This is a genomic window from uncultured Flavobacterium sp. (assembly GCF_937967675.1).
In the GTDB taxonomy this organism is placed as follows: domain Bacteria; phylum Bacteroidota; class Bacteroidia; order Flavobacteriales; family Flavobacteriaceae; genus Flavobacterium.
This window is the reverse complement of sequence record NZ_CALBSN010000036.1, coordinates 1-42146: the sequence shown is the minus strand read 5'-3', so window position 1 is coordinate 42146 and position 42146 is coordinate 1. Positions and strand designations below refer to the sequence as shown.

Sequence of the window (42146 nt, the reverse complement as noted above, 5' to 3'; positions counted from 1 at the left end):
TGTTTGAATTTCAACAGTACCTAGGTTTTTTACTTTTCTTAACCATATTAACTATTGGTTTTTGGTTGATGATTTTCTTAGTAGGATTTGTTCATTATTGGTTGGGCGGTGCTATTATGGAATTGATTAAAGAGAAAAGAGCTAAAAGACAAGCTGAATTAGAAGGATAATTTTCTTTTAATTTTAAAAATAAAAAGTCCCGAATTAATCGGGACTTTTTTTATGGTTAATGGATTTGGAAATTATGGTCTCCCCATAAAATCACCTTCTCCACCGTTATCTTCTCTACGAGGTTGTCTTTCTTTTTCGTTTTTCTGTTTGTTAAAACGATAAGTAAAAGTTAACATTACTTGTCTTACTCTCCATTGCATTTCACTGTACGAACTTACTACGTTTGGAATGTTTGTTTCCATAATTCTTTTTCTTGAATTAAAAACATCACTTACATTTAATGAAATACTACCTTTTTCTTTTAGAATATCTTTACTAAAAGCAAGGTTCATAGAGGCTACTCCTAAAGATTTTCCTTGAGCATTAGTTTGAGGAGCATTATAAGTTGCGTTAGTTTGCCAATCTATTTTATAAGGCAAAGTAATTTTAGAACTAATTCTTGTAAACCAAGTTAAAGCTACATTATCAAAATTTTGTAAAACGGTATTTCCAACGTAATCTACATAGCTGTAATTTCCTTGAGTTTCATTTCTAAACGCATTGAAGTTTCCGTTTAATCTCCACCATTTGTAAGGTGTGTAGTTTAAGTTAAATTCGAAACCTGTTCTATATTCTTTTGATAAATTGATAGGCGTGCTTAAGATGACAGGAACACCTTCTACAAATAAACCAGATTCTTTTCTAATAAATTGAAATGCATCATTTGTAACATTAATGTAAGCTGATGTATTGAATGTTAATTTTTTCCATTTTTTAAGATAGCCTAAGTCAATAGCATCTGTATAGGATGGATTGATATCTGGATTTCCTTGAAAGATATTAATGTTACTTGATAGGGATGAAACTGGGTTTAAGAAACGCCCTCTTGGACGATTAATTCTTTTACTATAACTTAAACTAACAGAACTTGATTCAGAAAACTCGTAATTAAAAGTTGCCGATGGGAATAAGTTATTGTATTTTTTTGTGTTGTAATCATTTAATGATAATGAGTTCACTTCAATATGACTGTCTTCAAAACGTAAACCAAAGAAATAAGAAAATTTATTGATTTTAGAACCATATTGAGTGTAAAGTGCATTTACATTTTCGATATATTCTAAAGTATTAGAAAACTCAGAAACGGGAGTAACCACAAAATCTGTTAAATTCTTTTGAAAACTTCCTCTATACCCCGCTTCAAAACGTCCGTTTTTACCAATTGGCAACACATAATCTGATTGAATTAAGTTTCTTTGTTGGTTGTTCTTATTGGTTGTACCTTGTGTTACTAATGAGGTTGGATTTTCTAAAATTTGATCGTAAATGGTGGCATACTCATTTTCTCTATTTTGAGACGTAGCAAAATCAATTGTTAATTTGTGGTCGTCTTTTTTGAATTTTTTTGTAAAGTTAGAGGTGTACTCAATACTAAATTCATCACTTTTTTGATCGTTCAAACGATTTCTAACAAAAGTTGGATTGTTTGTTGCATCAAAATTATAAAAGAAAACATTATCAGGGTTTTCGCCATTGTTTTCTCTGAATGTTATGGCATTGGTCCAACTTAATGATTTTGATAAATTTAAATCGATTCCAAAGTTAGCATTATATCCTTTACTTAATCGTTCATTAGTTCTTCTTTCTTTAATAAAACGATTTGTCGAACCATCAGCATTAAAATACTCAGCATCGACCATAGTGTTTCCAGGGTTGTTTCTATAATTATATCCTATGTTAGAAAACAAATTATAGTTATTACTTTTCTTATTTAAATTAATGCTTGTTCCATAAGTTTCTGGGTCACCTGCATTTACCATTACCGAACCATTAACTCCATTTGCTTTTCCTTTGCGTAAAACAATGTTAATAATTCCACCACCCCCTTCAGCATCATAACGTGCAGATGGATTGGTAATAACCTCTACTTTTTCAACGGCATCAGCGGGTAATAATTTTAAAGCGTCTGCAATATTAATTCCAGCTAAACCTGAAGGTTTTCCATCAATTAATATTTTTACATTTTCGTTACCTCTTAAAGCAACAGTTCCTTCGGCATCAACGGTTATAGACGGCACGTTATCTAAAACATCACTAACAGTTCCACCTTTTACTATCATATCCTTGCCTACGTTGTAAACTCTTTTATCAAGTTTAATTTCTACTGTAGATTTTTCAGCAACAACTTCAATTTCATTTAATTGCGCAACATCTGGCTCCATTGCAATAACACCTAAATTGACATCAGAATTAAATTCAGTTTGTGCTAATTTGATACTTTTAAAAGAGATAAATTCTGCTCTAACATTATATTTACCTGAAGTAACTTCAAATTTGAAATTACCATTTTCATCTGTTATTCCTCCAGATAACTGTTTGGTTATGTTGTTTTCGAAAACTATTGTAGCGTATTCTAAAGGTTGATTCGTGCCTTTTTCAATAACTTTTCCTGAAATAGTAATTTTTTTAACATCAGGTCGTTGCGAAAAAGTAAGCAGGCATGACAATAAAGTAAAGACGGTAATAAGAATTTTTTTGTTCATAATGTTTTTTTGCAAATAAGACCACAAAAGTAACTTTTGGTTTAGTCGTTATTTGCTAAATCTATGTTAAAACTACTAAAGGATTTCGTTAATCTTTTCTTTTGGTCTAGCAATAACGGCTCTATTACCGTTAATTACTATTGGACGTTCAATTAGTTTTGGATTTTCAAGCATTGCTTTAATTATTTCCTCATCATTAAGTTCTTTTCCTTTGTATTTTTCAGTCCAAATTGATTCTTTGGTTCTTACCAAATCGATTGGTTTAATTTTTAGCTTTTGAATTACTTCTTTTAGCTCTGATTCTGAGAACGGTTCATCAAAATATTTTCGAATTTCAAAAGGTTGGTTTAAGTTTTCAATTTCGCACAAACCTTCTCTCGATTTGGTGCATCTTGGATTATGGTAAATAGTTATCATGATTTTCTTTTTCACAAAGAAATAAAAAATACTACTTTAGTAGCAAACTTAATTCGTTTAAAAATGAGCTATATTGAGCAATTAAAAAACACAAAATATAATTTAGGAAGCTACATTCCAATTCCTTTGGGATTCATTTTATTGATGCTGGCAAATTTTTTAATGTCTGATGGAGTAGATACGAATGAAGTTATTCAGCAGACTATCAAAATGATAGGAGTTAATTTAACTTTTGTAATGCTGGTAGGGCCTTTAGCTTTTGGCTTATTGATTGTTTTGTTTTGGGTTAAATTCATACAAGGTCAATCTTTAACTAGTTTGACAACTTCACGTGAAAAAATTGACTGGAAACGCTTTTTTTTCTCTTTTTTCTTATGGGGAAGCATCACAACTTTGATGATTTTAGCACTTTATTTTATCCAACCTGAGAATTTTGTATGGAATTTTAAAGCGGAAAAGTTTTTTATTTTTCTGGTTTTAGCTATTGTTTTAATCCCGATGCAAACGAGTTTTGAAGAATATCTTTTTAGAGGTCACATGATGCAAGGAATAGGTTTGGCTACAAATAGTAGATTAATTCCCTTAATTGTAACATCGGTGTTATTTGGTTTAATGCATATAGCTAATCCTGAAGTTGATAAAATTGGTTATATAATTATGATTTACTACATAGGAACTGGTTTTTTTCTGGGTATTATAACACTAATGGATGAAGGTTTAGAGTTAGCTCTAGGATTTCATGCAGCTAATAACCTTGTAGGAGCCTTATTATTAACTGCCGATTGGACGGCTTTTCAGACTAATTCTATTTTAAAAGATTTATCTGAACCAACAACGGGTTTTGATGTTTTAACCCCAGTTTTTGTATTATTTCCTATTTTACTTTTTATTTTTTCTAAAGTATATAAATGGGAGAATTGGAAAGAAAAATTGACAGGAAAACTAACAGTTGATAACAAAGAAATAGAATTTAATGATACCACATTATAAAAGTATACACAACCGCTTTAAAATTAATAATTTTCATTTTGATAAAGAAGCTCTCTATCAATTAGCCTACACTCTAATTAAAGAAGGGGAAGAGCACGAAAAAGATTTAGGTTCGTTTTTATTGGATTGGCTTGATGACAAAGAAACGATTCAATTGACTACATCAGGAACTACAGGTACACCTAAAGTTATTACAATCAAGAAGCAATCAATGGTACATTCGGCTATTGCAACTGGAAATTATTTCAATTTGCATCCTCAAGATAAAGCCTTATTGTGTTTGCCAGCTCGTTACATTGCCGGAAAAATGATGATTGTTCGTTCCATGATGTTAGGTTTGGAATTAGACATTATGGTTCCAACCTCGCATTTAGATGATTTGTTGCCACATAAAATCTATGATTTTGTTGCTATTGTTCCGCTTCAAGCAGAAAATAGTTTAGAAAAATTACATCAATTTAAAAAGATTATCATTGGAGGAGCTAAAGTTTCGGATGATTTAGCAAGTAAGTTAAAAGAAATAAAATCAGATATTTATGAGACTTACGGAATGACCGAAACCATTACCCATATTGCTGCAAAAAAAATAGGAGAAGCATTTTTTAACATTTTAGAACACGTATCTATTACTACAGACGATAGGAGTTGTTTAGTAATTGATGTCCCTAGTATCTCTGATGAAAAAGTGGTTACTAATGACATCGTTACAATTTTAAATGCCAATCAATTTAAATGGATAGGAAGATACGATAATGTTATTAATAGCGGAGGAATAAAGTTATTTCCTGAACAAATAGAAGCTAAATTGGCTTCAAAAATTTCAAATCGATTTTTTATAATAGGGCAACCGGATGATATTTTAGGTTCAAGAGTGGTATTAGTCATTGAAGGTGAACAATTCGACATAGATGCAACTCTTTTCGATACTTTAGAGAAATTTGAAAAACCCAAAGAGGTTCTTTTTGCTCCCGAATTTGTAGAGACAGAGACAAAAAAAATCAATCGAGTTAAAACATTAAATAGCATAAAATAAAAAAGAAGACTAATTGTCTTCTTTTATTTTTACAAAAAACTGGTTATCATATATTTGAAAACTTCTTTTGTTTAATTTTTTGAGTTTAATTTTTTGTTCTTTTAGAGTTGGATATAATCGTATCTTTTTATTATCAAATCCTATATCTATGGGCATATTAAAATCGTCATTGACATTCTCCCAAGAGTAGTACAAATAATCACCATTAACTTTATATACAAAATGGGGAACTTGATTGGTATTTAAATACTGATTAAATACAGGTGTTAAATTTAAACCCGAAGCTTTATTAAAATAATCAATAACAGTAGCTGTAGTAATGATTTTCTTTTTAAAAGTTTCAGAATAATCAAAAATTATTTTCCACCATTTAGTATCATCGGCTATTATGTGTCGTAGTGTATTTAGCATTAGTGAGCCTTTGTAGTACATGTCTCCCGACCCTTCATTGTTAACACCATATTGTCCAATAATTGGTCGATCATTTCTAACGTTTTTTGCTTGCCCGTTAATGTATTTCATGGCATCATCATACCCTTTTATACATTCAATAAATACGGTTTCAGAATAGGTAGTAAAACCTTCATGAATCCACATGTCAGCAATATCCATGCTAGTGATACTATTTCCAAACCATTCATGACCTGTTTCATGGATGGTTATGTAATCGAAAAACATACCAACACCTGTGCCAGATAGGTCAAATCCCATATAGCCTTTTTTGTACTTGTTTCCATAAGCTACAGCACTTTGATGTTCCATACCTAAATAAGGGGTTTCCACTAATTTATAGCCATCTTCCCAAAATGGATAACGACCAAATTTCGATTGAAAACATTCCATCATAGGTTTAACTTCTGCAAAATGTTCACGAGCTTTTGTTTCATTTTCTCTTAATACATAATAATCTAAATCCAAATCGGGCATTTTGTCCTGAATGTGAACATAATCAGCAACATTTACGGTTATGGTATAATTGTTAATAGGATTTTTAACTTCCCAATCCCAACGGGTATAACCATTTTTTAAATCTTCGGAACCTATAAAGCGTCCGTTGGAAACATTCATTAAACCATTTGGAACGGCTACTTTAATCGAAGCGCCATTATCAGGTTCGTCGGTTTGTGAATCCTTCACGGGATACCATAAGCTAGCCCCTGTTCCTTGTACTGCAACCGCAATAAAATCTTTTCCATTACTATCTTTTTTGAAAACAAATCCACCATCCCAAGGTGCGTTTTTGGCAATTTTTGGATTCCCTGAATAATAAAATTTAAGTTTATGATTCGATTTTAAAACTAATCTTTCAGGAAAATCAATAAAAACAGCATCATTGTCACGAATATATTTCAGTTTTTTAGTATTCCAAACAATCGAATCCACTTTCATATTATCAAATAAATCTATCTGAATTTTTTGAGTTGCAGAAACAACATCAAAAGTGATATCATTAAATCCTTTGATACTTTTTTCTTCTGGATTTATTATAATATTCAAATCATAACGCTTTACATCATAAGATGTTCTTTCTGTGCGTAGACCTCCTTGAAGTGAATCACGACGTGTAAATTGCGCATTAATTTGTTGAATTCCTATAAAAGTAAGTACAATAAAAAAACAGTTTTTCATAAGAGTTATTTTCAAAATCTAAATATTAGAGTTTGAATTTAGAAAAATGTTACAAAAAAGTATGAAATTTTAAAATTCTGCGGCTTTAGTTATTGTAATTTGCTCTTTTGTAATTGGATGTTCAAAGGTCAAACTTTCGGCATGTAAATGTAAACGATTGGCTTTTATGCCATATAAATCATCGCCTACAATAGGTGTTTTTAAACCCAATTCATGTGAAGCATGTACTCGTAATTGATGTGTTCTTCCCGTAATAGGGTAGAAGTAAACCAGAGTTTTATTGTCGCGGATTTCAATTTTTTCCCATTTGGTTTGGGCTTTTTTTCCGTGTTCAAAACATACCAATTGGCGTGGACGGTCGTCTAAATCTACTCGTAAAGGTAAATCGATAAAGCCATCATTTTCTTGTAAAATTCCATCTAATAAAGCAACATAACGTTTTTTTATTGTTCTTTTAATGAATTGCGATTGTAATTTAACATACGTTTCTTCATCTTTTGCAATTAACATTAAACCTGATGTCGACATGTCTAAACGATGCACAATTAAGGGTCCGGTTGCATTTGGATATAATTCTTTTACTCTTTGATAAACCGAATCAGCTATGATTTTTCCTGGAACAGATAAAAATTCTGCAGGTTTGTTAATTACTGCTAAAACTTCATCTTCAAAGACTATTTCAATGTTTTTTCCTTCTGCTGGATTTTCTTGAAAAGGATTGGCTTCCATTTCTAAACCCTTTAGCATGTGCGATAACAAAATAGGTTCGCACTTGCTTTTACAAGCAGGATAAAATTGCTTGTGTTTTCTAATTTCCGATTTTGGCGATTGTCCCCACCAAAATTCAGCCATAGCAATGGGTTTTAATTGATGCTCGAAAGCGTAATGCAATAACTTTGGTGCAGCACATTCACCAGCACCAGCAGGCGGATTATTATTGAAGATTTCACCAATACTTTTTCGTTCTCCAAACTGATTCAAAAAAGAATATTCAGCAAAAAGTTTCTGTTGTAAAGATCCCGATTTTTGTCGGCGTTCTTCTTTCAATTGATTGATTTCATCCAAGAGCAAATTGACGTCTTTCTGAGCATTTTCGATTTGAAAATTCCAGTATTTGGTCATTTTTTTGAGTAAAATACTTTCCTTTTTACTCTCTTCTGAAAGTTCTTGTTCTAATTGTTCAATTTCAGATGCAGATAAATTAGCAAATGAATTACGCTTTTCATCGCGTTCAATTTTTAAGCGTTTGATTTTATCTTTCTGATTTTGAATGTCAGTAACTGCCTCTTTTTTGGTGTTTTCTAATTTTCTTTTTGCATTTAAAAGTTCGTCTGAATTTTCTAAAATTTCAATTTGGCGATTGATGGCGTTCAATACTTCCTCTTCTTTTCTAAAAAATCCATCTTCGTGCAACATATCAAAAATAGTAGGGACAAAATAAGGATGATGATTCACACCAGCCAATTTTCCAGAAAAGGCCCATAAATAGCCAAGTTCAACTTCTTGATTCTGACAAACCAAAACGCCAAACATTTTGCCTATTACCAAACCTTCTTGATTTTCTTTCAATCCAAAATTGTGTTCAAAATCGGTTTGTGTTTCCAAATACGATTGCAATTCATTAGCCGCTATAATGCTCAATTCATGCGGTTCGTAATAAAAAGGAAACGTAAATTTCTCAGGTGAAGTAATACCTGAAATGTTGGTTTTGAAGGGTTGGAATAATGATTTTGACATACTGCAAAGATAAAGTAATTGAAATAATAATTATCTTTGTGTAAATCAGTTTACTAATGAATATTGAAACACATAGAAAAAGTATTATTCATCGAATTTTGGATATCCAAAACGAAGAAGTTTTGAATAAAATTGACCAAATTTTAAATGAAGAAGGTTATATATATGATGTAACAGGAAAGTTGTTATCTGTTTCAGATTATAAGCAAGAAATTGAGGCTATTCTTAAAGTTTCAGAAGAAAATGATGTGTATAATTCCGAAGCAATAAGAAATAAGATTTTTAAGAAATGAAATCTGTTGTTTGGTCACAGGCTTCTTTAGATTCTCTCGAAACAATTTATAATTTTATTTTCCAAAATAGTCCTCAAAATGCCGAAATGGTAGTTGATGCTTTATTAAATATAGGCGACGATTTAGCAAAGTTTCCAGAAAGAAATCCAAGAGAACCCTTGTTTAAGGATGAATCAATACGCTATTTTCCAAAATGGAATTTTAAAATTGTGTATCGTATAGAAGAAAATAGAATTTTGATTATCAATATTTATTCAACCAAGATGAATTGGTAATGATATTATAAATAATGAAGCTTATAATTTAATTTTTAATAGTTATTTTTTCAACTATATATTTTTCAATAAACTCTTTGTCTGATTTATTCCTTAAAATTAAAAGTTCATTATTTTTATGCGTTTTGTAATTCATTAAAAATTTAGTATTTCCACTTCTATTTAATTCTGTGTATTCAAATTTACTTGAATCAAACTTATTAGTGATTAAATTAATATTTTGCGTCTTGTTAATTATTTTTTTTACTTTAATCATTTCACCACTTTCGATATTAATCTGAATTTCAGTATAAAATATCCAAGAAGCAAAACGAAATAAGACATAAAAAAACAGAGTTAATATGAAAATATAAACACCTACAACTGGACCAAATACATATAATAAGCCCAAAAAAGTTGGCAAATTCCAAATTAACATCTCTTTCCATATAAAAGGTATTCTATCGCTTAGAACATAAACATTTTCCTTTTTATGAATTCTGAAATAATCTTCTTTGATTTCCATATTGAATAATTAGCTACACCTGAATCACTCCTAAATTAAATGGTTTCTCAATAGGAGCGTGGTTAGCCGCTTCAATTCCCATTGAAATCCAAGTTCTGGTGTCTAATGGATCAATGATAGCATCTGTCCATAAACGGGCGGCTGCATAATAAGGAGACACTTGTTGGTCGTAACGTGCTTTAATTTTATCAAATAATTCCGCTTCTTTTTCGGGTGTGATTTCTTCTCCTTTTGCTTTTAAAGAAGCTGCTTCTATTTGCAACAATACTTTTGCAGCTTGAGCACCACCCATTACCGCTAATTCAGCACTTGGCCAAGCGAAGATTAATCTTGGATCGTATGCTTTTCCACACATTGCATAATTTCCTGCTCCATACGAATTTCCTATTACTACCGTAAATTTTGGTACAACCGAATTAGAAACTGCATTTACCATTTTAGCACCATCTTTAATAATGCCACCATGTTCTGATTTGGAACCTACCATAAAACCGGTAACGTCTTGTAAAAATACTAAAGGAATTTTCTTTTGGTTACAATTCGCAATAAAACGCGTCGCTTTATCTGCTGAATCCGAATAAATTACACCTCCAAATTGCATTTCGCTTGGTTTCGTTTTGGCACCAGCTGTTTTTACAATTTTTCTTTGGTTGGCTACAATTCCTACAGCCCAACCGTCAACTCTTGCATAACCTGTTATGATGGTTTGTCCGTAACCTGCTTTGTATTCGTCAAATTCTGAATTGTCTACCAAACGTTTGATGATTTCCATCATATCATACTGATCAGCACGAGATTTTGGTAAAATTCCGTAAATATCTTTCGGTTCTAACGCTGGTTTTTCCGCTTTTACTCGGTTAAAACCTGCTTTTTCAAAATCACCAATTTTACCCACCACCGATTTAATTCGGTCTAAAGCATCTTTATCATCCTTAGCTTTATAATCCGTTACACCTGAAATTTCGCAGTGTGTTGTAGCACCTCCAAGTGTTTCGTTATCAATGCTTTCTCCAATAGCGGCTTTTACTAAATAGCTTCCTGCTAAGAAAATACTTCCGGTTTTATCTACAATTAAAGCTTCATCACTCATGATAGGTAAATAAGCACCACCCGCTACGCAACTTCCCATTACAGCTGCAATTTGGGTAATTCCCATACTGCTCATGATAGCGTTATTTCTAAAAATTCTTCCGAAATGTTCTTTATCTGGGAAAATTTCATCTTGCATTGGTAAATAAACCCCTGCAGAGTCCACTAAATATATAATAGGTAATCTATTTTCAATAGCAATTTCTTGCGCTCTTAAGTTCTTTTTTCCGGTAATTGGAAACCATGCACCAGCTTTTACAGTAGCATCATTTGCTACTACGATACATTGTTTACCCGATACATACCCCATTTTAACTACAACACCTCCAGAAGGACAACCTCCATGCTCTTCATACATTCCGTCACCAACAAAAGCACCAATTTCAATGTTATTTGCTTTGTCATCTAACAGATAATCAATACGTTCACGAGCGGTCATTTTGCCTTCAGCGTGTAATTTTTCAATTCTTTTTTGACCGCCACCCAATTTTACTTGAGCAAATCGCTTTTTTAAATCAGTAACTAAAAGTTTATTGTGATCTTCGTTTTTATTGAAAGTTAAGTCCATTTGGGTTTTGTTGTTTATTGGTGTGCTAATTTACGAAATCGTTATAGATATAAACAAATCTATTTTGAATATGATATAATAAAACCGAGAATAATTACTGTTTCGTTAATTTGTCCTCGGTTTTAATTTTATAAAAAATAATTATTCTTCTTTTTGTCCCATCATCATTAAATAAGCTTTCAGGAAATTATCGATATCGCCGTTCATAATGCCTTCCACGTCACTAGATTCATATCCAGAACGAACGTCTTTTACCAATTTATAAGGGTGCATTACATAATTTCGAATTTGCGAACCCCATTCGATTTTCATTTTTCCTGCTTCGATATCGGCTCTTTGTGCTAATCGTTTGTTTAATTCGATTTCGTATAACTGCGATTTCAACATTTGCATCGCACGTTGGCGGTTGTCTTGTTGCGAACGCGTTTCGGAGCATTGAATTTGAATTCCGGTTGGTTTGTGAAACAATTGTACTTTGGTTTCTACTTTGTTTACGTTTTGTCCACCTGCACCACTCGAACGAGAAGTTATAATTTCAATATCAGCTGGATTGATTTCTACTTCAATAGAATCATCTACCAAAGGATACACATAAACTGAAGCAAAAGAAGTATGGCGTTTTGCATTACTATCAAAAGGAGAAATTCGAACCAAACGATGTACACCGTTTTCACCCTTTAAATAACCAAAAGCAAATTCGCCCTCAAATTCTAAGGTTACGGTTTTAATTCCGGCAACATCACCTTCTTGAAAGTTTAATTCTTTGATTTTGTATCCTTGCTTTTCGCCCCACATTAAGTACATTCGCATTAACATGGAAGCCCAATCACAACTTTCAGTTCCACCAGCTCCAGCCGTAATTTGCAATACAGCACTCATACTATCTCCTTCATCGGAAAGCATATTTCGGAACTCTAAATCTTCAATGTGATGTAAGGTTTTATGATATTGTTCTTCGACTTCTTCCTCGGTTACATCGCCTTCTTTAAAGAAATCCATCATAATCTGAAGTTCTTCAGAATATTCAATTCCTTTATTATAATCTTCAACCCATTTCTTTTTGGAACGTAGGTTTCTAATAATGATTTCGGCTTCTTTGGCGTTATTTCAAAAGTCGGGAGCAAAGGTTTTTTCTTCCTCGTTAGTTATTTCAATCAATTTGGCATCGATGTCAAAGATACCTCCTTAACGCACCAAGGCGATCAATAATATCTCTGACTTGTTCTGTATTTATCATAAATATTGTAGTTTTGTTTTGAAATGGGATGCCATAGCCCCGATAGTAGTGGAAATCCTTTTTATTTTTTTGTTGCCTTCGAGAACCTCAGGCAACAAAAAATAAAAAGATTGCAACGGATAGCGGGAATTAGCTCCTAAAAATTTTTATCAAAAATAAGGTATCTGATTGATATATGGAAATAAATTTAGTTAGTGATACGGTAACCAAGCCTTCTGTTGAGATGTTGAACGCTATGTTTAATGCTAAAGTAGGTGATGATGTATATAAACAAGACCCCACAGTCAATGAGTTAGAGGAAACTTTGGCGGATTTATTTGGGATGGAAGCTGCCTTATTTTTTCCTTCTGGAACAATGGCAAATCAAACGGCGATAAAGCTACATACACAACCAGGGGAACAAGTAATTTGCGATAAATATTCGCATATATATCATTATGAAGGTGGTGGAGCCTCATTTAATAGTGGTGTTTCGTGTTGTTTGGTAGATGGGAATCGAGGGATGATTACGGCTGATTTGGTTAAAAATGGAATCAATGACCCTGAATTTTATCATGCGCCTTTAACTTCATTAGTGAGTATTGAAAACACGACCAATAAAGGTGGTGGGGCATGTTATGACTTACAACCTTTGCAAGAAATTAAGCAAGTTTGCATCGACCATAATTTGAAATATCATTTAGATGGTGCGCGTTTATGGAATGCTTTAGTAGCTAAAAGACAACACCCTAAACAGTTTGGGGAAATGTTTGATACGATTTCAGTTTGTTTATCGAAAGGATTGGGTGCGCCTGTTGGTTCGGTTTTGTTAGGAAGTAAAGAAGATATGCACCGAGCTTTGCGAATTAGAAAGATTTTTGGTGGTAACATGCGACAATCAGGCTATTTGGCTGCCGCTGGATTATTTGCATTGCAGAACAACATTAGTCGTTTAGAAATTGATCACAGAAGAGCCAAAGAATTAGGTAATTTATTAGAAAAAATGCCATGGGTTGCTAATGTGGAACCAGTAGAAACTAATATTTTGATTTTTGGTGTGCAACCTTTTGTAGATGAAAAGCTTTTTATGGAAAAATTAAAACAAAAAGGGATTGCGATTAGCTCAATGGGTCATGGAAAACTAAGAATTGTAACCCATTTAGATTATAAAGAAGTGATGCATGAATATGTAATGGAAGTGTTTTCGAAATTGACTTTTTAATTTTGGAACACAGATTCAAGAAATTTAAATAATTTAGAAAATCAAACTTGGGATTATTTTAAAGGTTTAAATATACTAAAATGAAAAAAACTTCAAAAATGATATACCTGATTCTTTTATTATTTATTAACTTCTCTTGCATTAAGCAACAATCAAATGAAAAGGGAAGGAATAATTCTGAATTAGTAAGTACTTCAAAAACCGATACTTTAAAATTCACTTCTGGAATTCGTGCTATATTTCAAGATAGTAAAGGTAATTATTGGCTTGGAAGTCATAACGAAGGGGTTAGCTATTATAATGGGAAAACTTTTGAATACTTTGCAACTAATGAAGGGTTAACCGACAATCAAATTCGTTCAATTGAACAAGATAAGAATGGAAAAATTTGGTTCGGCACAGCAAAAGGGGTGAGTGTATATGATAATGGAAAGTTAATAAATTATCCAACAAATTTAAGCTACCCAAGATATGAATGGAATGAAACCAGTGGTAATTTATGGTTTAATGCGGGTGCGGAAGACGGAATAAATCGTTTTGACGGAATCAATATGAACTATTTGATTTTCCCAAAACCCCAAAATACAAATACTGATAATACTGACAATACTTACGGTGTTACGGGTATCTCAAAAGATAAAGAAGGTAAAGTTTGGATTGCGACTTATGCTGCGCTATTTAACTATGATGGTAAAATGGTACATATCTTTGATAAAGAAAAATTAAATCTAAAAGATAATGAGCGTTTACATATAAGAAGTGTATTAGCCGATTCAAAAGGTCGTATTTGGATAGGAAATAATGGTATTGGTGTTTTACTTTTGGATAGGAATTCAACAATTAATTTTTCTGAAAAGCATCACTTAATTCATCCAACAAGTAAAAGGAATGGTAATAAATCAGAACCAGGCACATTGGAACACCCTTTTGCTATTGAAGAAGATTCAGAAGGCAATATTTGGTTCGGAGATTTATATACAGGAGCTTGGAAATATGACGGCAAGACAATGACAAACTATAATACTATTGACAAAAATCTTAAATCTCAAATGATTTGGACAATTTATAAAGACAATGCTAATAATCTGCTTTTCGGAATGGCAGAGGGTGGCGTTTATAAATTCAACGGAAAATCATTTGATAAAATATTTTAAATAAATGGAAATCCTAATCATATCAATCGTAGCTTTTTTAACCGCCATTCTAACCTTTTTCTCAGGTTTTGGATTGGGAACTTTGTTAACTCCAGTTTTTATGTTGTTTTTTCCAGTGGATATTGCAATAGGTTTGTGTGGATTGGTTCATTTTGCAAATAATATTTTTAAGTTTTTCTTGGTTGGGAAACACGCCAACAAAGAAGTTTTACTAAAATTTGGAATTCCAGCCATTTTTGCGGCCATGTTAGGTTCGTGGTTGTTATTACAAATTTCGGATTTGCAACCTTTGTTTCGTTATTCGCTTTTCGGAAAAGAATGGGAAGTTTTACCAGTGAAATTCATCATAGCTATTTTATTAGTGATTTTTGCGCTTTTAGATTTGATTCCGTACTTAAGTAAATTGGAGTTTGGAAAAGATAAATTACCTTTAGGCGGAATGTTAAGCGGATTCTTTGGTGGACTTTCTGGGCATCAAGGAGCTTTGCGAAGTGCGTTTTTGATTAAAGCTGGTTTATCTAAAGAAAGTTTCATTGCTACAGGAATTGTAGTTTCCATGTTTATAGATTTTACGCGCTTGAGTGTTTACGCTTCAAAAATCACTACTTATACCTTGTATGAAAATAAAGTATTGTTGTTATCGGCTACACTTTGTGCCATTGCAGGAGCGTATTTGGGTAACCAACTATTAAAGAAAGTTACCCTAAAATTTCTCCAAGGTTTTGTTGCAGTTTTATTGCTTTTATTGGCAATTGGATTGGGAATGGGGTTGATTTAAAATCTACAACAAACCAAATAGGTATGTGGTCTAAAGATATTGAGGTATTATACTACATTGCAGCTTTTGCTATTTTAGCAACAGCTTTACTTATTCTTGCTGCTACTTTTGCATCTGCAGTACAATCTTTAGAGCTTTCTTGCATATCCGCAGCTTTACTAATCATTTCTGAATATTCAGAAAGAACAGATGTATCAGAAGGGTTTGCTTTATATTTTTTCATAAATGCTACATATTCATCTGCAAACGCTTCGTAATCAGAACAGAACTGTTCACAGTCTCCAGTTGCATCTGAAGAAGATAAAGTTGATGAACTGCGTTCTTCTTTTTGTAATGCTGATGAAAGTTGAAATGATTTCAAGCCATCTAACTTATCTACAGACCAACGAATGTAGCCAGTTTCACCTTTTTTGAGTTTCATTAAACCTATTACATCTTCAGAAGAATATGGGCCACCCATACCTCCTTCAGTTGCCTGCTTCACAATTACTGGGCCAGATTCGCCCAATATCTCTATACCAAAACCAACGTGATAATCTTCTCCACCATTAGTTCCAAAAGGGTTTATATTATCAGTTGGGAAATCAAAGTCCTTGTCTTTTCTTTTTACTTCAACTGAAATGATTGCTCCTCCCATAAAAGAATCTTCTTCTGCTTTAAGTACATAATCTTTATCTATAACTTCAAAATAGGAGCTTAAATCACCTTTAATACTAGTGCTTTTAGGTTTAATTGTAACTTCGTTTGCCTCCTTTTTTTTACCGTCGCCACAGCTTGTTAAAATTACTGAAGCAAAAGTTATTGCTCCAATAATTGTCATTACTTTTTTCATTTTTTTGAAATTAAATTTTGTTCCTACTCACAGGCTTTTCGGATTCGCCCCGTTTTTTAAAGTGGGTTCTGGTCTCCACAATTTTACCTTTATTTTAAATATTTGTTTAACAAATATTTAAAATAAAAGTTCAAGTTAATTCAAGTTAATTCAAGTTAATTCAAGTTAATTCAAGTTTTTATTTTTATAAAATTATATTTACACTATGCTAATGTCAATAAAATACAATTTCGATGATAATGTAAGTTTATCAAAAAAAATATTTAAACATATCTATTTCAAGAATGTTTGGCATGACTTCTTTTGCTACAGCGGCTAATTATGTTTTGTGAACATTCGTTGCTTTTACGATTGCTTTTAGTGGCAATTGCTTTAGGATTGGGAATTATTAATAAGATTAAAAATTGTTTAAATTTATTACTTGATTTAGCTTAAAAAATAATTAAAGCAATCCTAAGATTTTTGAAGAGTAAGCACAATAACCAATAAAATCAGTAACAATATCAGTTTTTAATTCTTTGAAATCATATATAAGAGCATATTTACTTCTAAATTCTATTAAATCATCTGCTATTGGTTTTGCAGCTCGAGTAGCATTTTTCCATTCATTAATAGTTGATGTAGGAGTAAAAGATCTTTTTAAATTATAAATGTTTAAGTAATTTGACAAAACTTTAGAATGTGGGGGAATTTTATTTATCAAAGTCTTTAATTTTAAGTAATCAAGGTCAAACTTTTCTAAATATTTTTTGTCTTCTTTTAACATTTCATACAAATAATTATCATCTTCCTTCAATTCAATCTCAGCATTTTTAGTCTTTATAAATGATTTGTAATATTTTTGATTAAGATTTGTATAACTTTCCTTTTCATAAATTTTATATCCCAAGTTCACAAGTAAATCACGAAAATCAATTTCTTTTTTTATTTTTTTAAGATCTCCATAAAAACTCCAATCACTCCTATTCAAAACATAAACTTTACCATTATTTTTTCTATCCTCATATAAATTAACAGGATAACAAAGTCTTAAGTAATCCATATCAAAACCATTTATATGCTTGATTTGATCATAACTTAAAATTTCATCTTTAATAATTGATACAGAATATTTAGGGCTTTCAAAATCATGTTTTGCAATATAATAATCCCCTTTGATTGGAGATAATTCTGCTTCAAAATGTTCAAAATCAACGTGTTTTTCTGATATTAAAATTGTACTTCTATAAGAACTTTTTTCAGATTTAACATTAGTAATAATCGTTTTTGGTGTTTTATTTAGGATTTCTAATTCATTAAGGTATTTTTTATATCCATCATTCTTAACAGGAAAATTAATTTTGTTTTTTTCATTTAAAATAAATTCAATACAAATTTTTAAGTCTTCTTCTTTAGGTTTTTTATTGTTTTCATAAATAAATATTTCAGTTTGTTTTTTCGAGTTTGAATAACTATTTGCATTATTATCAATGAGTTTGTCAAATAGAGAATTATTTCGTTTATATGTAATTATCTTTATACCATACTTGTTTGCAATTTCCTGTGAATCAATTAATAATTGTTTTTTTAATTGATAATTAGAATTTGACTTGAGATAATCATTAATTTTAAATATAATTGAATCTAATTCGTTTTTTTTATTTGATGCATATTCAAAATTTCTTTCGTACTCAACAAAGTACATTTTATTATTTTCAACAATTTCAAGTTGTTTAGAATATAAATCTGAAATGGTTTCACCTCTTTCAAATTTATATAACAATATACTATCAACTTCAATTGTTTCATAAAGTTTAGGGTTCCAGTCTTTATTGACTTTTTTTTCAAAAAAAATCTTTGTTATTTCTGGGTTTATTTTTATAGATTCAACATTTTGAGTATATAAATTACAACTAACTAGAATTAATATAATAAACATTTTTTTCATAACTAAATTTAAATTAAAAAATTAATAATTTTATCCCATTGATTTTTGTAAATTTCAATAGACTTTAAGTTTATATTATCAACACCGCCTTTTATTTCTGACCACTCTGACATTTTGTTTATTTGCATCTGAATATTTGCTAATTCAACATGAGTTAAAATATAAAAATTTGTATTATTGTTGTTAAAATTGACAATAATCCAAAAATCAGGATGTGCTGTTTCTCCTGTTTTGTATTTCTGAAAAAATCCCGTTAAAATTCTAGAACTATTTGATGTTTTAACTTGAATAAAACAAGATTTATTATTAGTAGGATTTGAAGCTATAATATCTATAGACTTGTGGTTCCCGAAAGTCAGACTAGCATTAATTTCTTTTTTTGCCAATTCAGCACATACTAAATATTCACCCGCTAAACCTAAAAAATGTTTTTGTATTTGAGTTTTTTTCATAATTCTATTAAAATCTAGTAACAAAACTAATGCTTTCAAAAATCATAATAATTTGCAAGTTGTTGCAAGTTTGTTTTTCAAAAACCCCCTAATTAAATTTGTTTTATTATTGTTTAACTTTAACAAATATGGAATCACAGAATATACTTTTAGATAAATTATTAAGACAAGTTGAAATATCTATTCAAAGAAATGTGGTTTCCTTTTCAGATGCCAAATTTTTATCTGAAGAGATTGCTAAGAAGAAATTATTTGTTTCTCCTCATACCATAGGAAGGCTATATGGAATTGTTAAGCCAAGTAGAAAGCCTTATAAAGAGACACTAAATATTTTGTCTCAATTTTTAAATTATCTAAACTGGGAAGATTATTCAAAAATTGAAAATAATAAAAGCTTAGCCAAACAAGCAGAAATTAAATATCTTCGATCAGAAGATGAAAATGCTTTTTCACTTTCATTTTTAGAATTAGCTTTAATTAATTCAGATTTCGACACTGTAAATAAAATTTTAAATGATTTAAAATTTACAACAGATGAATACTCAGTCTTTTATACTATTTCTAATTTATTAGGAAGTTATATTAGAAAAAATCCATCCCATGTTTTATTAAGATTACTTGCTAAATCTCAAAACGGAAGGGCTTTTTTTTATGAATGTTTTGTGGATGAGGATAATCCTAATAGCTATTATTCAAGTGCTATTGAAAAATATTATTTAAAAAATATTGCTGACAATAATAAAAAAATATTTGCGTATTCCTATTTGTTAAGTAATAGATTTTATAAGGGTTTTGCCAATAATATAGATATTGTTAATTTTAAAAAAAATGCATCAAAAATTAAAATAGATACATCTCATTTTCATGAGATTTCTAGATTATTAGAATGCAATATTATTGTTGATGGATTTGAAAATAAATTACAAGATACTATTAGTAACCATATTGATAAAGTAATTAGTATAGCAAATGATTACACTTATGATTTCCAAAGTAGCTGGATTTTAGCTAGACCTATTAGAGCAATGATTCATTTTGGATTTGCCAAAGAATTATTAAATCATGAAAAATTAAATAATACAGTAGATAATTTATTCAAGAATGCTTCATTTGAATTTGAAAGTATTGCAATTTATATTTTGCAGTTATATTGTGTTTTTAAAATAAATTCAAATGGCAGTAATGAAAAAACAAAACCTATGAGATTAGCATTTAAATCTTTTTTAAATAATGAAAATGAAAGATTGGCTATTGAATTTGTTATTTCCTATTTTTATGCAACTGAAAAAAATAAAATTTTGATTAAAAATAAATTAGTTGATTTTTGTGATAGAAATGGGTACAGCTGGGTGTTAAAATTAATAAAGTAATTTAACTTTGAATTGAATAATAAAAATTAGCTCTTTGAATAAGTTTATAGGAGATAAAAAAACAACTTATAAATAAAATAAGTAAACCCCAAAAAATAAAATATTGACCAACTAAGAAATTATAAAAAATAAAGTACGTTAAAATGCCATTTCCAGCTTGAATAAGCCACGCTAAGTATCGTATTTTAGAGAAAGATTTCCCACTATTTTCAAAGCTTTTCCAAAATCCTCCTGGTTTTACTGTTGAAGCAAAAGTCTGAAGTATTTGGGTTTCTGTTGGAGCTGTACAGAAAGTCACCCCTAACCAAGTAAGACAAACCGTAATAGTTAAAATTACAATTTTAATAGGATAATAATCCACGTTGAAATTGGTTTCTAAATTAATTATAAATTGATGCACGATTGCATTTTTTTCATTCAATACGTCCAAAATAGGGGGGTATACCAAAGCGGCAAGCATAGCAGATAATTGCGACCAAGCATTGATACGCCACCAATACCAGCGCAACATAAAGACAGGCCCTACTCCCGCAGTTATAGCAAATAGATATTTTGTAATTTCTATTAAAGAATTAGCATAAATTGCAATTATAATTGAAATGATGAGAATGTAGACCATGGCTAGTAATCCTAATCTTTTTGATTTTGCAGCACTCATATTGGGGTTAATGCTGTGCTTATAAAAATTTTCAACCAAAAGTGAACCTCCCCAGTTTTGAGTGTTTTGTACAAATGATAAAAATGTAATTATAAAAAAAAGTACGACCAAAACCAGCATCCATGACGGTAAAAGGTTACTAAATAATGCTGTAAAAACTAGTTCATTATCAGATGAGTGATGAGCAAAACCATATACTACGGCCATAAAAGGCAACGTAAACAACAGTATACGAAACAAAAATACAAACATTGTAGGCAGAAAAATGCTCTTAACCAAGTCATTACTTCCTCTACTTGCCATTAGTTTTTGACCATTCATATCGGGATAATCCAATATTGATGCCGACCACCATTGTACCATAATAAAAATCAAAAAAGCATTAAAGCCTTTAGAACCTATTGATGGAATTATACTAAAATTATAGCCCTTTGTTTTGAGTTGGTTACTTAAATGGTATAAACCGCCAGTGTTAGAATACAAGTTAATAAAGAGAATGACACCAATAATAATAAAAAGAAAAAAGAGAATAAAGTCCATTCTTAACCGTAACCTAAAACTATTTAAGAAAGTCAATAATACTAAAATACTGGATATTGAAAGAATAGTTGTTACTAAATCTATTTTAAAAATAAAGCAACAAATTTTAGCAAAAGCCAATAAACTAAAACTTATAATGAATGGAATGATAAGCAACCCTAAATACAAACTTCTAAAAGTGTGTAATAGTTTCGCTCCAATCCCTGAAAATCTAAAAAATATAAATTCATTTTCTGTTTTTACAGGAATGTTTTGCCATAGGTGCGCAAAGAAAGAAATACTGAATGCAGAGCCAATACCAGCACTCCAATACAACCACATATCTGAGAGCTCACCATTGACTAAACTCGCACAAATCAATTGCGGTTCAATCATCAATCCACTTGATAAAATCATGGAAAAGCCAATTAGCCACCATGGCTCTTTTTCAGAATTAAACAATGACTGACCTAATAATTTATATTTTATGTATTTTGAAATTTTCAAAATCTATCGAATGCGTTTGTAGGTTAATCTTCTCATTCTTTGTCTTAATTCTTTTGAGGGTCTGTAGTTTATTTTTGCTTCTTTAATATTGCTTTTTCCCAATGCTTCTTCTGTTTCTGCTGCAGTACCGGTTAAATTCAGTTGAAAAGTTCCTAAATTATCTACCCTAACAATATTTCCATTGGCTAATGATTCACCAATAACATCGCTTAACGCCATAATGACCCCAAAACAATCAGGTCTACTCATAGTAGTTCTACTGGCTACAATTCGAGCTAAATCATCTAAATTCACCTCTCCTTGACTAACAGCACAAGGGTAGTATTTTACTTCTGGAGGCGATACCAAATTATTTTTTTTAGGTATCATTTTAAATTGAACGGACATTTTTTTTACAGTGTAAGGTTTATTAAAAAATTTTAACCTGACAAATATATAAAAAGATGTACGACTTATAGTAAAAAGTCATACATCTTTTAGTAAAAAGCTGTACATCTCTTTTTTAAAAGTTGTACAACGTTAATTAAAATTATAAGGAACAAGTAAAAAGGAATTTTATTTTAATTTCTAATTTATTAAGAAGTTATTATTTAAATAGATCCATTCCAGGAATGTTTGGCATACCTTCTTTTGCAACCGCAGCCAACTCCGTTTCGTGAACGTTTGTTGCTTTTTCAATAGCTTTATTTAATACGTTAACTAAATAATCTTCAAGCATTTCCTTGTCTTGAAGTAAATCATCACTTACGGTAATGTTTTTGATTTTTCGGTTAGCGGTTAAGGTAACTTCAAGTAAGCCATCGCTACTTTTTTCATCAATTAAAACAAAGTCTAAACGTTTTTTTGTTTCTTCTACTTTCTGCTGGGTTTCCTTTAATTTACCCATCATTCCCATAATATCTCCAAACATAATTTTTAAGTTTTTTTATTTGGACAAAAATAGTAAATTAGCGGTTAATAATTATTGTAAAACTTCATGAAAAAATTACCATTTTTACTTCTTAGTTGCATTATTTTTGCTCCTGTTTACAGTCAAAATAAAACAAAAACAATGTCAGATAAAATTGTTCCTCCTGTTGCTAAAATTGTTCCAAAAACATTAGAAAAGCATGGCGATAAAAGAATTGATAATTACTATTGGTTAAATGAAAGAGAAAATCCAGAAGTTATCGATTACTTAAATAAAGAAAACGAATATTACCAAAAATCAACAGCACATACGAAACAGTTACAAGACGAATTGTTTTTAGAAATGAAGAGTAGAATTAAGGAAGATGATAGTTCGGTTCCTTATTTATACAATGGTTATTATTACATTACTCGTTTCGAAAAAGGAAAAGATTATCCAATTTATTCTCGTAAAAAAGGGAGTTTAGATGCCAAAGAAGAAATCATGTTTGATTGTAACGAAATGGCAAAAGGACACGCTTATTTCAATTTGTCGGGTTTAAATGTTTCTGAAGATAACAAATGGGTGGCGTTTGGAGTAGATTTAGTTTCAAGAAGACAATATACCATCCAAATTAAAAATTTGGAAACAGGAGAAATTCTTCCAGTAAAATTAGAAAACACAACGGGAGGTTCTACTTGGGCTGGCGATAACAAAACCTTATTTTATACTCGTAAAGATGCGCAAACATTACGTTCAGATAAAATTTATAAACATACCTTAGGAACTGATGCTTCTGCAGATACCATGGTTTTTCATGAAAAAGACGATACGTTCAACACCTTTGTTTACAAAGAAAAATCAAAAAAATACATAGTTATTGGTTCTAACAGTACATTAACTTCTGAATACCAAATTTTAGATGCAAAAAATCCGAATGGCGAGTTTAAAGTTTTCCAAAAAAGAACTCGAGGATTAGAATATTCGATTTCACATTATGGTGATAGTTTTTACATTGTTACGAATAAAGACAAAGCAACGAACTTTAAATTAATGAAAACACCAGAAACAGCAACTTCTGCTGAAAACTGGAAAGATTTAATTGCACACAGAAGTGATGTTTTATTAGAAGGAATCGAAATTTTTAAAGACTATCTAGTAGTTGAAGAGCGTTCTAATGGTTTGAACAAAATTAGAATCATGCCTTGGAATGGAAAAGGGGAGTATTACTTACCTTTTAATAGTGAAACTTACACGGCTTATACTACAACTAACGCAGATTTCGATACTGAAATTTTACGTTATGGATATCAATCTATGGCAACACCCTCTTCTGTGATTGATTTCAATATGAGAACTCAGGAGAAAAAAGTATTGAAAGAGCAAGAAATTTTGGGTGGGAAGTTTGATAAAAACAATTATGTTGAAGAAAGAGTTTGGGCAACTGCAACTGATGGAACCAAAGTGCCAATTTCGATGGTGTATAGAAAAGGAATCAAAAAAGATGGTAAAAACCCATTCTTACTATATGCTTATGGCTCTTACGGAGCTACAATGGATCCTTATTTTTCTTCAACACGTTTGAGTTTGTTAGATAGAGGATTTATTTATGCCATTGCTCATATTAGAGGAGGAGAGGACTTAGGAAGAGAATGGTATGAAAACGGAAAACTTTTGAAGAAAATAAACACGTTTACCGATTTTATTGATTGTTCTAAATTTGTAATTGCAGAAAAATATACTTCCCCAGAACATTTATATGCAGAAGGTGGTTCTGCAGGTGGATTATTAATGGGAGCGATTGTAAATATGGCACCAGAATTATATAATGGGGTTATCGCCCAAGTTCCTTTTGTGGATGTAGTTACGACTATGTTAGATGATACCATTCCATTAACAACAGGGGAGTATGACGAATGGGGAAATCCAAATGATAAAGTATATTACGATTATATGTTATCCTATTCACCATATGATCAAGTAAAAGCGCAAGCGTATCCAAATATGTATGTTTCCACTGGACTTCACGATTCGCAAGTGCAATATTGGGAACCGGCAAAATGGGTAGCAAAATTACGTGTTATGAAAACTAACGATAAGCAATTATTCTTAGATACCAATATGGATGCTGGTCATGGTGGTGCATCAGGCCGTTTTGAAGCATTAAAAGAATTGGCCAAAGAATTTGCGTTTTTGTTAGATTTAGAAAAAATTAAGAAGTAGTTAAACTTTTTTTGTTAAATTTGCAAGGTTTTGGAATTACCTAAAAGTGATTGCAATCCAAAAAATTAAGTATAAAATACTAAAAATGCTAGTAAAGCATAGTATTTTGGAAACATTAAAACAAACAGTATCTTCATATGAAAGAAGAAATAAAAGCCTATAATAGTGTATTAGATTTAATTGGGAATACACCATTAATCAAACTGAATAAAGTTTCAGCTGATTTACCAGGTAATTTCTATGCAAAAGTTGAAGCCTTTAATCCAGGTCATTCTACAAAAGACCGAATTGCGTTATATATTATTGAAGAAGCAGAAAAAAGAGGTATCTTAAAACCTGGAGATACCATTATTGAAACTACTTCAGGAAATACTGGTTTTAGTTTGGCAATGGTTAGCATCATTAAAGAGTACGATTGTATTTTAGCGGTGAGTTCAAAATCATCAAAAGATAAAATCGATATGTTGCGTTCAATGGGAGCTAAGGTTTATGTTTGTCCGGCTCACGTTTCTGCAGATGATGAACGTTCGTACTACAATGTTGCTAAAAGATTACACGAAGAAACAAAAGGATCTGTTTATATTAACCAATATTTCAACGAATTAAACGTTGATGCTCATTATAACTCTACAGGACCAGAAATTTGGGAACAAACAGGCGGTCAAATTACACACTTAGTGGCGTGTAGTGGAACTGGAGGAACTATTTCGGGAACTGCACGTTTCTTAAAAGAGCAAAACCCAAATATCAAAATTTTGGGAGTTGATGCTTTTGGTTCAGTATTGAAAAAATACCATGAAACAAAAGAGTTTGATAACGCTGAAATTTATCCATACCGTATTGAAGGTTTAGGTAAAAACTTGATTCCAACGGCTACTGATTTTGATGTTATTGATAAATTTATCAAGGTTTCCGATGAAGAAAGTGCGCACACAGCAAGAGAATTAGCTAAAAGAGAAGGGTTATTCGTAGGATATACTTCTGGAGCTGCTTTCCAAGCGGTGAAACAATACGCTGAAGAAGGCGAATTTGACGCTAACAGTAATGTAGTAATCATTTTCCCTGACCATGGTTCACGTTACATGAGTAAAGTATTCAGCGACGATTGGATGAACGAACAAGGTTTTTTTGATTCAGTTAACCAAGAAGAAGCTTTAAAAATTGAAATTATCAAGTAATTGATTTTAGATATAAAAAAATCCCAATCTTTCGATTGGGATTTTTTTGTTTTGTGGGCACGGAATGCAATTCCGCGCTATCGGGTTATCAATTATATCTGCATAATGAATCAGACATTCCATTACTTTGGTATAATCGTCATTGAAATCAATACTTTTAATATTATCTATTTTAATAAAAATTATACCATCTGGTTTTCCAAAACGTGTGAAATGTCTAAAACCTATATAATCATCACTAATTTCTGAAACATAACCTACAATAGAACTTTTATCACCATTGTATTGCCATATAGAGATAATTTCTTTATTATCTTTAGATCTTTGTAATGTAGATATCAAAATACTTGTATTCATTTTATTTTTTTTAACTCATTAATAATAGCTAATATATAAAAAAATCCTCACAATTTCTTGCGAGGATTTCGTATATGAAATAGAAAAAGAATTACTCTGCGCTTTCTTGCATCGTATGATATACGTTCATTACGTCATCGTCTTCTTCAATTTTTTCTAATAGTTTTTCAACATCTGCTACTTGGTCTGGTGTTAATTCTTTCGTTACTTGTGGAATTCTTTCAAATCCAGAAGATAAGATTTCTAAACCACGAGCTTCAAGTTCTTTTTGGATAGCACCAAAGCTTTCAAAAGGAGCGTACATAACAATTCCGTCTTCGTCAGCAAAGATTTCTTCTACTCCAAAATCAATCATTTCTAATTCTAATTCTTCCACATCTTGTCCTTCTGCTGGAATTCTAAAATTACACGTATGATCAAACATAAATTCAACCGAACCTTGTGTTCCCATTGTTCCATTACATTTGTTGAAGTAACTTCTAATGTTAGCAACCGTTCTGTTGTTATTATCAGTAGCCGTTTCAATCAAGATAGCAATTCCGTGAGGTGCATAGCCTTCAAATAATACTTCTTTATAGTTAGCCGTATCTTTATCCGATGCTTTTTTAATGGCACGCTCAACGTTTTCCTTCGGCATATTCGCTGCTTTCGCATTTTGGATTACCGCTCTTAAACGTGCATTAGTTTCAGGATTTGGACCGCCTTCTTTTACGGCAATTACGATATCTTTTCCAATTCTTGTAAACGTTTTAGCCATTGCTGACCAACGTTTCATTTTACGGGCTTTTCTAAATTCAAACGCTCTTCCCATTTCTTTTTTGGTTTAAAGTTTCAAGTTTCAGGTTGCAAAAATAACAAATTCAAGTTCAAGTACAAGTTCAAGTTCAATTTTCAAATTTGTAATTGCTCTTGTCTTTGTACTTGTTCTTGATTACTTTTTATAAAATGGCATTTTAACCACTTTCGCTTTAATATCTTTATTTCTAATTCTAATGTAAATTTCAGAATCTGGTGTAGCTAAAGCCGTTGGAACATATCCCATTCCGATTGCAATTCCCATAGAAGGTGATTGCGTTCCAGAAGTTACGATTCCAACTACATTTCCGTTTGCATCAGCAATTTCGTAATCGTGACGAGGAATTCCTCTTTCAACCATTTCGAAACCAACTAATTTACGAGAAACACCTGCTTCTTTTTGTTTTTTCAAGTTTTCTGAATTCGTGAATTCTTTGTCGAATTTCGTAATCCAACCTAAACCTGCTTCTAATGGCGAAGTCGTATCGTTGATGTCGTTTCCGTACAAACAGAATCCCATTTCTAAACGTAAAGTATCACGCGCAGCTAATCCAATTGGTTTGATTCCGAATGCTGCTCCAGCTTCAAAAACTTTGTTCCAAATGTATTCCGCATCTTCGTTTTTAAAGTAAATTTCAAATCCTCCCGAACCTGTATAACCTGTAGCCGAAACAATTACATCGCTTTTTCCTGCGAAATCACCAATTTGGAATGTGTAATATCCCATATTTGTTAAATCGATAGAAGTTAAAGATTGCATAGCTTCTGCCGCTTTTGGTCCTTGAATCGCTAATAAAGAATAGTCATCAGAAAGGTTTTGCATGTCTACTCCTAAATCATTGTGCTCAGCAATCCAATTCCAATCTTTTTCAATGTTAGAAGCATTTACCACCAACATATAGTGATTATCGGCAACTTTATAAACGATTAAATCGTCAACAATTCCGCCTTCGTTATTTGGTAAACAAGAATATTGCGCTTTTCCATCAACTAATTTAGAAGCGTCATTTGAAGTTACTTTCTGAATTAAAGCCAATGCGTTTTCTCCTTTTAAGAAAAATTCTCCCATATGAGAAACATCAAAAACACCAACGCCATTTCTAACGGTTTCGTGTTCTACATTTACTCCTTCATATTGAACTGGCATATTGTATCCAGCAAACGGAACCATTTTAGCTCCTAAACTTTCGTGAATGTGCGTTAACGCTGTATTTTTCATGATTTGATGTTGTATTTTTTGAATGCGCTAATTTATTGAAAATTCTTAAAAATGCACCGCGATTTGCCTTAAAATTTGAGAACTATTTATTTTTTGTTAATAATGCTGATAAATCTTGCATTTTAACAATTGTTTGCAGAATTTTGGACTTTTAAAATTAACCAAATGGAAACTACACATTATATAAGTTCAGATTTATTGTCTATCGATATGATTAACGAGATTGTTTTTCAAGGAAAGCAATTGGCACTATCAGAGGAAGCTATTGTAAACATTGAGAAATGTAGAAAATATTTAGATGATAAAATGAAGTCGAATTCTGAACCAATCTACGGAATCAACACCGGTTTTGGTTCGTTATGTAATGTGAAAATTTCGAATGAAAATTTATCAAAACTTCAAGAGAATTTGGTAAAATCGCACGCTTGCGGAACTGGAGAAGAAGTACCACATGACATTGTAAAAATCATGTTGTTATTGAAAATCCAATCGTTAAGCTACGGACATTCAGGTGTTCAGTTGGTTACAGTGCAACGTTTGATTGATTTTTATAATAATGATGTTTTACCTGTAATTTATACACAAGGTTCGTTGGGCGCTTCGGGCGATTTAGCTCCTTTAGCGCATTTATCGTTACCCTTGTTAGGAGAAGGTGAAGTTTATGTTGATGGTTTCAGACAGCCAGCTTCAAAAGTATTAGCAAAATTTGGTTGGGAACCAATCGTTTTACAATCAAAAGAAGGATTGGCGTTATTGAATGGAACGCAATTCATGAGCGCTTATGGCGTTTACTGTTTGATTAAAGCTGAGAAAATTTCCTATTTAGCCGATGTAATTGGAGCCGTTTCATTAGAAGGTTTTGATGGAAGAATTGAACCATTTACAGATTTGATTCATTTAGTTCGCCCACACAAAGGTCAAGTACAAACTGCGGAAAGAATGCGCGATTTGCTAGAAGATAGTGAAATCATTGCGCAACCCAAAGTACATGTGCAAGATCCATATTCGTTTAGATGTATTCCACAAGTGCATGGTGCTTCAAAAGATACGATTGATTATGTTAAGAAAGTATTCCGTACTGAAATCAACTCGGTAACCGATAATCCAAATATTTTCGTTGGAGAAGATTTAATTATTTCAGGAGGAAATTTCCACGGACAACCTTTAGCTTTAGCATTAGATTTCTTAGGAATAGCGTTATCAGAATTAGGAAGTATTTCGGAAAGAAGAACCTACCAATTGATTTCGGGATTGAGAAATTTACCAGCGTTTTTGGTAAACGATCCAGGATTGAATTCAGGTTTCATGATACCACAATATACAGCGGCAAGTATCGCAAGTCAAAACAAACAATTAGCTACACCAGCAAGTATTGATAGTATTGTTTCTTCAAACGGACAAGAAGATCACGTGAGTATGGGTGCTAATGCAGCAACAAAAACCTTACGTATTGTTGAAAATGTAGAACGTATTTTAGCTATCGAATTATTAAACGGTTCACAGGCTTTAGAATTCAGAAGACCATTAAAATCAAGTGAGTTTATCGAAAGTTTTGTAAAATCGTACAGAGAAGAAGTTTCGTTTGTATCAGAAGATCGAATTCTGCATTACGATATTGAAAAATCAGTTTCGTTTTTGAATAGCTTTCAAATTGAAATGGAAGATTAATACAAAGTAGTATAAAACTAAAAAGCTCAAGAAATTCTTGAGCTTTTTTTATAAAAATAAAATGGTAATAATCGCTATAATTGCTGGAAGCGCTTGAACATAAAATATTTTCTTAGAAGCGGAATAAGCTCCAAAAATTCCAGCAACTGTCACACAGCAAAGAAAAAAAAGAGCAATATTTTGGCTCCAATTTTCATCCGAAATAGCCAAAGACCAAAGTAATCCTGCAGATAAAAATCCGTTATACAAACCTTGATTAGCGGCTAAAACTTTTGTTTTTTCAAATAAATCTTCTGGGATGGTTCGGAATACTTTTTTGGCACTAGTTGTCCAAGCAAACATTTCAAGCCATAGAAAATACAGGTGAAATAAAGCTATGATTACAATTAGAATTTTACTGATGATGTGCATAATTTTTTTTATTGATTAAACTATATAATAAATTTTTATTAATTGTTTAGTTTACCTAATGTTTTATGAATTTTCCTTTTGTGATGGGTTTGTTTTAAATTCTCGTTACCTGAAATGATACTAATATTTCCATCGATTTCAAACATGGCTAATTTTACGTCTTTATAATATTCGATTCCGTGTTCACGCATGGCTTCTTCAAGTTCTTCTGATGTAATCCCTAATCGAGCAAGGGTTTTGAACTCAATTTTTCCGTTGTGTATTAAAACTTCAGGTTTGTCTTGAACTAATTCTTTGATGAATTTTGACTTCAGCATCACTTTCTTAAAAATAGAATTGATTAAAAAAAGTGAAAAAGCAGCTATAATTCCTCCATACAAAGAAGTATTAGCGCCAACCATTGCATTTTGGACGGAATTACTAATCAATAAAATCAAAATAACATCAGCCGTATTAAGCTGTGAAAGCTCTTTTTTTCCAAATATTCGCAAAGCAATTATCATAAAAAAATAAACAGCTACACTTCTTAATGTGATGTCGATATACGGATTCATTTAATTCTTTTAAAAACTATAACAATAAGACTTATTAAAGCAGTTGCTTCGGCGAACATTCCAATTGTTAACATGATGTTTGCACCAGGCCAATGCATGAGTTTAAACAGAGAGCCAATTATTGTTATTGCCATTCCTAACAGAAATAAAACTAATGGAACTGAATATTGCTTTTTCATATTATTTCCACTTAAAGTTTTTCTCAATGGCTTTAATCATCTCTCCAGCGATGTCTTTTTGAGTTGCGCCTTCAATTCCTTCTAATCCGGGAGAAGAATTAACTTCTAGCAACAAAGGACCTTTAGACGAACGAATAATATCCACTCCTGCTACTTTTAAATTCATAGCTTTAGCGGCTTTAATAGCAATTCTCTTTTCATCAGAAGTAATTTTTACAACTGAGGCCGTTCCTCCCATGTGAATATTAGCTCTGAATTCTCCAGGAGCGGCTTCACGTTGCATGGCTGCTACAACTTTTCCGTCTACAACAAAGAGTCTCAAATCTTTACCATTGGCTTCTTTTATGAATTCCTGAACTAAAATATTAGCATTTAAACTCTTGAAAGCATTAATTACGGATTCAGCTGCTTTTTTAGTTTCTGCCAAAACGACACCTTTTCCTTGTGTTCCTTCTAATAATTTTACAATCAAAGGCGAACCTCCAACCATTTTAATTAAATCGTCAGTATCTAAAGGAGAGTTGGCAAATCCAGTAGTAGGAATGTCAACTCCATTGTTTAATAATAATTGTAATGAAAATAATTTATCTCTCGATTGCGTAATAGCAGAAGCATTGTTTAAAGCAAATACTTTTAAAGCTTCAAATTGACGTGTCAAAGCGCAACCATAATACGTCATGCTAGGACGAATTCTTGGAATTACGGCATCAAAATCATTCAATACTTTTCCACCACGATAATGGATTTCAGGTTTTGTAGCATCTAATTTCATGTAGCAGTATTTCAAGTTTAAGAAATGCATTTCATGACCTCTTAATTCGCCCGCTTCTAAAATGCGTTTGTTGCTGTATAATTCAGGATTACTAGCTAATAAACCAATTTTTAATCCTTTTTTGTTTTCTGTTGCAGCGTAATAATATTCTTTAAGTTTTTCGGTTGTAGGTTGCCCTAATAAATAGCGTTTTTCAGGATCGACTAAAACACGACCTGACATAGCTTCACGACCTAATAACATCCGGAAACCCATTGAATCGCGATTAGTTAAAGTAACCTCAATTTCCCAAGTTTTGCCACCAATTTCAAGTTTGGTTTTAATTACATAGCGCTGTTCTCTGAAACCACTGGAACTTTTAACTACTCTTTTGTCAATTAAAGGGGCTTCACAATGAATAACTGCTTTTGCATTATTTTGTATAGGATTGATATCGAATTTAACCCAACTCTCGCTGTCTTTTTCAAATGTAACAATATTGATGGCGTGCAATGCTGATGTTTTTGCACCCGAGTCAACACGAGCTTTGATAGTTGGAATACCTAGAGCAGGGAAGGAGCACCATTCTTCACTTCCTACGATAACTTTGTCTTGCATAAATGAATTGTAATTTAGAACTAATGTAGTATTTTTTTTAATACAATTATCATTTCTGCAAATAAAAAAAAACCAAGCTTAAGAGCTTGGTTCTTCTAGTTTTTTAATTTCTATTTTGAGTTCTTGACTACTTTCATCTAAATCCATGAAAATCTGGTCGCCTTCATGAATTTTATGTGTGATGATTTCCTCAGCAAGAGCATCTTCCACATATTTTTGAATGGCTCTTTTTAAAGGTCGGGCACCAAATTGCTTATCGAAACCTTTATCGGCAATGAAATCTTTTGCTTTTTCAGAAAGAACAAGCGTGTAGCCTAAATCTTTAACTCTTAAATACAATTTATCCATTTCGATATCAATAATTTTATCAATATCATGTTTTTCTAGTGCATTGAATATTATTACATCATCAATACGATTCAAGAATTCTGGAGCAAATGCTTTTTTCAAGGCATTTTCGATAATTCCTTTAGAATGTTCTTCGGTTTGTGCTTGTTTAGAAGCCGTGCCAAATCCAACTCCAGTTCCAAAATCTTTTAATTGGCGAGCACCAACGTTTGAAGTCATGATGATAATCGTATTTCTAAAATCGATTTTACGACCTAAACTATCGGTTAAATGTCCGTCATCTAAAACTTGTAGCATCATGTTAAATACATCTGGATGCGCTTTTTCAATCTCATCTAAAAGTACTACACAATATGGTTTTCTTCTTACTTTTTCGGTTAATTGACCACCTTCTTCATATCCAACGTATCCTGGAGGCGCTCCAACTAAACGAGAAATTGCAAATTTTTCCATGTATTCACTCATGTCGATACGAACTAGTGCATCTTCTGAATCGAATAATTCTTTTGCAATAACTTTTGCTAATTGTGTTTTACCAACTCCGGTTTGACCTAAGAAAATAAACGAACCAATTGGCTTGTTTGGATCTTTTAATCCGGCACGATTTCTTTGGATAGATTTTGCAATTTTCAATACTGCTTCGTCTTGTCCAATTACCTTACCTTTAATTAGTTCTGGTAAGTGAGCTAATTTATTACTTTCAGTTTGAGCAATACGATTTACAGGAATTCCCGTCATCATAGAAACTACATCCGCAACGTTATCTTCTGTAACGGTTACTTTGTTGTTTTTGGAATCTTCTTCCCATTGTTCTTGCGCGATTGCCAAATCTTTTTCGATGCGTTTTTCATCATCGCGAAGTTTAGCTGCTTCTTCGTATTTCTGTTTTTTTACAACTGTGTTTTTAAGTTCGCGAACTTCTTCTAATTTTTTTTCTAATTCCAAAATTTGCTTTGGAACATCAATATTGATGATATGAACACGAGAACCCGCTTCATCTAAAGCGTCAATAGCTTTGTCTGGAAGGAATCGATCAGTCATATATCGATTAGTTAATTTCACACAAGCTTCAATAGCTTCAGGCGTGTAAATTACGTTGTGATGATCTTCGTATTTAGGTTTGATATTATTCAAAATCGTAATCGTTTCTTCAACAGATGTTGGTTCTACAATTACTTTTTGGAAACGTCTTTCTAATGCGCCATCTTTCTCAATATATTGACGGTATTCATCTAAAGTTGTTGCTCCAACACATTGAATTTCACCTCTAGCTAATGCTGGTTTAAACATGTTAGAAGCATCAAGTGAACCAGTTGCGCCACCCGCACCAACAATAGTGTGAATTTCGTCAATGAATAAAATGATATCGTCGTTTTTCTCTAATTCATTCATTACCGCTTTCATTCGTTCTTCGAATTGACCGCGGTATTTTGTTCCAGCTACTAAACTTGCTAAATCAAGTGTAACGACACGTTTGTTGAATAAATTTCGAGATACTTTTTTCTTGATAATTCGTAGAGCCAAACCTTCAGCAATTGCTGATTTTCCAACTCCAGGCTCTCCAATTAAAAGAGGGTTGTTTTTCTTTCTTCGGCTTAAGATTTGCGAAACACGTTCAATTTCTTTTTCGCGTCCAACAACTGGATCTAATTTTCCTTCTTCAGCCATTTCAGTTAAATCACGACCAAAGTTATCTAAAACAGGAGTTTTAGATTTTTTGTTTGTTTTGCTTCCAGAAGGAGGAGTGTTACTAAAGCCACTGTCTTTCATACCTTCATCATTTCCGTTATCATCGTTGAACGATTCTGCTTTCGGTAAATTTTCTAAATAATCGTCTTCATTTGTCATCATGGCTGTATATTGCTCTTTAACGGTTTCGTAATCTATTTTTATTTTATTCAATAATTTTGTTGTAGGGTCATTTTCATTTCTTAAAATACACAACAAAAGATGTGCTGTGCTAATCTCAGAATTATTGAATAATTTAGCTTCTAAAAATGTGGTTTTCAAAGCTCTTTCGGCTTGTCTAGTAAGATGTAAATTTTGTTTTTCTAAATTTTGAATTCCATTAGGGTTGGCAGGGCTCAGAATTTCAACTTTTTTTCTTAGATGAGATAAATCTATTCCTAAGTTGTTTAAAATATTTATTGCTTTACCATTACCGTCTCTTAGTATCCCGAGCATTAAATGTTCAGTACCAATAAAGTCATGACCTAAACGTAAAGCTTCTTCTTTACTGTAGGTAATTACATCTTTAACTCTTGGTGAAAAATTATCGTCCATAATAATTATAGTAATGATTGTAAAATTACAAATTTATTAGTGTTTTTTCAAAAACCGTGCCTCTAAAAGTACTGTCATGCTAAATGACAAAAAAAAAATTAAAAATGAAAGAAATTGTATTTCATTTTATAACCAATTTTGTAAACAAAATTGTTAATAAAAATTCGAAATAAGTGGTTTAAAATTTGTGCTAAAAGTTCAAAAAGCCGTATATTGGCACGTTTTAGTACTAATATATAATTTTAATATAAATACTTATGTCAGAAGGAGAAAAGTTAATTCCTATTAACATTGAGGATGAAATGAAATCAGCTTACATCGATTATTCGATGTCTGTTATTGTGTCACGTGCACTTCCTGATGTTAGAGATGGTTTAAAGCCTGTACACCGTAGAGTTTTATACGGAATGTATGAATTAGGAGTTCTTTCGAATAGAGCCCACAAAAAGTCGGCTAGAATTGTAGGAGAGGTTTTAGGTAAATATCACCCACACGGTGATAGTTCAGTATACGATGCCATGGTTCGTATGGCTCAGGAATGGAGTTTGCGTTACTTAATGGTTGATGGTCAAGGTAACTTTGGTTCTGTTGATGGCGATAGTCCAGCAGCGATGCGTTATACCGAGGCTAGAATGAAGAAAATATCGGAAGATATGTTGGCTGATATCGAAAAAGAAACAGTGGATTTCCAATTGAACTTTGACGATACGTTGCAAGAACCAACAGTAATGCCAACGCGTATTCCTAACTTATTGATTAATGGTGCTTCGGGTATTGCTGTAGGTATGGCTACAAACATGGCACCTCACAACTTATCTGAGGTTATTGATGGAACATTGGCTTACATTGACAATAACGATATTGATATAGATGAGTTAATTACACATGTAAAAGCACCAGATTTTCCAACAGGAGGAATTATTTATGGTTATGAAGGAGTAAGAGAAGCATTCAAAACGGGTAGAGGTCGTATAGTTATTCGTGCTAAAGTTGGTTTTGAAGAAGTTAATGGTAGAGAAGCTATCATTGTTACCGAAATTCCTTATCAAGTGAATAAAGCCGAAATGATTAAGAAAACGGCTGATTTAGTTAATGAGAAAAAAATTGAAGGTATTTCAAACATCCGTGATGAATCGGACAGAAATGGAATGCGTATCGTTTATGAATTAAAGCGTGATGCGGTTCCCAATGTAGTCTTAAATACACTTTATAAATATACCCAATTACAATCTTCTTTCAGTGTGAATAATATTGCATTGGTAAAAGGTCGTCCGGAAATGTTGAATTTAAAAGATTTGATTCATCATTTCGTAGAACACCGTCACGATGTAGTAGTAAGAAGAGCACAATTCGATTTAAGAAAAGCTGAAGAAAGAGCGCATATTTTAGAAGGTTTAATTATTGCTTCAGATAATATTGATGAAGTAATTGCATTAATTCGTTCGTCTAAAGATGGAGATGAAGCTAGAGCAAAATTAATCGAAAGATTTAATTTATCTGAAATTCAAGCTCGTGCCATCGTAGAAATGCGTTTGAGACAATTAACAGGTCTTGAACAAGACAAATTACGTGCAGAATATGAAGAAATCATGAAATTGATTGCTTATTTGAAAGAATTATTAGCAAGCAAAGAAATGAGAATGCAAGTAATTAAAGACGAACTGATTGAAGTTAAAGATAAATATGGAGACGAGCGTCGTTCTCAAATCGAGTACGCTGGTGGTGATGTAAGTATCGAAGATTTAATTGCGGATGAAAGTGTAGTAGTTACCATTTCTCATGCGGGTTATATCAAACGTACCTCTTTATCAGAATATAAAACGCAAAATAGAGGTGGAGTGGGCCAAAAAGGTTCGGCTACACGTGATCAAGATTTCCTTGAGCATTTATTTGTTGCTACAAATCATCAATATTTGATGTTCTTTACTCAAAAAGGAAAATGTTTCTGGATGCGTGTATACGAAATTCCAGAAGGAACCAAAGCAAGTAAAGGCCGTGCAATTCAGAACTTAATTAACATTGAACAAGACGATAAAGTAAAAGCGTTTATTTGTACTCAAGACTTGAAAGACCAAGATTACATCAACAGTCATTATGTTATTATGGCTACGAAACAAGGTCAAGTTAAGAAAACGCCGCTTGAACAATATTCTCGTCCACGTCAAAATGGTATTAACGCCATCACTATCAAAGAAGACGATGAATTAATCGGAGCAAAATTAACTACTGGAAACAGTCAAGTATTAATTGCTGTGAAATCAGGTAAGTTAGTTCGTTTTGAAGAAGAAAAAACGCGTCCAATGGGTAGAACGGCATCTGGAGTAAGAGGAATTACATTAGCCGATGAAAAAGATGAAGTAATTGGATTGGTTTCTGTCGATAAAGATCATGTAAATGAATCTCAACTTTTAGTGGTTACTGAAAACGGTTACGGAAAACGTACTAAGTTAGTTGACGAGGATGGAGAAGATGTGTACAGAATCACAAATAGAGGTGGAAAAGGAGTTAAAACACTTAACATTACTGAAAAAACAGGTCAGTTAATTTCGATAAATGATGTAACTGATGAAGATGATTTAATGATTATCAACAAATCAGGATTAACGATTAGAATGAAAATTTCTGATTTACGTGTAATGGGAAGAGCTACCCAAGGAGTTCGATTAATTAATATTAAAGGAAATGATTCAATTGCTGCTGTAACTAAAGTATTGCGTGAAGACGAGTCTGAAAATGAGGAGTTAGAAGGTGATGTTGAAAATGGCACAGATATTGAAACTGAAAATAACGATTCACATGAATAAATTAATAAGGCCCAAAATATATTTGGGCTTTTGTTTAACAAAGTATAATATAATGAAAAGATTAATTTTAAGTGCAACAGTATTGTTATCTGTTGCAACGTTTGCTCAAAAAGATGAATTAAAAACGTTAAAGAAAATTTACAGTAAAGATGTTCTTTCTGAAAAAGATTTAACTGCTTATAAATCAGCAAGTGATGCCTTAGAATCTTTGGCGTCTGAAGAGGGAGATAAGGTTTATGCTAAATTTTACAAAACTATTTATCCTTATGTAGCATTAAATTCTAAAGGAGATAAAGCTACAGAACAAGATAAGTTGAGTTTATTTACTCAAGAGTATATTAATCAATATGGAAAAGTAGTAGATGAAACTATTGAGTTTGAAAAGGGAACAGATAAAAAAATATTGACAGATGATTTAGTTAAAGCTAAAGAAGTTTTTAAAAAGAGCATTGCCAATTTAGCTTTAAATTTAAATGGCTCTTCTAAATTTAAGGAAGCTGCTGTTTTGTTCTATAATTTGTACTTATTTGATCCTAAAACAGAAGGTAAATCTTTAAAAAATGCTTCAATTTTAGCTATTCAAGCATCAGATTATAAATTAGCTCAAAAAGTTTATGAAGATTATATAAATAGTGATTATTTAAATAATGGAACTATTTATTACGCCGTTAATAAGGTTAACGAGCAAGAAGAAGAATTTAACTCTAAAGAAGAGCGTTCTAAGTTTGTTAGTTTAGGAAGTCATGAAAAACCTAGAGATGTTAAAAATAATACTACTAAAGCTGAGGTTTATAAAATTTTAGCCTTAGTATATTCTCAAAATGGAGAGAATGAAAAAGCTAAAGCAGTTTATTCAGAAGCAAGAAAATTACTTCCAAACGACGAAGAACTTAAGACTGGTGAGTTTAATATATATTTTAATGCTGGATTTTCTAGTTTAGCTGATGATGAAAAATTAGTAAATGAAATCAATAATTCTAGAGCAGATAAAAAGAAATATGATGAATTAATGAAAAAAAGAAAAGAAATGTTTGCAAAATCAATTCCAGACTTTGAAAAAGCGTATGCTATTAATCCATCAGATGAAAATACCAAGACGATATTAAAAATGGCGTATGAGGTTACTGGCCAAAACGAAAAAGCCAAAGCTATAAACTAAAAAAAAACCGACGAGAGTCGGTTTTTTTTATATCTATTTATATTGTTAATGGTTTGAATTTTTATTCTGTTATACTGATTTCAAAAGTTTTATCCCAATTTTTACCCGTAACAAAATACGTTTTAGTAGCTGGGTTGTATGCAATTCCATTGAACGCATCTAATTCTTGGTGTTGTGTTACTTTGCTTCTTAAATCATGACAATTGATTACGTTTTCAACAGCACCTGTTTTTGGATTAATTACAGCTATTGCATCTTTCTGGTAAATGTTTGCCCAAATTTTTCCATTAATCCATTCCATTTCATTAACCGCTTCAATCTTAGCACCATTTGTATAAACGTTAATGTAATCTTCTACTTTAAAGGTTTCAGGATTTAAAATATAGATTTTTTCAGAACCATCACTCATATATAATTTTTCACCATCATTGGTGATTCCCCAACCTTCTGTTTCAAATGAAAACGTTTTTTCTAATTTGAAGGTTTTGGCATCATAAATAAAACCTGTTTTTTCCTTCCAAGTCAATTGATATATTTTGTCTTTTAAAACCGTTATTCCTTCTCCAAAATACTTATCTTCTAATTTAATTTGTTCGGTAACTTTTCCTGTTTTATAATCGGTTTTTCTTAGCGTTGATTCTTTATATTGACCAGTTCCTTCTAATAATACGCCATTATAAAATTCAAAACCTTGCGTGTAAGCATTTATGTCGTGAGGATATGTGTTGACAATTTTATAATTCAAAATCTTTGGTTCAGCACTAGCATAAATTGAAAATCCTGAAGAGATATCAATATTTTGTCCTTCAAAATAAACTAAAGCTTTAATCGTTTGGTTTCCTAGTTTCTGATTGTTCAAGGCGAAAGGTAATTTCTCGTTTCCTTTTACCGAACCAATTTTAACTTCGTTAATGTAGTAAACAACTGAATCAATCGTTTTATTTTCTTTGTTTTGTAAGACCAAATCAATACTTTCTTCTAACTTAAGAATCGGTTTTATAGTAGAATTTTCAATCGAAAATAAATTTTTTAATGCATTTTCATCTTCTTTACATGACGTAGAAATTACGCCTAAAACTATGAAAGCGAATAGCTTAACTTTTAACATGGTTGAAATATTTATTACCGTAAATATACAATGATTTTTTATACTCACAATTGCCTTGCAAAAATATAAAAAGGTTGTATATTTGCATCGGCAAGTCCTACACGACCAGCTCCTGCAGACTCCTCCAGGGTGGGAACACAGCAAAGGTATGTGGTTGTAGCGGTGCGATGTAGGTCGCTTGCCATTTTTTATTTCTTTTGAATTGTTATCTCCCTTTGTGGAGATTTTTTATTTTTACACCAATTCTAATTCCTATGCACATCACTTGGCAAATTGTTCGCTTACAACTAAAAGAAACGTTTTCAATTAGTTATGGAAGTTACTCGTTTAGAGAAGCCTTAATTGTTTCGCTTTCCAAAAACGGAAAAACTGGTTTTGGCGAATGTACAGCGATTGATTACTACGGAATTAATTTAGCCGATTTCACTCAGAAATTAGCCGAAATTCAAACCCAAATCGAAAAACAATCCATAAATCATCCAATCGAATTTTATACTTTTTTAAAAAGTTTACAATTGCATTCTTTTTTGCGATCGGCTTTAGATTGTGCGTATTGGGATTTATTCGGGAAGTTAGAAAACAAGAGTTTCTTAGAATTAAATTCGATTGAAATACAACAATTACCTGAATCTTCCATCACCATAAGCGTCGCACCAATAGAAGAGCAATTGCAAAAAATCGCAAAATCCGATTGGAATAAATTCAAAGTAAAATGGAATCATTACGATGAAAAAGCATTGGATTTATTGTTGAATTGCGAAAAAGAAATCGCTTTAGATGCCAACGGAAGTTTCTCTATTTCAGAATGTAAGCAATTGGAAGAAAATCCTTTATCAGCTCAATTTACTTATATTGAACAACCCATGAAAACTGGAATTTCAAATTACAGTCATTTGAATGCTTCTAAATTTGCGAATTGGATGGCCGATGAAGATTGCCAAGAACAAACAAAACTTTCCGATTTAAAATCGCATTATAAAACCATCAACATCAAATTAGTCAAAACGGGCGGATTAACTCCAGCTTTAGAACTAATTAAAGAAGCAAGAGCAAATGATTTCAAAATCATGATAGGCTGCATGACCGAATCTACTGTAGGAATTTCAGCCGGTTCTGTTCTAGTTCCATTAGTGGATTATGTAGATTTAGATGGCGCGAATTTAATTGCCAACGACATCGCTTTTGGTAGCACGATTGAAAAAGGAAAAGTGTTGCTTTCGGAGAAAGTTGGGTTAGGAATTTCTTTGAAATAATTTAAAGCCGTATTTTCGCAGTATAATTCACACTAAAATGAGTAAAGTAGTATTAATTACAGGTGGTTCATCAGGAATTGGAAAATCAATTGGTGAGTTTTTACACCAAAAAGGTTTTGTAGTATATGGCACAAGCCGAAATCCTGAAAAAATCACCAATTCGATATTTCCATTAGTAGCTTTAGATGTTCGCGATAAGCAAAGTATTGTCAATTGTGTTGCTGAAGTTATCCAGAAATCAGGACGATTGGATATCGTAATTAATAATGCTGGTGTTGGAATAACTGGTCCAATTGAAGAAATTCCAACAGAAGAAATCCGAAATAATTTTGAGACGAATTTATTTGGTCCAATTGAAGTGATGAAAGCGGTTTTGCCTCAAATGCGGGAACAAAAATCGGGTTTAATTATCAATATTACCTCGATTGCGGGTTATATGGGATTGCCTTATCGTGGCATTTATTCCGCATCAAAAGGCGCTTTAG

35 protein-coding genes, 1 other RNA gene and 1 pseudogene are annotated in these 42146 nt (G+C 31.8%); 16 read left to right on the top strand and 21 right to left on the bottom strand.

The genetic code is table 11. The features are described 5' to 3' along the window. Positions 1 to 242: 242 nt before the first annotated feature. A complete protein-coding gene (locus Q0075_RS02430) occupies positions 243 to 2693 on the bottom strand; it encodes an outer membrane beta-barrel family protein (protein WP_297868134.1) in 2451 nt (816 codons plus the stop codon). Between the two features lie 75 nt (positions 2694 to 2768). After that, positions 2769 to 3110: an arsenate reductase (glutaredoxin) gene (gene arsC / locus Q0075_RS02425; RefSeq protein WP_297868133.1), complete on the bottom strand. Its 342-nt coding sequence runs from the start codon at positions 3108 to 3110 to the stop codon at positions 2769 to 2771. Between the two features lie 63 nt (positions 3111 to 3173). Here arsC and Q0075_RS02420 point away from each other — a divergent pair, with 63 nt between their 5' ends. Beyond that, on the top strand, positions 3174 to 4100 hold the full coding sequence (locus Q0075_RS02420) for a CPBP family intramembrane glutamic endopeptidase (protein ID WP_297868132.1): 927 nt from the start codon (positions 3174 to 3176) through the stop codon (positions 4098 to 4100). After that, the gene (locus Q0075_RS02415) at positions 4084 to 5133 is read left to right on the top strand and encodes an AMP-binding protein (protein WP_297868131.1); all 1050 of its coding nucleotides are present in this window, start codon (positions 4084 to 4086) and stop codon (positions 5131 to 5133) included. Before Q0075_RS02420 ends, Q0075_RS02415 begins: the two co-directional genes overlap by 17 nt. A gap of 9 nt (positions 5134 to 5142) precedes the next feature. Here the strand turns inward: Q0075_RS02415 and Q0075_RS02410 are convergent, their stop codons facing one another. Continuing rightward, positions 5143 to 6762, bottom strand: coding sequence for a M1 family metallopeptidase (locus tag Q0075_RS02410; protein ID WP_297868130.1), 1620 nt, complete (start codon positions 6760 to 6762; stop codon positions 5143 to 5145). 69 nt (positions 6763 to 6831) lie between these two features. Beyond that, a complete protein-coding gene (locus Q0075_RS02405) occupies positions 6832 to 8499 on the bottom strand; it encodes a pseudouridine synthase (RefSeq protein WP_297868129.1) in 1668 nt (555 codons plus the stop codon). Between the two features lie 56 nt (positions 8500 to 8555). Between Q0075_RS02405 and Q0075_RS02400 the strand changes: the two genes are divergently transcribed. Further along, a complete protein-coding gene (locus Q0075_RS02400; RefSeq protein ID WP_297868128.1) occupies positions 8556 to 8792 on the top strand; it encodes a hypothetical protein in 237 nt (78 codons plus the stop codon). Further along, positions 8789 to 9067, top strand: coding sequence for a type II toxin-antitoxin system RelE/ParE family toxin (locus Q0075_RS02395; RefSeq protein ID WP_297868127.1), 279 nt, complete (start codon positions 8789 to 8791; stop codon positions 9065 to 9067). Before Q0075_RS02400 ends, Q0075_RS02395 begins: the two co-directional genes overlap by 4 nt. 28 nt (positions 9068 to 9095) lie before the next feature. Here the strand turns inward: Q0075_RS02395 and Q0075_RS02390 are convergent, their stop codons facing one another. From Q0075_RS02390 to prfB, 3 genes and pseudogenes are all read right to left on the bottom strand, one after another. After that, positions 9096 to 9572: a hypothetical protein gene (locus tag Q0075_RS02390; RefSeq protein ID WP_291108967.1), complete on the bottom strand. Its 477-nt coding sequence runs from the start codon at positions 9570 to 9572 to the stop codon at positions 9096 to 9098. 13 nt (positions 9573 to 9585) lie between these two features. After that, positions 9586 to 11229, bottom strand: coding sequence for a carboxyl transferase domain-containing protein (locus Q0075_RS02385; protein ID WP_297868126.1), 1644 nt, complete (start codon positions 11227 to 11229; stop codon positions 9586 to 9588). A 141-nt stretch (positions 11230 to 11370) separates the two neighbouring features. After that, positions 11371 to 12466: pseudogene (gene prfB, locus Q0075_RS02380) on the bottom strand (peptide chain release factor 2). Between the two features lie 175 nt (positions 12467 to 12641). Here prfB and Q0075_RS02375 point away from each other — a divergent pair. The 3 genes from Q0075_RS02375 to Q0075_RS02365 all read left to right on the top strand — a co-directional run bounded on the left by Q0075_RS02375 (position 12642) and on the right by Q0075_RS02365 (position 15599). Further along, positions 12642 to 13667 (top strand): GntG family PLP-dependent aldolase, encoded by a 1026-nt coding sequence (locus tag Q0075_RS02375; protein ID WP_297868125.1) that lies wholly within the window; start codon positions 12642 to 12644, stop codon positions 13665 to 13667. A gap of 80 nt (positions 13668 to 13747) precedes the next feature. Continuing rightward, positions 13748 to 14821: a two-component regulator propeller domain-containing protein gene (locus Q0075_RS02370; RefSeq protein ID WP_297868124.1), complete on the top strand. Its 1074-nt coding sequence runs from the start codon at positions 13748 to 13750 to the stop codon at positions 14819 to 14821. A gap of 4 nt (positions 14822 to 14825) precedes the next feature. After that, positions 14826 to 15599, top strand: a complete 774-nt coding sequence (locus tag Q0075_RS02365) for a sulfite exporter TauE/SafE family protein (RefSeq protein ID WP_297868123.1) — start codon at positions 14826 to 14828, stop codon at positions 15597 to 15599. Positions 15600 to 15651: 52 nt separating this feature from the next. Here Q0075_RS02365 and Q0075_RS02360 read toward each other — a convergent pair whose 3' ends face one another. The 3 genes from Q0075_RS02360 to Q0075_RS02350 all read right to left on the bottom strand — a co-directional run bounded on the left by Q0075_RS02360 (position 15652) and on the right by Q0075_RS02350 (position 18849). Beyond that, positions 15652 to 16431, bottom strand: a complete 780-nt coding sequence (locus Q0075_RS02360) for a DUF6591 domain-containing protein (protein WP_297868122.1) — start codon at positions 16429 to 16431, stop codon at positions 15652 to 15654. Positions 16432 to 16873: 442 nt separating this feature from the next. Further along, complete coding sequence (locus Q0075_RS02355) at positions 16874 to 18349, bottom strand: hypothetical protein (protein ID WP_297868121.1); 1476 nt, start codon at positions 18347 to 18349, stop codon at positions 16874 to 16876. Between the two features lie 17 nt (positions 18350 to 18366). Further along, the gene (locus Q0075_RS02350; RefSeq protein ID WP_297868120.1) at positions 18367 to 18849 is read right to left on the bottom strand and encodes a hypothetical protein; all 483 of its coding nucleotides are present in this window, start codon (positions 18847 to 18849) and stop codon (positions 18367 to 18369) included. An 89-nt stretch (positions 18850 to 18938) separates the two neighbouring features. On the opposite strand from Q0075_RS02350, the gene Q0075_RS02345 reads away from it, so the two are divergent. Next, positions 18939 to 20180, top strand: a complete 1242-nt coding sequence (locus Q0075_RS02345; protein WP_297868119.1) for a hypothetical protein — start codon at positions 18939 to 18941, stop codon at positions 20178 to 20180. 1 nt (position 20181) lies between these two features. Here the strand turns inward: Q0075_RS02345 and Q0075_RS02340 are convergent, their stop codons facing one another. The 3 genes from Q0075_RS02340 to Q0075_RS02330 form a co-directional block, all read right to left on the bottom strand. Beyond that, on the bottom strand, positions 20182 to 21864 hold the full coding sequence (locus tag Q0075_RS02340; RefSeq protein WP_297868118.1) for a hypothetical protein: 1683 nt from the start codon (positions 21862 to 21864) through the stop codon (positions 20182 to 20184). Between the two features lie 3 nt (positions 21865 to 21867). Beyond that, positions 21868 to 22251 (bottom strand): HU family DNA-binding protein, encoded by a 384-nt coding sequence (locus Q0075_RS02335; RefSeq protein WP_297868117.1) that lies wholly within the window; start codon positions 22249 to 22251, stop codon positions 21868 to 21870. A 199-nt stretch (positions 22252 to 22450) separates the two neighbouring features. Then, on the bottom strand, positions 22451 to 22774 hold the full coding sequence (locus Q0075_RS02330; RefSeq protein ID WP_297868116.1) for a YbaB/EbfC family nucleoid-associated protein: 324 nt from the start codon (positions 22772 to 22774) through the stop codon (positions 22451 to 22453). Positions 22775 to 22915: 141 nt separating this feature from the next. Here Q0075_RS02330 and Q0075_RS02325 point away from each other — a divergent pair, with 141 nt between their 5' ends. Together Q0075_RS02325 and Q0075_RS02320 are read left to right on the top strand one after the other, a co-directional pair. Next, a complete protein-coding gene (locus Q0075_RS02325; protein WP_297868115.1) occupies positions 22916 to 24976 on the top strand; it encodes a S9 family peptidase in 2061 nt (686 codons plus the stop codon). A 137-nt stretch (positions 24977 to 25113) separates the two neighbouring features. Next, on the top strand, positions 25114 to 26154 hold the full coding sequence (locus Q0075_RS02320; RefSeq protein WP_297868114.1) for a cysteine synthase family protein: 1041 nt from the start codon (positions 25114 to 25116) through the stop codon (positions 26152 to 26154). Between the two features lie 6 nt (positions 26155 to 26160). Here Q0075_RS02320 and Q0075_RS02315 read toward each other — a convergent pair whose 3' ends face one another. From Q0075_RS02315 to gcvT, 3 genes are all read right to left on the bottom strand, one after another. Next, on the bottom strand, positions 26161 to 26496 hold the full coding sequence (locus Q0075_RS02315; RefSeq protein ID WP_297868113.1) for a hypothetical protein: 336 nt from the start codon (positions 26494 to 26496) through the stop codon (positions 26161 to 26163). Positions 26497 to 26602: 106 nt separating this feature from the next. Beyond that, positions 26603 to 27322: a YebC/PmpR family DNA-binding transcriptional regulator gene (locus Q0075_RS02310; RefSeq protein ID WP_297868112.1), complete on the bottom strand. Its 720-nt coding sequence runs from the start codon at positions 27320 to 27322 to the stop codon at positions 26603 to 26605. A 120-nt stretch (positions 27323 to 27442) separates the two neighbouring features. Beyond that, entirely contained in the window at positions 27443 to 28525 is a 1083-nt protein-coding gene (gcvT, locus tag Q0075_RS02305) for a glycine cleavage system aminomethyltransferase GcvT (protein ID WP_297868111.1), read from the bottom strand. Positions 28526 to 28690: 165 nt separating this feature from the next. Here gcvT and hutH point away from each other — a divergent pair, with 165 nt between their 5' ends. Next, positions 28691 to 30193, top strand: coding sequence for a histidine ammonia-lyase (gene hutH / locus Q0075_RS02300; RefSeq protein ID WP_297868110.1), 1503 nt, complete (start codon positions 28691 to 28693; stop codon positions 30191 to 30193). A 48-nt stretch (positions 30194 to 30241) separates the two neighbouring features. On the opposite strand, the gene Q0075_RS02295 is transcribed toward hutH, so the two are convergent. The 4 genes from Q0075_RS02295 to Q0075_RS02280 all read right to left on the bottom strand — a co-directional run bounded on the left by Q0075_RS02295 (position 30242) and on the right by Q0075_RS02280 (position 35337). After that, positions 30242 to 30604 carry a DUF1304 domain-containing protein gene (locus Q0075_RS02295; RefSeq protein ID WP_297868109.1) on the bottom strand — a complete coding sequence of 121 codons (363 nt, stop codon included), beginning with the start codon at positions 30602 to 30604 and terminating at the stop codon, positions 30242 to 30244. A 38-nt stretch (positions 30605 to 30642) separates the two neighbouring features. Next, positions 30643 to 31158, bottom strand: a complete 516-nt coding sequence (locus Q0075_RS02290) for a YetF domain-containing protein (protein ID WP_297868108.1) — start codon at positions 31156 to 31158, stop codon at positions 30643 to 30645. 180 nt (positions 31159 to 31338) lie between these two features. After that, positions 31339 to 32706: a 30S ribosomal protein S6--L-glutamate ligase gene (gene rimK, locus Q0075_RS02285; RefSeq protein WP_291106154.1), complete on the bottom strand. Its 1368-nt coding sequence runs from the start codon at positions 32704 to 32706 to the stop codon at positions 31339 to 31341. A 78-nt stretch (positions 32707 to 32784) separates the two neighbouring features. Continuing rightward, positions 32785 to 35337 (bottom strand): ATP-dependent Clp protease ATP-binding subunit, encoded by a 2553-nt coding sequence (locus tag Q0075_RS02280; protein ID WP_297868107.1) that lies wholly within the window; start codon positions 35335 to 35337, stop codon positions 32785 to 32787. Positions 35338 to 35594: 257 nt separating this feature from the next. Here Q0075_RS02280 and gyrA point away from each other — a divergent pair, with 257 nt between their 5' ends. Both gyrA and Q0075_RS02270 read left to right on the top strand, forming a co-directional pair. Then, positions 35595 to 38141 (top strand): DNA gyrase subunit A, encoded by a 2547-nt coding sequence (gene gyrA, locus Q0075_RS02275; RefSeq protein ID WP_297868106.1) that lies wholly within the window; start codon positions 35595 to 35597, stop codon positions 38139 to 38141. Positions 38142 to 38193: 52 nt separating this feature from the next. Then, a complete protein-coding gene (locus Q0075_RS02270) occupies positions 38194 to 39300 on the top strand; it encodes a hypothetical protein (protein ID WP_297868105.1) in 1107 nt (368 codons plus the stop codon). A 61-nt stretch (positions 39301 to 39361) separates the two neighbouring features. On the opposite strand, the gene Q0075_RS02265 is transcribed toward Q0075_RS02270, so the two are convergent. Further along, complete coding sequence (locus Q0075_RS02265) at positions 39362 to 40408, bottom strand: glutaminyl-peptide cyclotransferase (protein ID WP_297868104.1); 1047 nt, start codon at positions 40406 to 40408, stop codon at positions 39362 to 39364. Positions 40409 to 40496: 88 nt separating this feature from the next. Here Q0075_RS02265 and ffs point away from each other — a divergent pair. The 3 genes from ffs to Q0075_RS02250 all read left to right on the top strand — a co-directional run. Then, positions 40497 to 40595, top strand: an RNA gene (ffs, locus tag Q0075_RS02260) — signal recognition particle sRNA small type. 67 nt (positions 40596 to 40662) lie between these two features. Then, the gene (locus Q0075_RS02255; protein ID WP_297868103.1) at positions 40663 to 41661 is read left to right on the top strand and encodes an enolase C-terminal domain-like protein; all 999 of its coding nucleotides are present in this window, start codon (positions 40663 to 40665) and stop codon (positions 41659 to 41661) included. Positions 41662 to 41698: 37 nt separating this feature from the next. Further along, positions 41699 to 42146 (top strand): SDR family NAD(P)-dependent oxidoreductase (locus Q0075_RS02250; RefSeq protein ID WP_297868102.1); only part of this gene is annotated, 448 nt, incomplete at its 3' end.

Bases quoted from the DNA above. Each gene is read 5' to 3' on its own strand.
- Q0075_RS02430 (WP_297868134.1), bottom strand. From the start codon at position 2,693: ATGAACAAAAAAATTCTTATTACCGTCTTTACTTTATTGTCATGCCTG.
- arsC (WP_297868133.1), bottom strand. From the start codon at position 3,110: ATGATAACTATTTACCATAATCCAAGATGCACCAAATCGAGAGAAGGT.
- Q0075_RS02420 (WP_297868132.1), top strand. From the start codon at position 3,174: ATGAGCTATATTGAGCAATTAAAAAACACAAAATATAATTTAGGAAGC.
- Q0075_RS02415 (WP_297868131.1), top strand. From the start codon at position 4,084: ATGATACCACATTATAAAAGTATACACAACCGCTTTAAAATTAATAAT.
- Q0075_RS02410 (WP_297868130.1), bottom strand. From the start codon at position 6,762: ATGAAAAACTGTTTTTTTATTGTACTTACTTTTATAGGAATTCAACAA.
- Q0075_RS02405 (WP_297868129.1), bottom strand. From the start codon at position 8,499: ATGTCAAAATCATTATTCCAACCCTTCAAAACCAACATTTCAGGTATT.
- Q0075_RS02400 (WP_297868128.1), top strand. From the start codon at position 8,556: ATGAATATTGAAACACATAGAAAAAGTATTATTCATCGAATTTTGGAT.
- Q0075_RS02395 (WP_297868127.1), top strand. From the start codon at position 8,789: ATGAAATCTGTTGTTTGGTCACAGGCTTCTTTAGATTCTCTCGAAACA.
- Q0075_RS02390 (WP_291108967.1), bottom strand. From the start codon at position 9,572: ATGGAAATCAAAGAAGATTATTTCAGAATTCATAAAAAGGAAAATGTT.
- Q0075_RS02385 (WP_297868126.1), bottom strand. From the start codon at position 11,229: ATGGACTTAACTTTCAATAAAAACGAAGATCACAATAAACTTTTAGTT.
- Q0075_RS02375 (WP_297868125.1), top strand. From the start codon at position 12,642: ATGGAAATAAATTTAGTTAGTGATACGGTAACCAAGCCTTCTGTTGAG.
- Q0075_RS02370 (WP_297868124.1), top strand. From the start codon at position 13,748: ATGAAAAAAACTTCAAAAATGATATACCTGATTCTTTTATTATTTATT.
- Q0075_RS02365 (WP_297868123.1), top strand. From the start codon at position 14,826: ATGGAAATCCTAATCATATCAATCGTAGCTTTTTTAACCGCCATTCTA.
- Q0075_RS02360 (WP_297868122.1), bottom strand. From the start codon at position 16,431: ATGAAAAAAGTAATGACAATTATTGGAGCAATAACTTTTGCTTCAGTA.
- Q0075_RS02355 (WP_297868121.1), bottom strand. From the start codon at position 18,349: ATGTTTATTATATTAATTCTAGTTAGTTGTAATTTATATACTCAAAAT.
- Q0075_RS02345 (WP_297868119.1), top strand. From the start codon at position 18,939: ATGGAATCACAGAATATACTTTTAGATAAATTATTAAGACAAGTTGAA.
- Q0075_RS02335 (WP_297868117.1), bottom strand. From the start codon at position 22,251: ATGTCCGTTCAATTTAAAATGATACCTAAAAAAAATAATTTGGTATCG.
- Q0075_RS02330 (WP_297868116.1), bottom strand. From the start codon at position 22,774: ATGTTTGGAGATATTATGGGAATGATGGGTAAATTAAAGGAAACCCAG.
- Q0075_RS02325 (WP_297868115.1), top strand. From the start codon at position 22,916: ATGTCAGATAAAATTGTTCCTCCTGTTGCTAAAATTGTTCCAAAAACA.
- Q0075_RS02320 (WP_297868114.1), top strand. From the start codon at position 25,114: ATGAAAGAAGAAATAAAAGCCTATAATAGTGTATTAGATTTAATTGGG.
- Q0075_RS02310 (WP_297868112.1), bottom strand. From the start codon at position 27,322: ATGGGAAGAGCGTTTGAATTTAGAAAAGCCCGTAAAATGAAACGTTGG.
- gcvT (WP_297868111.1), bottom strand. From the start codon at position 28,525: ATGAAAAATACAGCGTTAACGCACATTCACGAAAGTTTAGGAGCTAAA.
- hutH (WP_297868110.1), top strand. From the start codon at position 28,691: ATGGAAACTACACATTATATAAGTTCAGATTTATTGTCTATCGATATG.
- Q0075_RS02295 (WP_297868109.1), bottom strand. From the start codon at position 30,604: ATGCACATCATCAGTAAAATTCTAATTGTAATCATAGCTTTATTTCAC.
- Q0075_RS02290 (WP_297868108.1), bottom strand. From the start codon at position 31,158: ATGAATCCGTATATCGACATCACATTAAGAAGTGTAGCTGTTTATTTT.
- rimK (WP_291106154.1), bottom strand. From the start codon at position 32,706: ATGCAAGACAAAGTTATCGTAGGAAGTGAAGAATGGTGCTCCTTCCCT.
- Q0075_RS02280 (WP_297868107.1), bottom strand. From the start codon at position 35,337: ATGGACGATAATTTTTCACCAAGAGTTAAAGATGTAATTACCTACAGT.
- gyrA (WP_297868106.1), top strand. From the start codon at position 35,595: ATGTCAGAAGGAGAAAAGTTAATTCCTATTAACATTGAGGATGAAATG.
- Q0075_RS02270 (WP_297868105.1), top strand. From the start codon at position 38,194: ATGAAAAGATTAATTTTAAGTGCAACAGTATTGTTATCTGTTGCAACG.
- Q0075_RS02265 (WP_297868104.1), bottom strand. From the start codon at position 40,408: ATGTTAAAAGTTAAGCTATTCGCTTTCATAGTTTTAGGCGTAATTTCT.
- Q0075_RS02255 (WP_297868103.1), top strand. From the start codon at position 40,663: ATGCACATCACTTGGCAAATTGTTCGCTTACAACTAAAAGAAACGTTT.